This is a genomic window from Paraburkholderia sp. BR14312 (genome assembly GCF_040948675.1).
GTDB lineage: Bacteria > Pseudomonadota > Gammaproteobacteria > Burkholderiales > Burkholderiaceae > Paraburkholderia > Paraburkholderia nodosa_A.
The window spans coordinates 337,743-395,234 of the sequence record NZ_JBFPKI010000008.1; the positions used below are offsets into that span (position 1 = coordinate 337,743).

The 57,492-nt window shown below is 65.2% G+C and carries 49 protein-coding genes (2 of these 49 running past the window's edge); 25 read left to right on the top strand and 24 right to left on the bottom strand.

The window, feature by feature from the left end:
- The 8 genes from tssH to AB3X98_RS24140 form a co-directional block, all read right to left on the bottom strand.
- On the bottom strand, positions 1–1,829 hold the 5' portion of the coding sequence (gene tssH / locus AB3X98_RS24105; RefSeq protein ID WP_368605832.1) for a type VI secretion system ATPase TssH. It extends 826 nt beyond the left edge of the window; the window shows 1,829 of its 2,655 coding nt (coding positions 1–1,829); it begins with the start codon at positions 1,827–1,829; its stop codon lies beyond the left edge, outside the window.
- Positions 1,826–2,956, bottom strand: a complete 1,131-nt coding sequence (gene tssG, locus AB3X98_RS24110) for a type VI secretion system baseplate subunit TssG (RefSeq protein WP_368605831.1) — start codon at positions 2,954–2,956, stop codon at positions 1,826–1,828. Before tssG ends, tssH begins: the two co-directional genes overlap by 4 nt.
- Positions 2,920–4,707 carry a type VI secretion system baseplate subunit TssF gene (gene tssF, locus AB3X98_RS24115; RefSeq protein ID WP_368605830.1) on the bottom strand — a complete coding sequence of 596 codons (1,788 nt, stop codon included), beginning with the start codon at positions 4,705–4,707 and terminating at the stop codon, positions 2,920–2,922. Before tssF ends, tssG begins: the two co-directional genes overlap by 37 nt.
- On the bottom strand, positions 4,691–5,185 hold the full coding sequence (gene tssE, locus AB3X98_RS24120) for a type VI secretion system baseplate subunit TssE (protein WP_368605829.1): 495 nt from the start codon (positions 5,183–5,185) through the stop codon (positions 4,691–4,693). Before tssE ends, tssF begins: the two co-directional genes overlap by 17 nt.
- Before the next feature lie 12 nt (positions 5,186–5,197).
- The gene (locus AB3X98_RS24125; RefSeq protein WP_069267982.1) at positions 5,198–5,704 is read right to left on the bottom strand and encodes an Hcp family type VI secretion system effector; all 507 of its coding nucleotides are present in this window, start codon (positions 5,702–5,704) and stop codon (positions 5,198–5,200) included.
- Between the two features lie 131 nt (positions 5,705–5,835).
- Positions 5,836–7,311: a type VI secretion system contractile sheath large subunit gene (gene tssC, locus AB3X98_RS24130; RefSeq protein ID WP_069267983.1), complete on the bottom strand. Its 1,476-nt coding sequence runs from the start codon at positions 7,309–7,311 to the stop codon at positions 5,836–5,838.
- Positions 7,312–7,332: 21 nt separating this feature from the next.
- Positions 7,333–7,908, bottom strand: a complete 576-nt coding sequence (gene tssB, locus AB3X98_RS24135; RefSeq protein WP_069267984.1) for a type VI secretion system contractile sheath small subunit — start codon at positions 7,906–7,908, stop codon at positions 7,333–7,335.
- 235 nt (positions 7,909–8,143) lie between these two features.
- Positions 8,144–8,389: a hypothetical protein gene (locus AB3X98_RS24140; RefSeq protein ID WP_141710855.1), complete on the bottom strand. Its 246-nt coding sequence runs from the start codon at positions 8,387–8,389 to the stop codon at positions 8,144–8,146.
- Between the two features lie 67 nt (positions 8,390–8,456).
- Here AB3X98_RS24140 and AB3X98_RS24145 point away from each other — a divergent pair, with 67 nt between their 5' ends.
- The 6 genes from AB3X98_RS24145 (at position 8,457) to AB3X98_RS24170 (ending at position 17,240) form a co-directional block, all read left to right on the top strand.
- A complete protein-coding gene (locus tag AB3X98_RS24145) occupies positions 8,457–8,951 on the top strand; it encodes a hypothetical protein (RefSeq protein ID WP_083245548.1) in 495 nt (164 codons plus the stop codon).
- 88 nt (positions 8,952–9,039) lie between these two features.
- The gene (tssK, locus tag AB3X98_RS24150; RefSeq protein ID WP_368605828.1) at positions 9,040–10,407 is read left to right on the top strand and encodes a type VI secretion system baseplate subunit TssK; all 1,368 of its coding nucleotides are present in this window, start codon (positions 9,040–9,042) and stop codon (positions 10,405–10,407) included.
- Positions 10,400–11,473 (top strand): DotU family type IV/VI secretion system protein, encoded by a 1,074-nt coding sequence (locus tag AB3X98_RS24155; protein ID WP_368605827.1) that lies wholly within the window; start codon positions 10,400–10,402, stop codon positions 11,471–11,473. Before tssK ends, AB3X98_RS24155 begins: the two co-directional genes overlap by 8 nt.
- On the top strand, positions 11,470–15,411 hold the full coding sequence (locus tag AB3X98_RS24160) for a type VI secretion system protein (RefSeq protein ID WP_368610329.1): 3,942 nt from the start codon (positions 11,470–11,472) through the stop codon (positions 15,409–15,411). The genes AB3X98_RS24155 and AB3X98_RS24160 overlap by 4 nt, the downstream gene beginning before the upstream one ends.
- Positions 15,408–16,526 carry a type VI secretion system protein TssA gene (tssA, locus tag AB3X98_RS24165; RefSeq protein ID WP_368605825.1) on the top strand — a complete coding sequence of 373 codons (1,119 nt, stop codon included), beginning with the start codon at positions 15,408–15,410 and terminating at the stop codon, positions 16,524–16,526. The genes AB3X98_RS24160 and tssA overlap by 4 nt, the downstream gene beginning before the upstream one ends.
- Before the next feature lie 39 nt (positions 16,527–16,565).
- Positions 16,566–17,240 carry a C80 family cysteine peptidase gene (locus tag AB3X98_RS24170; RefSeq protein ID WP_368610330.1) on the top strand — a complete coding sequence of 225 codons (675 nt, stop codon included), beginning with the start codon at positions 16,566–16,568 and terminating at the stop codon, positions 17,238–17,240.
- On the opposite strand, the gene AB3X98_RS24175 is transcribed toward AB3X98_RS24170, so the two are convergent.
- Positions 17,237–18,535 (bottom strand): L-fuconate dehydratase, encoded by a 1,299-nt coding sequence (locus AB3X98_RS24175; RefSeq protein WP_069267989.1) that lies wholly within the window; start codon positions 18,533–18,535, stop codon positions 17,237–17,239. The genes AB3X98_RS24170 and AB3X98_RS24175 overlap by 4 nt on opposite strands.
- 84 nt (positions 18,536–18,619) lie before the next feature.
- Between AB3X98_RS24175 and AB3X98_RS24180 the strand changes: the two genes are divergently transcribed.
- The 4 genes from AB3X98_RS24180 to AB3X98_RS24195 all read left to right on the top strand — a co-directional run bounded on the left by AB3X98_RS24180 (position 18,620) and on the right by AB3X98_RS24195 (position 23,098).
- Positions 18,620–19,378 carry a GntR family transcriptional regulator gene (locus AB3X98_RS24180; protein WP_069267990.1) on the top strand — a complete coding sequence of 253 codons (759 nt, stop codon included), beginning with the start codon at positions 18,620–18,622 and terminating at the stop codon, positions 19,376–19,378.
- A gap of 126 nt (positions 19,379–19,504) precedes the next feature.
- Positions 19,505–21,016 (top strand): sugar ABC transporter ATP-binding protein, encoded by a 1,512-nt coding sequence (locus AB3X98_RS24185; protein ID WP_342946183.1) that lies wholly within the window; start codon positions 19,505–19,507, stop codon positions 21,014–21,016.
- Between the two features lie 19 nt (positions 21,017–21,035).
- A complete protein-coding gene (locus AB3X98_RS24190) occupies positions 21,036–22,061 on the top strand; it encodes an ABC transporter permease (protein WP_069267992.1) in 1,026 nt (341 codons plus the stop codon).
- Between the two features lie 95 nt (positions 22,062–22,156).
- On the top strand, positions 22,157–23,098 hold the full coding sequence (locus AB3X98_RS24195; protein WP_069267993.1) for an ABC transporter substrate-binding protein: 942 nt from the start codon (positions 22,157–22,159) through the stop codon (positions 23,096–23,098).
- 81 nt (positions 23,099–23,179) lie between these two features.
- On the opposite strand, the gene AB3X98_RS24200 is transcribed toward AB3X98_RS24195, so the two are convergent.
- From AB3X98_RS24200 to AB3X98_RS24225, 6 genes are all read right to left on the bottom strand, one after another.
- A complete protein-coding gene (locus AB3X98_RS24200) occupies positions 23,180–24,592 on the bottom strand; it encodes a cytosine permease (protein WP_368605823.1) in 1,413 nt (470 codons plus the stop codon).
- 116 nt (positions 24,593–24,708) lie between these two features.
- Positions 24,709–26,178 carry an aldehyde dehydrogenase gene (locus AB3X98_RS24205; protein WP_368605822.1) on the bottom strand — a complete coding sequence of 490 codons (1,470 nt, stop codon included), beginning with the start codon at positions 26,176–26,178 and terminating at the stop codon, positions 24,709–24,711.
- Between the two features lie 12 nt (positions 26,179–26,190).
- A complete protein-coding gene (locus AB3X98_RS24210) occupies positions 26,191–27,228 on the bottom strand; it encodes an LLM class flavin-dependent oxidoreductase (protein WP_368605821.1) in 1,038 nt (345 codons plus the stop codon).
- A gap of 11 nt (positions 27,229–27,239) precedes the next feature.
- A complete protein-coding gene (locus AB3X98_RS24215) occupies positions 27,240–28,199 on the bottom strand; it encodes a flavin reductase (protein WP_368605820.1) in 960 nt (319 codons plus the stop codon).
- 1 nt (position 28,200) lies between these two features.
- The gene (locus tag AB3X98_RS24220) at positions 28,201–29,019 is read right to left on the bottom strand and encodes an alpha/beta hydrolase (RefSeq protein ID WP_342946178.1); all 819 of its coding nucleotides are present in this window, start codon (positions 29,017–29,019) and stop codon (positions 28,201–28,203) included.
- A complete protein-coding gene (locus tag AB3X98_RS24225) occupies positions 28,988–29,590 on the bottom strand; it encodes an amino acid synthesis family protein (protein ID WP_368605819.1) in 603 nt (200 codons plus the stop codon). The genes AB3X98_RS24220 and AB3X98_RS24225 overlap by 32 nt, the downstream gene beginning before the upstream one ends.
- A 156-nt stretch (positions 29,591–29,746) precedes the next feature.
- Here AB3X98_RS24225 and AB3X98_RS24230 point away from each other — a divergent pair, with 156 nt between their 5' ends.
- From AB3X98_RS24230 to AB3X98_RS24280, 11 genes are all read left to right on the top strand, one after another.
- Positions 29,747–30,037, top strand: a complete 291-nt coding sequence (locus tag AB3X98_RS24230; protein ID WP_368605818.1) for a DUF1330 domain-containing protein — start codon at positions 29,747–29,749, stop codon at positions 30,035–30,037.
- A 135-nt stretch (positions 30,038–30,172) separates the two neighbouring features.
- Entirely contained in the window at positions 30,173–30,859 is a 687-nt protein-coding gene (locus tag AB3X98_RS24235) for a GntR family transcriptional regulator (protein ID WP_069268001.1), read from the top strand.
- Positions 30,860–31,106: 247 nt separating this feature from the next.
- Entirely contained in the window at positions 31,107–31,997 is an 891-nt protein-coding gene (locus tag AB3X98_RS24240; protein WP_342946177.1) for an alpha/beta fold hydrolase, read from the top strand.
- Positions 31,990–32,958, top strand: a complete 969-nt coding sequence (locus tag AB3X98_RS24245; RefSeq protein ID WP_368605817.1) for a flavin reductase — start codon at positions 31,990–31,992, stop codon at positions 32,956–32,958. Before AB3X98_RS24240 ends, AB3X98_RS24245 begins: the two co-directional genes overlap by 8 nt.
- Before the next feature lie 94 nt (positions 32,959–33,052).
- Positions 33,053–34,084: an ABC transporter substrate-binding protein gene (locus AB3X98_RS24250; protein ID WP_342946175.1), complete on the top strand. Its 1,032-nt coding sequence runs from the start codon at positions 33,053–33,055 to the stop codon at positions 34,082–34,084.
- A gap of 40 nt (positions 34,085–34,124) precedes the next feature.
- Positions 34,125–35,009: an ABC transporter permease gene (locus tag AB3X98_RS24255; protein ID WP_368605816.1), complete on the top strand. Its 885-nt coding sequence runs from the start codon at positions 34,125–34,127 to the stop codon at positions 35,007–35,009.
- A 1-nt stretch (position 35,010) separates the two neighbouring features.
- Entirely contained in the window at positions 35,011–35,805 is a 795-nt protein-coding gene (locus AB3X98_RS24260) for an ABC transporter permease (protein ID WP_368605815.1), read from the top strand.
- Positions 35,806–35,821: 16 nt separating this feature from the next.
- A complete protein-coding gene (locus AB3X98_RS24265) occupies positions 35,822–36,910 on the top strand; it encodes an ABC transporter ATP-binding protein (RefSeq protein WP_368605814.1) in 1,089 nt (362 codons plus the stop codon).
- Between the two features lie 11 nt (positions 36,911–36,921).
- The gene (locus AB3X98_RS24270; protein ID WP_368605813.1) at positions 36,922–37,629 is read left to right on the top strand and encodes a GntR family transcriptional regulator; all 708 of its coding nucleotides are present in this window, start codon (positions 36,922–36,924) and stop codon (positions 37,627–37,629) included.
- Positions 37,630–37,707: 78 nt separating this feature from the next.
- Positions 37,708–39,168, top strand: a complete 1,461-nt coding sequence (locus AB3X98_RS24275) for an NAD-dependent succinate-semialdehyde dehydrogenase (RefSeq protein WP_069268009.1) — start codon at positions 37,708–37,710, stop codon at positions 39,166–39,168.
- A gap of 39 nt (positions 39,169–39,207) precedes the next feature.
- Positions 39,208–40,581: an MFS transporter gene (locus AB3X98_RS24280; protein WP_368605812.1), complete on the top strand. Its 1,374-nt coding sequence runs from the start codon at positions 39,208–39,210 to the stop codon at positions 40,579–40,581.
- An 88-nt stretch (positions 40,582–40,669) separates the two neighbouring features.
- Here the strand turns inward: AB3X98_RS24280 and AB3X98_RS24285 are convergent, their stop codons facing one another.
- The 4 genes from AB3X98_RS24285 to AB3X98_RS24300 form a co-directional block, all read right to left on the bottom strand.
- Positions 40,670–42,115, bottom strand: coding sequence for an aldehyde dehydrogenase (NADP(+)) (locus tag AB3X98_RS24285; RefSeq protein ID WP_368605811.1), 1,446 nt, complete (start codon positions 42,113–42,115; stop codon positions 40,670–40,672).
- 17 nt (positions 42,116–42,132) lie between these two features.
- Positions 42,133–43,308: a fumarylacetoacetate hydrolase family protein gene (locus AB3X98_RS24290; protein WP_368605810.1), complete on the bottom strand. Its 1,176-nt coding sequence runs from the start codon at positions 43,306–43,308 to the stop codon at positions 42,133–42,135.
- Between the two features lie 141 nt (positions 43,309–43,449).
- Positions 43,450–44,679, bottom strand: a complete 1,230-nt coding sequence (locus AB3X98_RS24295) for a porin (RefSeq protein ID WP_368605809.1) — start codon at positions 44,677–44,679, stop codon at positions 43,450–43,452.
- A 56-nt stretch (positions 44,680–44,735) separates the two neighbouring features.
- The gene (locus tag AB3X98_RS24300) at positions 44,736–45,563 is read right to left on the bottom strand and encodes a MetQ/NlpA family ABC transporter substrate-binding protein (RefSeq protein WP_368605843.1); all 828 of its coding nucleotides are present in this window, start codon (positions 45,561–45,563) and stop codon (positions 44,736–44,738) included.
- 216 nt (positions 45,564–45,779) lie between these two features.
- On the opposite strand from AB3X98_RS24300, the gene AB3X98_RS24305 reads away from it, so the two are divergent.
- The gene (locus tag AB3X98_RS24305) at positions 45,780–46,742 is read left to right on the top strand and encodes a sulfonate ABC transporter substrate-binding protein (protein ID WP_368605808.1); all 963 of its coding nucleotides are present in this window, start codon (positions 45,780–45,782) and stop codon (positions 46,740–46,742) included.
- Positions 46,743–46,798: 56 nt separating this feature from the next.
- Here AB3X98_RS24305 and AB3X98_RS24310 read toward each other — a convergent pair whose 3' ends face one another.
- Genes AB3X98_RS24310 through AB3X98_RS24325 form a run of 4 tightly spaced genes read right to left on the bottom strand, consistent with a single transcriptional unit; the run spans position 46,799 to position 51,825 of the window.
- The gene (locus AB3X98_RS24310) at positions 46,799–47,995 is read right to left on the bottom strand and encodes an acyl-CoA dehydrogenase family protein (protein ID WP_368605807.1); all 1,197 of its coding nucleotides are present in this window, start codon (positions 47,993–47,995) and stop codon (positions 46,799–46,801) included.
- Positions 47,996–48,013: 18 nt separating this feature from the next.
- Positions 48,014–49,066 (bottom strand): aldo/keto reductase, encoded by a 1,053-nt coding sequence (locus AB3X98_RS24315; protein ID WP_368605806.1) that lies wholly within the window; start codon positions 49,064–49,066, stop codon positions 48,014–48,016.
- 42 nt (positions 49,067–49,108) lie between these two features.
- Complete coding sequence (locus AB3X98_RS24320; RefSeq protein WP_368605805.1) at positions 49,109–50,704, bottom strand: ABC transporter substrate-binding protein; 1,596 nt, start codon at positions 50,702–50,704, stop codon at positions 49,109–49,111.
- A 56-nt stretch (positions 50,705–50,760) separates the two neighbouring features.
- Positions 50,761–51,825, bottom strand: coding sequence for an ABC transporter substrate-binding protein (locus AB3X98_RS24325; protein WP_069268016.1), 1,065 nt, complete (start codon positions 51,823–51,825; stop codon positions 50,761–50,763).
- A gap of 324 nt (positions 51,826–52,149) precedes the next feature.
- On the opposite strand from AB3X98_RS24325, the gene AB3X98_RS24330 reads away from it, so the two are divergent.
- Positions 52,150–53,385 (top strand): acyl-CoA dehydrogenase family protein, encoded by a 1,236-nt coding sequence (locus tag AB3X98_RS24330; protein WP_368605804.1) that lies wholly within the window; start codon positions 52,150–52,152, stop codon positions 53,383–53,385.
- Positions 53,386–53,413: 28 nt separating this feature from the next.
- Positions 53,414–54,766 (top strand): LLM class flavin-dependent oxidoreductase, encoded by a 1,353-nt coding sequence (locus tag AB3X98_RS24335; RefSeq protein WP_368605803.1) that lies wholly within the window; start codon positions 53,414–53,416, stop codon positions 54,764–54,766.
- Positions 54,767–54,809: 43 nt separating this feature from the next.
- On the opposite strand, the gene AB3X98_RS24340 is transcribed toward AB3X98_RS24335, so the two are convergent.
- Positions 54,810–56,000, bottom strand: a complete 1,191-nt coding sequence (locus tag AB3X98_RS24340) for an LLM class flavin-dependent oxidoreductase (protein WP_368605842.1) — start codon at positions 55,998–56,000, stop codon at positions 54,810–54,812.
- 302 nt (positions 56,001–56,302) lie between these two features.
- On the opposite strand from AB3X98_RS24340, the gene AB3X98_RS24345 reads away from it, so the two are divergent.
- Positions 56,303–57,492: the 5' portion of an ABC transporter substrate-binding protein gene (locus tag AB3X98_RS24345; protein ID WP_069268020.1), read on the top strand. The gene runs 412 nt beyond the window's last position; the window shows 1,190 of its 1,602 coding nt (coding positions 1–1,190); it begins with the start codon at positions 56,303–56,305; its stop codon lies beyond the right edge, outside the window.

A 57,492-nucleotide genomic window follows, 5' to 3' on the forward strand; every position in this document is an offset into this window, starting at 1 on the left:
GTGCGCACGGCGTGCGCTTCGTCGGCGAGCATCTTGCCCACGGGAATGCCGGTCCAGCTTGCGATCACGGCGGCGATGGTTTTCGAGTCCACGCAAACCGGCACCATGGGGTCGTCGTCGCGAATCGCTTCGAGGCCGCTTTCGAGGCGCGCCAGTTCGGCGGCGAGGTCTTCGCGCGGGTCCGCGGCCTCGTTGTTCTCGTTCGCGTCCGCGTTTTCTGGCGGTTCGTGCGTGCCTTCGTTGAAAGCATCGCGAGGCGCCGCGTCGAGGGCGGCCAGACTCGCGCGTACCGCGAGAATCTCACGCACGGTAGCGGCTTCGTCACGCCAGCGTCCCTCAAGCGTCTCGACGAGCGTGGCGTTGTGCGCATGTTCGGCTTCGAGCGCGGCGAGACGCTGCGTGTGATTCGCGCCGAGTACCGTTTCCATGCGCAGGCGCAGCAGCTCGTCGTCGAGCGCGCGCTGCCGGTGCCTGGCCGCCTCGAGTTGCGGCGGCGTGTCGTGCTGCGCCAGCGCCACGCGCGCGCAAGCGGTATCGAGCACGGCGATCGCTTTGTCGGGCAACTGGCGCGCGGAGATGTACCGGTGCGAGAGTTTCACCGCATCGACGATGGCGGCGTCGAGGATCGTCACGTTGTGATGCGCTTCGAACTTTTGCGCCAGCGCACGCAGCATCGCGATGGCCGTCGGCTCGTCGGGCGCCTCGATCTGCACGAGCTGGAAGCGCCGCGCGAGCGCGGGGTCGCGCTCGAAGTACTTCTTGTATTCGAGCCACGTCGTGGCCGCGATCGTGCGCAGCTCGCCGCGCGCAAGGGCGGGCTTGAGCAGATTGGCGGCGTCGCTGCCGCCTTCCGCGCCGCCTGCGCCGATCATCGTATGGGCCTCGTCGATGAAGAGCACCACCGGTCGTGGCGAGTGCCGCGCTTCATCGATCACGGCGCGCAGACGCCGCTCGAACTCGCCTTTCAGGCCCGCACCCGCCTGCAGCAGCGCGAGGTCGAGCATGCGCAGCGAGACTTCCGCAAGCGGCGGCGGCACGTCGCCCGCCGCGATGCGCAGCGCGAGACCTTCGACAACGGCCGTCTTGCCCACGCCCGGCGCGCCCACGAGCAACGGGTTGTTCTGTCGCCGCCGCAACAGGATGTCGAGCGTTTGGCGAATCTCCGCATTGCGTCCGATGATCGGGTCGATGCGTCCGGCCCGCGCTTCGGCGGTGAGGTCGAGCGTGTATTGGTCGAGCAGGGCGGGCGCTGGCGCCTCGGGCTTGAGGGCACCGGTCAGCACGGGAAGGCTCGCGCTGTCGTCCATGGCCGCTTCGAGCGGTGCGATCGGCAATGTCGACGCAAGCGGCGACATCGCTTCGATAGGCGCGAGCCAGACACTCATATTGGCGCGCAGCGCGGCGCTCGCCACGCGCAGCAGCGTGGGCGCCCCATGCACGGCGCGTGCGCGCAGCGTGTCGTTTTCGAGCAGGGCGATAAGCAGCGTCGCCGCGCGCACGCGCGGTTGCTGGAGCACGACGGTGGATTGCACGAGCGCGTCCTGGAGCCATACGAGCAGGTCGGGCGAGAACGACGGCATGCCCGTGTTGCCGCGCTTGAAGCGCGCGATCGTCATGCGGATCTCGGCGCCGAGCGCGGCGCAGTCCACGCCGAAGTGCGGCAGCACGCACGCGAGATCGCCGCCCTCGGGTTCGGCGAGCGCGAGCAGCCAGTGTTCGATTTCGACCACGAAATGTGTTTCGCGCAGGCATTGCTGCGCGGCGCGTTCGAGGGCTTCGCGCGGCTCGCGCTCGAGGCGCGCAACGAGCGTCTTGAGGTCGAGCGTCACGGCCCGGTACGCCCCGGAACGTCTTCGGGCGCGAGGCGCGTGAGCCGCGCGGGCGCCGATTCCGCGGCGCCGGCCCAGGCGGTCCAGCCGAGCTTCGGCGGCGCGAGCCGCGAGAGGCGCGCGCGCGGCAATTCGCCCGCGGCGAGCTGCAGTTCGAGATGCACCTTGAGTTCGGCGCCGAACCATTCGGAGGCCAGCGAATTCAGTGCTTCGTGAGCGGGCGCGCCGGGCAGGAAGGCTTCGTACTGCGCACGCCTGAGCGGACCCAGCCGCACGCGTATGCCCTGGTGTTCGTCCCAGATCCTCGTGCCCGCGACGGCATCCTGACCGAGCCGCCGGTTGCGTCCACCGGAGCCGATCGCCGTGCGGCTCGCCGGAGGCAGCGTGCGCCAGCCGCCTTCGAACGGCGTCGAGCGCACGTGCACGCGGAAATGATGCAGCACCATGACGTCGAAACCCGCGATCGAGCGTCGACGGTTCGCGAAGAGGCCCGCGCGCGCCAGCACGGCGCGCAGGTCGAGCGGCTCGGGCGGTATTGCGGCTTCCTGCCCCGCGCGGTTGTACGAGGCGCGCGAGTTCAGCGAGGCGTTGCCCGTCAGCGCGCGCAGCACGACATCGGCCGAGCGCTGCGTCGTGGCGGGCAGCGGCTCGGCGCTGCGGTACTTGCGCTGTGCACGATAGAGCAGCGCCAGCAGCCGGTGCTGGAAGATGTCGAGAAACGCCGCCGCCGAGCGGTCCTTGCGGCGCAGACGGTCCTGCAGCCATTCCTGCCATGCACCGGGTAAGGGGCCGTTCGGGCCGCCGAGCGCGAACGCGTTGACCTGGAGCTGGGGCGGTCCCGCATGTCCGGATTGCGCGGATGCTTCTTCCCCCGCCTGAGGCGCAAAAGCGAGCGAGCGCGGTAAGCCGCGCCGCAATGGCCCGAGCGCGCTCGCCGGAAACGCGGGAGACAGATTGCCGCTCAACACGAGCGCTTCCTGGCCGGGGTCGAGCCCGGTCCCGAGCGGCTGCGCGTGCGGCTGCAACAACTCGAGCAGGCGCACGGCCTGCGTGAATTCGAACGCGTGCGGTTCGTCGAACAGCCGCTGCGTCAGAGAACGAGCGGGCTGCCCATCGTCGGCCGCCATGTGCGGATCTCCCGACCGTCGCGCACGAGCGAGGTCTGTACGAAACGGTTGACGCTCGCATAGAGCGAGAAGAATTGCGCGAGCACGCCGGAAAAGAGCACGGTGCTCGCGCCCACGAAGCTCGCTTCGTCGAGTTCGATTCGCACGCCGAGTCCGTTGCGCCAGCCGCGCCAACGGTCCGTACCGACATGCGCGACGATGGGTTCGCTCGACACGGCCACGAGCCCCGCGATCTGGCGCTGCGACGGGGCATGCGCGCCGAGATTGTGGAGCATCAGCATTTCGCGCAGCGACTGCAGCGCCTGCGGGCCTTCCACGATCGACGTGTGATTGAGGACGAGCTGCGACACGAGGCGCCAGCGCGACGTGCCGTCGAGCGCGGCCACGATCTGCGGCGTGGGTCGATGCGCAATGCGCACGCTCGCCACGGGGCCCGGCACTTCGAACGACAGCGCGGCGCCCGGGGCGAGCCGGTGGGCCAGATGACGATTGGTACACAGCAGATCCGCAGTGAGCGTGCGCGCTGCGGGCGCGGCGGGATTGAAGCGCGTATCGACGAATGTGAGCATGACATCGCTGCCGGGACGTGACGGATGCAGCCCGCTCACGCGCCGCGCGTACCAGTACACAGCCGAATCCGCGCCGTGCATCGAGCCGTACCAGGGCGGCACGTCCGTGACCGTGCGGCCCGCCACGGCGCGCACGTTGCGCACGGCGTAGATCTCGGTGCTCGATTCGCGGTGCCCGTCGGGGCTCACGCGCATTTCACGCGCCGTCCCGTCGGGCCGCAAGGGTTCGGAGGTGCGCGCGAACAGATTGAGCGCGCTCGCGCAGCCGAGCTGGATATCCTGCGTATGCAGCGTGAAGCGCCCGCGCGGGGCGGCCGTGAAGCCGATCACGAGATCGAGGCTGTCGAGTGCATCCGCAGGCGGCTTGAACGGCAGATCGAAGAACGCGAACTTCTCGGGAAAGGCGAAGTACTCGACGAGCAGTCGGCAGGCCGGATGCGCACCGTCTTCGAGCGGCAGCAGCGCGTCTTCCTCGTCGAAGCCAACCGGGGAGGGCAGGCCGCGTTGCGCCTGCAACGTACCCTCGGGGGTCTGCAGCCAGGTGGCGGCGCTGTGTGCGCCGAGCAGGTCGTAGAGCGCGGCGGAGGTGACGGGCGACCCCGTGAGGCGCACGCGCAAGCGCTCGATCGGCAGCGTGCCCAGCTTGTGCGGCCCGATGCCCCGCAGCGTGAGCCGCAGTGCCGATTGCAGCGACGCGTTGCCGGTGAGCGCCTGGGCTTCCTCGGCGTCGAGCAACTGGGCGGCGGCGAGGGTGATCGGCCAGAGCGTCACGTCGCTGCACGTGCGCCAGTGGATCGTCGCGCCGCTCGCGTCCACGTGCATGAGGGTCGTGTCGCGCGGCACGCGATAGCCCGCGGCGATGCTGCCTTGCGTGGGATCGGGCTCGAACTGCACGATCGTCATGGAAGGCACCGGCCGCGACGCGTAGGGATAAAACTGTTCGAGGAGGCCGTCCGTGAGCGTGGTGTATTCGTCGTCGAGCGTGCGCTGGAGGCGAGCGGTTAGCACAGCGAAGCTTTCGATCAGGCGTTCGACGTTCGGATCGGCGCTCTCGCCGGGGCCGAGTTCGAGCCGCCGGGCGATCTTCGGATAACGCTGCGCAAAGCCTTCGCTCGCGCGGCGCAGATAAGTCAGCTCGCGCTGGTAGTAGTCGAGCAGTTGCGCATCAAGCGAGTCGTTCATCGACGATCCCGATGGACTGCGTTTCGCCATCCTGCCCGGCGACATAGGTGACGACGTGCTCCACGCCGTCGCTGCCGCGCAGCGTTCCCCGAATGCGCAGGCACAGCCGCCATGGCGCGGCGGCGTCCGCTTCGATTTTCACGCGCGGCTCGCGAAGGCGCGGCTCGAACGCGCGAATCGCCTCGGCCACTTCGCGCTCGATCACCGCCCGGTCCTCCGCGCGTGCCGCGCTTTGGCCGCTCCAGTCGGGCAGGCCGTAAAGCAGGACGTCCGGCGCGCGCGGCAGGCGTGGCGTGCCGCGGCGCGTGTTGAGAAGGCGCAGCAACTCCGCGCGCACCGACGCGCGCAAGCCGGCCGCGTCCAGTGTGCGCGCGGCGAGCTCGTCGACGGACTCGTGCGCGTCGAAGGGCGCGTCGTCGGCCAGCCGCTCGAAGAGCGGCATGGGCGCGATGGCGATGAAGGCGCGGACGTTCGCCATAGGTGGTGCGCGCTAGGCTGCTGCCTTCACGACCTTGTTCGCGGCCAGGTCCCACGTCGTGGCCGCGGTGCCTTCCTTGGTGGCGTCGTCCTTCTGCGCGGTGAGTTCCCACTTGATCTTCGTGAAGTTCAGCGAGAGCGTTTCCACGGGCTTGCCACCCGCGCCGCCCGACACGCTCACGTTGCTCAGCACGACGTTGTTCAGCGTATAGGTGATGAACGGCATGATCTTGCCGTCGCTTTCGGCGGCGTTGCGGCCCACCACGATGGTCGCGCTCGCGATGGCCTTGCCGGAGCAACAATATTCGTTGAGCGTGGGCGTGGCGACGTCGACGAACTTCGTCACGGTGAATTCGCCGAGATGGGGCTTGCCCGAGGTGCGCTCCGAGTTGCTGACGTCGTTGGTGACCTGCATCGCCACGTTGTGGCTATACGACATCAACTCGATCTTGTCGGTATAGCCTTCCAGCGTGCACTCGCCTTTGATGTCGCTGCCGAGGTCGAGAATGATCGAATCCATGGTTTGCTGCTCCCGAAGCAGTAAAGAACCGCGCGGGCCGCGTGCGCGGCGCCAGGCGCGTTCAGGGACCAGGGGCGCTCATGCGCCGCCTGGCCGTCGTCTGTTCATCGAATCGCTTTTTTGCGGGTGGATCAGGCGGCCGCCGGCGGCGGCAGCGTCGCCACGAGCCGGATCGAGGCAGTGAGTTCCTCGAGCTGGAAGTGCGGCCTCAGGAATACCGTCGCGCGGTACGCGCCGGGTTTGCCCGGCACATCTGTCACGTCCACGCGCGCCTCGCGCAGCGGATACTGGGCCTTGATTTCCTGTGGCGCGTTGTCGTTCACGAGCACGTAGTCGGCAATCCACGTGTTGAGATAGGCGCGCACGTTATCGCGCGTCATGAAACTGCCGACCTTGTCGCGCATGATCGCCTTGATGTAGTGCGCAAAGCGCGACGCCGCGAGGATATACGGCAGCATGGCCGAAATGCGCGCGTTCGCCGTGGCCTCGGGCGTGTTGTAGAGCGCCGGCTTGCAGGCAGTCTGGCCGCCGAAGAACACCGCGAGCCCTTCGTTCTTCTTGTGCACGAGTGCAATGAAGCCGAGCGAATCGAGCTCCTTTTCGCGGCGGTCGGTGATCGCCACTTCCGTGGGGCACTTCATGGCTTTGTCGCCCGAAGCCGTCTGAAAGATATGGTCCGGCAGGCGCTCGACCGCGCCGCCGCCTTCCACGCCGCGAATCGCGGCGCACCAGCTGTACTGCGCGAACGCGTTGGTGATCCGTTGCGCGAGGGCATAGGCGGAGTTGCCCCACAGGTACTTCGAGTGGTCGGTGCCGTCGACATCTTCGAAGAAGTTCATGCCCTCCACCGGATTGCTGTCCGGATGATAAGGACGCCGCATCAGGATGTGCGGGAGCGTGAGCGCAACATAGCGCGAGTCTTCGCTCTTGCGGAATTCGCGCCAGCGGGCCATGTCGATCGTCTCGAAGACCTTCGAGAGATCGCGCGGCACGCCCAGCTCCGTGAAGCTCGACATGTCGAACAGCTGCGGGTGTGCCGCCGAAATGAACGGCGCGTGCGCGGCAGCGGCCACGGAAGCGAGCTTTTCGAGCAGGCTCACGTCAGGCGTCTGGCGCGTGAAGTAGTAGTCGCCCACCAGCACGCTGAAGGGAAAACCGCCGAACGTGCCGTATTCCTCTTCGTAGATCTTCTTGAAGAGCGCGCTCGTGTCGACGTCGATGGCCTTCTCGAGATCGTTCTGCAGGTCTTTCTTCGAAGCGTTCAACAGGCGCAGTTTCAGGCGCGTGCCCGTTTCGGAGCCCTTCACCAGAAAATGCAGTCCGCGCCACGACGACTCCAGCGCCTGCATGTCGGGGTGATGCAGCACCTCGTTGAGTTGCTCGCTGATCAGCTCGTCGATCTTGCGGATGTGATCGTTGATCATCGCCACCGTGTCGCGGCTGATGGTCATGTTCTTGTCGAGCACCTGCAGCGCGAACTCGGCGAGCAGCTCGCGCGCGTGCTGCTGCTGCTCCTCGTATTGCGCCATGCGTCCTTCGTGCACGATGCGGTCGAGCAGCGTGACCGTACCCGCCTGCGCGGTCGCGGCGGCCTGTATATCGGACATGATTGTCTCCTCGCGTTGGGCTTAGCTGGCCGGCGTGTCACTGGAAGGGCTGGCGGGTGCAGCGGCGTCGCCCGCGGGCGGCGGCAGCTGCGCAGTCGGCGTGTCCAGCGGGTGGGCCGAGCGGATTTCGCTCAATCCCTTCGGGTCATGGACCACTTCCTGGAGCAGCTTGTCCAGTTCGTCGTTGCCGTCGAGCTTCGTGAGGAGGTCGCGCAGGCGCAGCCGCGCGTCGTAGAGCTGTTTGAGCGGGCCGATCTGCTGGACGATGCTCACAGGATCGAAGTCGTCGATATGCTCGAACTTCAGGTCGACGTTGATCTTGCTGCTGTCGGCAGCGAGCGTGTTGTCGACCTGCAGCGTCACGCGCGGCCCGATCGACTTCATCACGTCGTTGAAATTGTCGCGGTCGATGTCGACGAAGCGGCGCTCCGTCATTTTCGGCAACGGCTCGACAGGCTTGCCGGACAAGTCGGCAAGGATGCCCACGACGAGCGGCAGTTCACGCTTTTCGATGGCATTGCCCGTTTCGACGTCGTACGTGATCTGGACACGCGGCGGTCGGTTCCGTTCGAACCAGTGCTGGGTACTGTCGGCCATGGTCACCTCGGTGGCGGTCGTTCTTCTATTGCATTGTGTAACGGGAGAGATGCACGTTTGTCGTCAATCTAGCCTTTTCATGATGCGTTTTCTTTAAGACGACAATGCCCCGCAAAACGTAATTAAACGATTGCCAGGTGTATTCCCGGTCCTTCAGAAAAAGCACAGCTAAAGCATGCCCCGGATTCGTCAGACGAGAGCATTCACGGCGTCAAGCGTTCGCGCTGCGTGCGGCTTAACCTTGTCCTTCGTCGCGCACGTCGTGAAGATAGACGGTCACGACTTTAGGACAGTAAACGCGGAATTTCAAAGTATATTTACGGCGCATAGACTCATTTCCTTTCAAGTTTATTTGCGCATTGTTTTTGAATTGATCGATTAGAAAATCGTTATTGCAATTTTGCGTGGGGCGCTTGTAGACTACGCGCGAAACAGCTTGCGCTGCAGAACATGCGCCTTGATTAGAAATACGAACTAGCATGAGCTATCCTGCGCGCGGGCAGGAGGCATCGCGGACAAGAGGCGACGCACACAATGGGGATTGCGCAGTGATCACCACGTTATTCGCCGGCGCGTCGCGCGCCGCGAAGCCGTGCGGCTGGCGTGCCGCCGCGCTGGCGTTCGCGCTCGCGCAGGTGCTCGCGGCGTGTTCGTCGCTGCCCAAGGTACAGGTAGATACCCTGGCCATTGCCGTCTCCACTCAGGCGAATCAGGACACGCCCATTGCCGTGGACGCCGTGCTCGTGCGCAATCAGCAACTGCTCGACGCGTTGCTCGGCCTGCCTTCGGCAAAGTGGTTCGCTCAGCGCGATCAATGGCGCCGCGATCATCCCGAAGACATCACGGTCGTGTCGTTCGAAGTCGTGCCGGGTCAACAGATCGCAGCGGCGCCGTTTCCGTTTGGCGGCAAGCGGGGCGCAGGCGTGGTGGTGTTCGCCGACTATCAGACACCGGGCGCGCACCGCGTGAGGCTCGATACGGGGCCCGCTCACGCGCTGCTGCTGCTCGGCGACCAGGATCTGAGCGTGCAGGCCGCACATTGAGCAGCCAAACGGTGTGACGCAACGGTGTCATGTAGTGGCGCGGCAACACTGAACGACGAAACGTTTAGCAATAGAAAGCAAACACATCATGCGTACTTCGTTTCCCGATCCGGTCTGCTGGTTCGACGGCATGCCCTTGCTGCCGCAACATTTCCAGACCCAGGCGCTGCACGCGGCGGGGCACGCCGCCTTGCTCGCCGGCGCCGCGCGCGCGCATTACTGGGGCGTGCTCTCTCTGGAGCACGACGCCGCGGGGCTCGCCCAGGGGCTCGTGCGCATCAGCGCGCTCGAGGCGATTCTGGCCGACGGCCTCACCATTCGCCACACGCCGCACGATCCCGTGCTGGAGATCGACGTAAGCCACGCGTTCAGCGCGCCGGACGAGGAAGTCACGATCTATCTCGCGGTACCACCGCTGTATCGCGGCGGGCAGCTCGACCCGCAGGCCGGGCGCTACACCCAGCGCGAGAGTCCGGATGTTCCCGATCTTGTCTCGGGTGGCGAGCCGGCTTCGATCACGACGTGGACGCCGCGGCTGCATCTCATGACGGATCTCGGCCGTCACGAATTCGACCGCCTGCCGCTCATGCGCGTGAGGCAGCAGGGCGGCGGCGTGGCGATTGCGGACTACGCGCCGCCTTGTCCGTTCGTGCGCGCCGACTCGGTGCTCGGGCAACGCGTCATGCAGCTGCTGCTGCGCGTGCGCGAAAAGTGCGTGTTCCTGGCCGGACGTCTGCAGGCCGCGCAACGCGCGGAAGAGCGCGACGATTCGGCCCAGATCGAGCGCCAGCTTTGCGCGCTCTGGAGCCGTCTGCCCGAAGTGGAGGCGACGCTCGTCACCGGCATCGCGCATCCCGCCGAACTGTATCGCGCTGTTGCGGGCATGACAGGCGCGCTCGCGGCGCTGCGTCCCGCGCGCGGCGTGCCCGCCTTCGCGACGTTCGATTACATGGCGCTGCTCGCGTCGTTCGATCCGCTGCTCGCATGGGCGGACGAAGCGCTCGCGACAATCCGCCAGGGGTATCGCGTACGCGCGTTCACCGAGGAAGGCGGCAGTTTCTGGATTGCGCCGCCGTTCGAAAGTGGCGGCAACGTGGCGCGCGAACTCGTGATCGGTTTGCGCATGCCGCCCGACGCGGGCGAGCACGACGCGAGCGTGTGGCTCGATCATGCCGTCGTCGCGTCGCGGCCCTACGTGCCCACGCTCGCGCGCCAACGCATGCGCGGCCTCGCGCGCCGGCGGCTCGCGCGCGAGGAGCGCGCGGCCTACGCGACGGGCGACGACACGACGCTCTTCGCGGTGGCCGTGGAGGATGCGTGGTTCGACCGCGCGCAGCCGTTGTGCATCGAAGTCCGTACGACCGTACCGGGTCGCGCGCCCTGGGCGGTGCAACTCTTCACGCCCACGGGCGACGCCGCCGACGACGCACGCCAGGGGGGAGCCGATCATGCTTGATGCCAGCGACCCGACCGACGAGCGCCTGCCGCTCATGCGCGCGTTCGTCGTGGCGTTCGCGTTTGCGGAGAACGCGCGCTTGCGCGCGGTTGCGCAGGCGGCGAATGCAGCCAGCGCCGCGAATGCCGCGAGCGCAGAGACGCCCGCCGATCCCCAGCGCGATGCCGACGCGCTCGCCACGCAACTGCAGTCCGCCACACGCAAGCTCGCGCGCGATGCGATGGCCTGGACCGGCGCGGCGGCCGAAGCGGACATCGCCGCCGCGCAGTACGCCTATGTCGCGCTGCTCGACGAATTGCTGCTGTTTTCGGCGTGGAATGGCGCGAGCGCATGGGAAACGCATCCGCTCGAAGCGCGCATTTTCGGCACGCGTGCGGCGGGCGAGCGCATTCCGGCCGCCATCGAAACCTTGCTCGCGCAGCGCGATCCGGCGCAGCGCGATCTCGCCAACGTCTATCTCGCCTGCCTCACGCTAGGCTTTCGTGGCCGCCTGCGCGGCGAGGCGGGCGCCTTGCGTCACGACCAGTTGCGCCACGCGCTGTTCGCGTTCGCCATGCAACGCGACCCCGAGCCCGACCGGCTTGGCGCGCCGCTCGAACGCGCCGCGCTGGCGCCGCGCGAAACCCGTCCGCTCACGCAGATGTTTCCAGACCGCGCACGGCTCGCGCTATTCGTGGGCGGCGAATTCGCGGTGCTGCTCGGTATCTCACAGTTGCTGTGGCTCTACGCGACGGCGCCCGTGCGGCCATCGCTCGAACAGTTCGAAACGGTCTCGTTGGCGCAAGGGCGTCCGGCGCAGGCGAGCCATACGAGTACCACGGGCATGGTGCTGCCGCGCGCACGGACGGTGCGCAGGCTGCGTCCGTCGGTTCCGCCAGGCGACGTTCAGGCTGCCATGCCGCAAAGTCAGGACATGCCCGCGGCGGCTACGGTCTCCATGACGCCGCCCGCCACGCTCGCACTCGCGACACGGCGCATCGTCACGGTGAGCGCGCAGAACGCCGACGAAGGCAGCGAAGACAGCGAAGACAGCCCGGACGCCACGCCGCGCGGAGCACGGCCATGACGACCACACTCGTAGTCGTCCTGATCGTCCTCATCGCGCTGTTGATCGTGGGGCTCGCGGCCGTGCTCGTCGTGCGCTGGCTGCGCGGGCGCGACGAACGCAGGCCGCTGCGCAACTTCTCCGCGATGATGCGCACGGCGCACAACGCGATGGGCGTGCACGATCCATACTCGGTGCCGCGCGTGCTGGCCACGGGCGCACCGGCGGCGCTCGACGCGCTGGCGCTCAGCTGGCGCCTCACGCCCGTTGGCGAGCCGGCGTGGTTCGGCAGGCTTTGGCACGACGCCGAAGGCATTCTGATCGCAGAGCCAGGCGAGTCGCTCGGTGCGCGTGCGGCCGCCGAACGCCGGCGCGGCTCGACCGGCGGGCGCTTGCTGCGCGGTCTGCTGCGCAACCGGCCGGGCCGGCCGCTCGACGCGCTCGTGTGGGTGATCGCGCTCGATACGCTCATCGACGAAAACGGGACCGCGCGCGCGGACACCGACGCGGCGCTCGAAGCCTCGCGCACAGTGCTCGCGCTGCAGCGTCAACTGGGCCAGATGCTGCCGCTCTACGTGGTGGTGACGGGCTGCGACGCGCTGCCGGGCTTCGATGCGCTCGCGGCCAGGCTGCGCCGCGAACGCATCGAAACGCCGCTGGGCTGGGCCTCGCCGTATGCGCCGCGGCGCGCCTTCGAAGCCGCGTGGGTGGACGAAGCCTTCGCCGACATGAGCCGCGCGCTCGCGGCGACGGTCACCGAAATGGGCACGCTCGACGGCGCGCTGGACGGCGACGTCTTCCTGTTGCCGCAGCGCATCGACACCCTGCGCGAGCCGTTGCGCGAGCACATCGAGCCCACCTTGCGCGGCGCAGCCGACGGCACCGCGCCGCTCCTGCGCGGCATCTGGTGCGTGGGTGCGATGCCGCAGGCGCAGGAGCGCGAGGAGCCCGCCATCACGAACGCGGCGCGCAGGGAGGCGCGCGCCGCAGCGGCGCCGGCATTCGCGTCGCGCCTGTGGCACGACTTGCTGATGCCGGGGCAGGGGCTCGCGCTCGCCATTCCGCGCGTGCTGGCGCTGCGCATGCGTCGCTACCGTGTCGCCACGTTCGCAGCGATCGCGTTGGGCGTGTGCTGGTGCGTGGGCCTGGGCGTCGCCACCTGGCACGTGCGCAGCGACGCACGCTTGCTCGCGAGCAGTTACGACGCGCTCGCGCTCGCCAGCGTCGCCTGGCACGAAACGGGCACGAGCAGCAGCGAAACGGCGGCGGCGAACGCGCTGGGCAGCGCGGCGAACGCCTTCGTCAAGGTGCCGCGCTGGCAGCTCGCCACGCCGTTCATGCCGCTGTCGTATTTCGGCCTGCACCGCCGGCTCGACGACGCGCAATACCACGTGCTGAGCGGGCTCGTGTTCTCGCCGCTGCGCGCGCGGCTCGTCAGCCGTCTCGCAGAACTGAATTGCGACGGCGCCAACGAGTCGGGCGACAACGCGAGCCTCGCGGCCGCCGCGCGGCGTCCCCAGGACCTGCCCGAGTACACGCAGGGCACACGGCTCGTCACGAACGCGGCGCAGACCGAGCGGCTGATCACGAACTACAACGAACTAGTGGAACGCGATTCGGGCAACACCGTGATGCTCGCTCAACTCATGCGCGGTGCGGTGGGCGTGAGCTTTTCCCCCGATCATGTGGCCGACCGTGCGGGGCTGGACGACGCCATACGTGCGACTGCAGTGGAAGGCGGCGAACTGTCGTTCGACGGCACCGAGGCGCGCGCCGCGCACGCACGGGCGAGCGTGTGCTTCGAGGAGACCTTCGATCGCTGGTTCGACGACATCTATCAGGACTCCTCGCTCACGACGAACGCCGCGCAAATCCAGGCCATGCTCGCCGATCTCAAGGCGCCCGGCGCCGTGCCGACCACCGCCTCGCTCTCCGAACTGGCCACGCGCATCGACACGCTCGCAACCCAGGTCGACACCGCGGACCACGGCTGGGCGGGCACACATGGCCAGGAACTCGTGCCGGGGCTCACGGCGACCTTCGACACCGCAAAGGGGCTGCGCCTGATCGGCGCGACGCCGGTGGCGAGCGTGCTGGAGCACGAACAGAGCGAACAAAGCGCGTTCGCGGCGCGCTGGCTCGCGAGCGGCAACCTGCCTGGCGTGCTGGCCTCCAATCCCACCACAGGGCTGCAACTGGCGCCGGACCTGCTGCCGCTGCGCGACGCGTTGCGCACGCTGCTCGGACAGTCGTTCGTCGCGGGCGAAGGCAGCGCGACGGCCGAAATTCGCGGCGTCGATGCCGGCTCGGCGCAGCGCGCGCTGGCGATCCTGCCCGCCTACAAGCAATACTCCGCAGGGCTTCTTGCGCAGGCGCCCGAAGCGTGGCGCGGCGCGCTGCTCGCCGCGGCGGGCAATGCGACCGTGCACAGCATGGTGGCCGCACTGTCGGCACCCGTTGCAACAGCGGCAACATCGGGCGGCGGCGCGCGCAACGTCGCCTACGCGCCGCAGACGCAGGGCGCGTCCTTCGACATGCTGCGCAAGAATGCGACCGATCTCGTGGAAGCGTTCGACTCGCTCGGCCGCGCCGATCTCGCGCAAGCCGTCGCCCTGCGCGTGAGCGATGCCGCGCTCGATGTGCTGCGCTCGACCGATGTCCAGTTGCAATCGCTCGAACCGTTCCGCCCGCTGCGCGGCGACTTCTCGGCGTGGAACGGCAACGCCGGCGGGTCGATGCGCGCATTCGGCGCCGCTACGCCCGAAGCGCTGCAAACCTACCTTGCCGCGCAGTCGAGTGCGGTGGCGGACACGGCCACGTTAGCGTCGAGCGCGCTCGACTGGCTGACCACGCAGAATCCGCCGCTCTCCGCTGCGGACGCTCGGCTCGTGGCGCGCTGGAAGGCGCTCTTCGCGGACCTCGCGCAATACCGCGCGCGCAGCCCGGCGAGCGCACTGGTGGCGGTGCCGTCGATCATCTCCAACCAGCTCGACAAGATGGACCTCGACACCTGCAGCGCTTCGCTCGCGCAGGTGGACGTGCCGGGCTCGGGCGATATCGTTGCGAGCGCGGGCATGCGGCTCGTCTCGTCGGCGCGCGAACGCTGCTACCGGCTGCAGATCGGCACCGGCGGGGAGGCCTACGAACAGTTGCGCAACTATTTTGCGCGCTACCTGGCCGGCCGCTTCCCGTTCTCAGCGGATGCAAACGCCCAGGCCGCCGACCTGCGCCAGACGGCGGCCTTCGTGGCGCTGCTCGACGCGAAGCTCGCGGACGCGCAACGCGGCATGAGCGCCGCGGCGGCGAGCGGCGGCCCGCAAGCGGGCGCGCAGCAGTTTCTGGCGAAGCTCGCGCGCGCGAAGCCCTGGCTCGACGCGCTGGTGGCGCGCGGCGCTGACGGGGCGCTCGTGGGGGTGGACGTGGCGGTGGATTGGCGTATCGATCGCGCCGACGAAGCCGGTGCGGACCAGGTCATCCAGTGGTCGCTCGCGAGCGGCAGCCAGACGCTCGCCTGGCCCGCCGCGGCGGGAACGCCGCTGCGCTGGGCGCCGGGCCAGCCCGCCGCGCTGAGCCTGCGCTGGGCGAAAGACGGCCCGTGGCGGCCCATGCAGGACGCGTCGCAGCCGACGCTCTCGGTCGACGGCGAAGCGGCCACATGGGCGGCAAACGACACGTGGTCGCTATTGCGCCTCGTGCGCCTGCATGCGGTGCCGGACGACGGCGTCGATACCGGCACGGGCGCGGGCAACGCGCCTATGGTGCTGAGCGTGCCGGTGCGCGACCGCAACGGCGGCACGCAAACGGCGCGCATGTTCATGCGTGTGGGCATGACGGGCGCGTCGAAAACGGCGCTCGCGTGGCCTGACCTGCCGTATGCGGCGCCGGGCTACAGCGCATACGGCAGCCCAGCGTTCACCTATGGACCGTATCCGTCGAGCACACAAGCGGGGCGCGGATGAACCCGGCATTCGACATCGAAGCACTCGTTCAACCGATACCGGGGGGCGCGCCGGCCGGCGTTTCGCTCCTGCACGACGCCGCCTTCGACGCGATCAAGGCGGCGCGACGCGAGGACGATCCGGCATTGCCTGCGGGCATCTGGCAAACCGCGCTCAAGGTCGCGGACTGGGCCGCCGTGGAAGCGGGCTGCGAGGACCTCCTCGCTCGCCGTAGCAAGGATTTGACGCTCGCTGCATGGCTGGGCGAGAGCTGGCTGCATCGATACGGATGTGTTGCCTTGCCGGATTGCTTCGTCTTGCTGAGTGAATTGTGTGTGCGCTATTGGGACGACATTCATCCGTTGCCGCGCGATGGCGATTTGGGCTTTCGGGCCGCGCCGCTCGCCTGGGTGGCCCAGCAGTTTCCGACCTTGCTCGGTGGGCGGATCGCGTTGTGCGCGGGGCCGGATGGATCTGCGCTGACGCTTGCGCGCTGGCAGGGTGCGCAGCGCGATGCGGTGGCGGTGAAGGACCGCAAAGACGTGCCGGCCGCGAAGCGCGAGGAGGCTGCACGCGTGGCGCAGGCGTTGGCTCAGGCTGCGCATGCGGCGGAGCCTGCCGCGTTGCGCGGTCAGTTGCAGGCGCTGCGCGCGGCGCGTGGGCCTATTGCGAGACTCGATGCGTGGTGCACGCAGCGGCTCGGCGCGGAGGCGCCGTCGTTCGGGGTGCTGCTGGAAACGCTGGAACGCATGGAGAGCGTCTTGCGCGACTGGCTCACGACGCATCCCGAGTGGGAGGACGTACCAATGGTTGACGTTGCAACGATTCAGGAGAATGCGGTGGTCGAGCCTGCAATGATTCAGGTTGCTGCGGCTGTAGGGGTGCCGGAGCCGGCTGTGCCGAGGAGACTGGATGCGCCGCAGTCGCGTGATGAGGCGTATCGGTTGCTCGCTATCGTGGCGGACTATCTCATGCGCTATGAGCCGCATAGTCCTGTGCCTTATATGCTCAAGCGGGCGCTTGATTGGGGCGGGAAACCGTTGCCCGAGTTGCTCGCCGAGTTGATGGCCGGTGAGCGTGGCAGGGCGCTGGGGGCGGCGCTTGGGTTGTTGCCTGAGAGTGGACAAACGCAGTAGGCGAGGCGTGTCCCCGATTCATGATTGGAGATGACCGAAATGTCCAAATATGCTGCCCAGATCATCATCAATGTCCTGTCTGGTAACAACGACGGCACCATTCTGAACGGAACCCAATCGATCGTGGCCAAGGGCGTTAGCCAAGGGGTGCCGACTTACGTCTTTACGGCAAACACGGATAGCCCGCAATCGGTGTCCCAGGCGGCGGCTAACCTGATGCAGCCGTGGCGCCTCTATATACGCGGTCACGGATCCGTTTCGAGGCAAACGCTGGGCGGGGTGGACGCTGCGCTGTTAGCCCAGTACCTTTCGCAATGCGGACTGGCCGGCAACTTGCCGGCCATCGTTTCGGTCACGGCTTGCAGGCTGGCATTGGGAAAGGATCAGGCGAAGGACCAGATTCCGTACGTTGCCTCCGGAAACAGCTACGTTGGCGACCTGCACCGGATTCTCGGTCAAACACACGGAATCTACGTGAGCGCGAGCGGACGCACGATGAACAATGCGGTGATCAATCAGGGGGCGCAGATCGGAAGGAAACTCACGAAGAATCCGGTCACAAACCAGCGGCACCACAATCAGCTCTTTTCCAAGGTCGTCTTCTATTGGGACGAGCAACGCGCGCAGCGCCTCGGATTTGCACGCACGGAAATGGATATCGACGAAGACGCGGACTATATGGATATCGATGAGGACATGATGGACATAGGCTAGGGCCGCCAGGCCTCGCCCTCAGGGAAGGTGTGCTTCTCGAGTGAGTCCAGCTTCATTTCGATGCTATACCCAGGCTTCTGAGGCGGCATGTAACGCCCATTCCGAATCACAACAGGATCAACAAAATGCTCATGCAAATGATCGACATACTCGAGCACGCGCTTCTCCAGCGAACCCGAAACACACAAATAATCGAACAGTGAAATATGCTGCACATACTCACACAGCCCAACGCCGCCCGCATGCGGACAAACGGGCACACCGAACTTCGCCGCCATCAGCAAAACGACGATGACTTCGTTAAGTCCACCTAACCGACAAGCATCCACCTGACAAAAATCGATCGCCTGCGCCTGCAACAGCTGCTTGAACATCACGCGATTGTGACAGTGTTCACCCGTGGCAACCCCAATCGACCCCAAACGCCGGCGAATCTCCGCATGGCCGAGAATATCGTCGGGGCTCGTCGGCTCCTCGATCCACCACGGATCGAATTCCGCGAGCCGCCGCATGTTCGCCACCGCTTCGTCCACGTCCCACACCTGGTTGGCGTCCATCATCAGCTTCAGGTTTTCGCCGATCTCCTCGCGCAGAATGCGCGCGCGCCGCACGTCTTCGTCGAGATTGCCGCCCACTTTCTGCTTGAAATGCGTCCAGCCAAGCGCGACGCCTTCCCGTGCGAGGCGCCGGATCTTGTCGTCGTCGTAGCCCAGCCAGCCGGCCGAAGTCGTATAGGCGGGGTAGCCCTGCGCGAGCATTTCCACTTCGCGCGCGCCCTTGGTCTTCGCGTGGCGATGCAGAATGGCCAACGCTTCGTAAGGCGTAATCGCATCGGTCACGTAGCGAAAATCCAGGCAGCGCACGAGTTCCTCCGGACTCATGTCCGCGAGCAGTTTCCATACGGGCTTGCCAACCGATTTGGCCCACAGGTCCCATACCGCATTGACGACTGCCGCCGTTGCCAGATGAATCGCGCCCTTGTCAGGGCCGATCCAACGTAGTTGGCTATCCGAAGTAAATGCGCGCCAGAATGCGCCCATGTTCGCCGTAATGTCTTCGAGCCGCTTGCCGACGATGAGCGGCGCTAGCGCGTTGACCGCCGTCACGCAGATTTCATTACCGCGTCCGATCGTGAACGTGAGCCCGTGCCCTGTGAATCTGTCTGGAGAATCGGTTTCGAGCGTGACGTAAGTGGCGGAGTAGTCCGGCGCGGCATTCATGGCGTCGGAACCGTCGAGCGAACGCGAAGTGGGAAAGCGGATGTCGCGAACGGATAGCTTGCTGATCGTAGTCATTCGAACTCCCGGTGAAGGGACGGCTTTCGGTAGGGGAAAACCAGACGTTTGCACGCGTTGACAACGCTGAATCTGCTACCTAGCATGCTAGCATGTCTTCTTAAAATCAAGCGTGCCGTGAACTCTTCATCCGAAATGGCGAGTGTTGGCGATCCTTATGTCGCACTGCAAAAGATTAGAGGCGGCGAGCGCGGCAGCCTGACCGATGCAGTCGAGCACGCACTGAGAGAAGCGATTGTGACGCTCGCGCTGGAACCCGGGATGATGATCGACAAGATGGCGGTCTGCGAACGCATGGGCGTGTCGCGCTTTCCGGTTTCCGCCGCGCTCGCGAAGCTCGCGCATGCGGGTCTCGTCGAAGTTTTGCCGCAGCGCGGCACGCGCGTCAAACCGATCGCGCTCGACGATATTCGCCAGCATCTGTTCATTCGCAGCGCGCTCGAAGTCGAAACGGTGCGCGGAGTCGCGCGCATGAAGGACCGTGCCACGATCGACGCACTGGCAGCCAATCTCGATGAGCAGCGCAAGATTGCCGGTAATGGCCAGCGTCTCGAGTTTCATGAGCTCGATCTGGCGTTTCATGAAATCCTGTTAGACGCGGTGAACCTGCCGCGCGTGAAAGAGATCGTCGCGGTGTCGCGCAACGCGCTGGACCGCGCGAGGCAACTGCTGGCGAGTCCCGAGCGTCTCGTGCACACGCTCGAGGAGCACGAACGGATTTTCGAAGCCATTCGCGCCGGCCGTGCCGACGCAGCGGCCAAAGCAATGCACGACCATCTCGATCAGGTCATCGAGGAATTGCGCCGGTCCGCGAAAGAACGGCCAGATCTCTTTGCACCTTGAGCACTTTGGTCGTACGTCGAGCAATGCCCATCCTTCAACCCCCTTTGTGCAGCGCTGCAAGCCACGCCGCGCACGCAATCAAGAGGCCCCGGTAATGTGTCTGGCTTTTCTTCGCGGATCAGCGCCATGACGCCGCTCATCTCCGTCAACAAGCTGAGCAAGAGTTTTCCCGGCGTGAGAGCGCTTCACGAAGTGCAATTCGATCTCATGGCGGGCGAAGTGCACGCGCTGATGGGCGAGAACGGCGCGGGCAAGTCGACCCTGATGAAGATTCTCGCGGGCGTGTATACGCGCGACTCGGGCGACATTCTCTACGATGGCCAGCCCATAGCGTTCGCGAGTCCGGGCGAGGCCCAGGCCGTGGGCGTCGGCATCATTCATCAGGAACTCCAGCTGATGAATCATTTGACCGTCGCGCAGAACATGTTCATCGGCCGCGAACCGCGCGGGCGCCTCGGGCTCTTTCTCGACGAAGACAAGCTCAATGCGCAGGCGCGCGAGATTCTCGCCCGCATGCACGTGCACCTCGATCCGCGCACCGTGGTCGGCTCGCTCACGGTGGCAAGCCAGCAGATGGTCGAAATCGCCAAGGCGCTGTCGTTCGATTCGCGCGTGCTCATCATGGACGAGCCGACTTCCGCGCTCAACGACGCGGAAATCGCCGAGCTCTTCCGCATCATTCGCCAGTTGAAAGAGCGGGGCGTGGGCATTGTCTACATCTCGCACAAGATGGACGAGCTCAAGCAGATCGCCGATCGCGTCACCGTGCTGCGCGATGGCGAGTACGTCGCCACCGTCGCCGCCGCCGATACGAGCGTGCAGGCCATCATCGGCATGATGGTCGGCAGAACGCTCGCCGATGTTGCACCGTACCAGGGGCCGGCGCACCAGGGCGAAGTCGCGCTCGACGTGAAGCACCTGAACGCGGGCCCGCTCGTGCGGGATGTGAGCTTCACGTTGCGCAAAGGCGAAATACTGGGCTTTGCGGGACTCATGGGCGCGGGCCGCACTGAGGTCGCGCGCGCCGTGTTCGGCGCGGACCCGGTCGAATCCGGCGACATCTTCGTGAAAGGCGCGAAGGTATCGATCAAAACGCCGAGCGATGCGGTCGCGCACAGCATCGGGTATCTCTCCGAGGACCGCAAGCGCTTTGGTCTCGCGACCGGCATGGACGTCGAATCGAACATCGTGATGTCCAATCTCGGCAAGTTCCTCTCGCTGAACGTGTTTCTGCGCCGCATGCAAATCCGTAAGACGGCGGCGCATTTCATCAGCCTGCTCGCCATCCGCACGCCTTCCGCTACGCAGCCGGTGCGTCTGCTGTCGGGCGGCAACCAGCAGAAGATCGTCATTGCGAAGTGGCTGGAGCGCGACTGCGACGTGCTTTTCTTCGACGAGCCCACGCGCGGCATCGATGTCGGCGCGAAAAGCGAGATCTACAAGCTGTTGCGGGCGCTCGCCGAACAAGGCAAGGCGATCGTGATGATCTCGTCGGAACTTCCGGAAATCCTGCGCATGAGCGACCGGATCGTAGTGATGTGCGAAGGCCGTATCACTGGCGAACTCTCCGCCAGCGAGGCGACCCAGGAGCGCATCATGCATCTCGCGACCCAGCGCGAAACCCTGCAAGCGGCATGAGCCTCAAGAGGTCGAATCCATGACTATGCAATCGGATACTGCGGCGCTGACCGACCAGAAACGGTCGTCCGGCATCAAGGCGCGCATTTTCTCGCCCACTGCGCTGCAGAAAATGCTCGCGTTCGCGAGCCTGATCCTGCTGCTGATCTTTTTCAGCTTCGCTTCGCCTGCCTTCATGCAGATGGACAACATCCTCGGCATTCTGCAGGCCACCGCCGTGAACGGCGTGCTCGCCATTGCCAGCACGTTCGTCATCATCACGGGCGGCATCGATTTGTCGGTTGGCACGCTGATGACCTTTACCGCGGTGATTTGCGGCGTTTTCCTGACCTACTGGCATTTGCCGATGTGGATCGGCGTACTGGCGGCAATCGGCACGGGGGCGGTGTGCGGCACCATTTCCGGCACGCTCACGGCGAAGATGAAGATCCCGCCGTTCATCGCCACGCTGGGCATGATGCTGCTGCTCAAGGGGCTCTCGCTCGTCGTCTCGTCCGACAAGCCGATCTATTTCACCGACACCGAAAACTTCTACATGATTTCGCAGGACTCGCTGATCGGCTATTTTCTGCCCAGCGTGCCCGTACCGAACGCCGTGTTGATTCTGTTTGTGCTAGCCATTGTGAGCTCGATCACGCTGAACCGAACGGCGCTCGGACGCTATACGTTCGCGCTCGGCAGCAACGAAGAGGCCGTGCGCCTTTCAGGCGTGAATGTCGATCGCTGGAAGATCGCCATTTATGGCCTTGGCGGCGCGATTTGCGGCATTGCGGGACTCTTGATCGCTTCGCGCCTGAACTCGGCGCAACCGGCACTTGGCCAGGGCTACGAGCTGGAAGCCATTGCGGCCGTGGTGATCGGCGGCACGTCGCTGAGCGGCGGCTCGGGCACGATACTCGGCACCATCATCGGCGCGTTCATCATGAGTGTGCTGACCAATGGCTTGCGCATCATGTCGGTCGCACAGGAATGGCAGATCGTGGTGACGGGTCTCATCATCATCCTCGCGGTTTACGCGGATATCCTGCGCCGCAAGAAGACTTAGAAGAGGAGACGGAAGAAGCACGGAGAGAACGGGGAGTAAAACAAGGCTCCCTCAACGGCTGGAGGTCTATGGCCCACCTTAGGAGGAGAAATGTCATGTTGAAAAGAAAACTGATCAGTGCCGTAATCGGAGTGGGCGCGCTCGTGGGCACGTCCAGCTTGGCCTATGCTGAGGAACCCTACATTCCGATCATTTCGAAGGGCTTTCAGCATCAGTTCTGGCAGGCCGTGAAATCCGGCGCGGAACAATCGGCGACGGCGAACAACGTCAGGATCACGTTCGAAGGCCCTGAAACCGAGGCCATGGTCGACAAGCAGATCGACATGCTTTCGGCCGCGCTCGCCAAGAAACCGCAGGCGCTCGGCATCGCCGCGCTCGACAGCAAGGCCGCCGTTCCGCTGCTCAAACGCGCACAGTCCAGCAAGATCCCTGTGATCGCGTTCGACTCGGGCGTCGACAGCGATATTCCGCTCACGACCTGCGCCACGGACAACCTCGCCGCCGCCGCGCTCGCCGCCGACAAGATGGCGGAGATGATCGGCAATTCCGGCGAAGTCGGCGTGATCGTGCATGACCAGACGAGCCGCACGGGTATCGACCGCCGCGACGGCTTCGTCAACGAGATAAAGACGAAGCACACGGGCATCAAGATCGTTTCCGTGCAGTACGGCGCGGGCGACCACCTGAAGTCGGCGGAAATCGCCAAGGCCATGATTCAGGCGAACCCGAACCTCAAGGGCATTTTCGGCGCCAATGAAGGCTCGGCGGAAGGCGCGGCGATCGGCGTGAAGGAGTCGGGCAAGAAGCTGGTGCTGATTGGCTTCGACTCGGGCAAGGAGCAGAAGGAGGCCATCATGTCCGGCCTGATGGCGGGCGCGATTACGCAGAACCCGGTCGGTATCGGCAAGTGCGTCGTCGATTCCGCGGCGAAGGCGTTGAAGGGCGAAACACTGCCCAAGAAAATCGACACGGGCTTTTACTGGTACGACAAGACCAATATGAACGACCCGAAGATCGCGGCGGTGCTTTACAACTGATTGATATCGGTGTGAGTCATGTGCAGGGAGAAAGGAAGAGCCGAGGCTCTTCCTTTTCGTTTTACGCGTCTGCGGCGCACTTCACTCGGAAACCGCCGCCCCAGCCGGCGAGCGCCGGGGAGTACGCGAACCGTCTTTCGAAGCGAACACGTAGTAGGTCAGCGCTGTCGCGACGAGGCCAACCATCCACGAGACATCGGCGCCGCCGACGATCGACGCCAGCGGGCCGTGGAAAAAGCTCTCCGCCATGAACGGCACCTGCACCGCAATGCCGAAGAGATAAATGGCGATGGCCTTGAAGTTGAAGGAGCCATACACGCCGCCGTGGCTGCTCACGATTTCCGCGACGCGATAGCGCCGGTGGTTGATCAGATAAAAGTCGACCAGATTGATCGCGACCCACGGCGCGAGGACGATGCGCATGGCAAAGATCGCCGTCAGGAAGATCGCGATGAAATTGCTCGAGGCCCACAACGCCGTGACGGTAGAGGCGACCAGCAGCGCGCTCGAAAAGACGATGCGCACCGCGCGGCCAGGCACCCAGTCGGGGCGGAAGGTCTGTGCGGCGGTACTGAACGACAGCACCCCGCCATACAGATTCATGCCGTTGTGGCCAATGATGTTGACCAGGAAGAGGAAGATCAGCACATAGCCGAACATGCCCGTTTGCGTGCGGATGGCTTGCATGGCGTCGATGGAATGACCGGTGCTGACCGCGAGCACGCCAAAGAGAAACGCGAAGATGGTGCCGAGCGAGGTGCCGAAATACGTGAACGCAAAGGTCTTCGCAAAGCCCGCCGAGGTCGGCAGGTAGCGCGAATAGTCGGACGTGTAGGGCGCGAAGCTGATTTGCCAGACGGCGCACAGCCCGAACATCGCGAACCAGTTCGACACGTCGAAATGACCCTGCTGCAGGATTTGCGCGTCAAGACCGGGGGCCATCATGATCATGCCGATCAGGAGCGCGCCGCCCATGAACCACGCGCCAATCTTGTTGAAGCGGTGAATGAAGTGACAGCCGATCACGCCGACGAGCGTCGCGAGAATCGCGCCGAGCACGGTGCCTACCGGCACGGGCACCGCGGGCGCGGCGGTGTGAAGCGTCTTGCCCGCGAGGATGATGTTCGAGACAAAGAAGCCGAGATAGATCAGCGTGGTGAAGCTGACCACGAGCAGCGAGCCATAGCGGCCGAATTGCGCGCGGCTTTGAATCATCTGCGGCACGCCGACGAGCGGGCCTTGCGCAGAGGTGAGGGCGTGAAAAATGGCGCCAAAGAATTGCCCGGCGACGATGGCGAGAATCGCGCTCATCACGTCGAGGTGAAAGACCAGGACCGAAGTCGCGCCGGATATCACCGCAAGTGGCGCGACATTCGTGCAGAACCACAACGTGAACAAATCGACTGGCTTGCCATGCCGATGCTCGGGAGCGACATACTCGATCGAGTTGCTTTCAATGGTCAGAACGCTGTTGTCGTTCGCCGGGTTTTTCATAGTGTCTCCATCTTTATTGCACAGGCCGAGCCACGCCACGAAGGTGGCGCGGCATGGCCTTGAACGGCTTTGGAACGGCTTTGGAACGGCCTTGAAGCGGTGCAGCGGGGAACGGATCAGCGCATCACGAACGGATCGCTGATCGGTTCGTCCGAGGTGCGCAGCCACACGGACTTCGTCGTCGTGTATTCGAGCGCGGCAGCCATGCCGCCCTCGCGGCCGTGCCCGGAAAGCCCGAAGCCGCCGAACGGCACGAGCGGCGACACCGCCCGATAGGTGTTGATCCAGACGATCCCCGAGCGCACGCGCCGCGAAACGCGATGTGCCCGCGTGAGGTTGGTGGTGAAGATGCCCGCCGCGAGTCCGTAGGCGGTGCTGTTCGCCTTCTCGATGGCTTCCTGTTCGGAAGCGAACGTATCCACCGAAAGCACGGGGCCGAACAACTCCGTCGTGATGCTGTCCGCGTTGCTCACGCCCGAGCAGTCCAGAATTGTCGGCGCGTAGTAGTAGCCGTCGCGCCCCAGCGCCTTGCCGCCCGCGAGCACCTTTGCCCCCTGGCTCACGGAACTCGCGACGATCTTCTCGATGTTGCGCAGTTGCCTTTCGGTGCAGAGCGGCCCGTATTCCGTCGTCATCTCATTGGGCGAACCCACGCGAATGCGCGAGACGCGTTCGACAAGCAACGCGAGGAATTCGTCCTTGACGGATGCCTCGATCAACAGACGCGAGCCCGCCACGCAGCTTTGGCCGCTTGCCGCAAAAATCGCCGCGACTTGCGCATTCACCGCGCTCTGGATATCGGTATCGGCGAACACGATGAATGGCGACTTGCCGCCCAGTTCGAGCGAGACCTTCGCAAGATTGTTCGAGGTGTTCCTGACGATATGCCGCGCGGTTTCGGGGCCGCCCGTGAAGGCCACCTTGTCCACCCTGGGATGGCTGCTGAGCACCGCGCCGCATTCCGGCCCGAAGCCGGTGATCACGTTGACGACGCCCGGCGGAAATCCTGCCTCGTGCACGAGCCGCGCGAATTCGAGCAACGGGCCGGGCGCTTCCTCGGAAGCCTTCAGAACGACCGTGCAACCGGCGGCGAGCGCCGGCCCGACCTTCACGGCGGAAAGAAACAACTGGCTGTTCCATGGAACGATGGCGGCGACCACGCCGACGGGCTGCCGTTCGAGCCAGACCTGCATGTCCGGCTTGTCGACGGGAATGTGGCTGCCTTCGATCTTGTCGGCGATTCCCGCGTAGTAGCGGTAGTATTCGGCCACATAAGCGATCTGGCTCGACGTTTCGCGAATGATCTTGCCGGTGTCGTTCGTTTCAATTTCAGCGAGTCGCGGCGCAGCCTTTTCGACGAGGCCGGCCAGCTTGTGCAGCAGCTTGCCGCGCGCCGAGGCCGTGAGGCCGGCCCACGCGGAATCGGTCAGCGCGCGGTTGGCCGCTTCGACGGCGCGGTTGACCTGCTCCGTGCGCGCTTCGGGCATTTGCGCCCACACGTTGCCCGTGGCCGGGTTCACGCTGTCGAACGTCGCGGCGCCCGGTTCGAACTCGCCGTCGATATACAGCTGAAAATGAAAGTCCATGGAATCCGCCCCTTACCTGAATGCAGGCATGACGTCGTTGATCATGCGCTCGAGTGACGCCTTCTTGCGCTCGAAGCTCATGCCCGTATCGATCCAGAACGAGTACTCGTCGAAGCCGAGTTTCTCGTAGGCCCGCAGACGCCCGATCACTTCCTCGGGCGTGCCGATGACGTTGTTCTTGCGCATCGCCTCGGGCGTATAGAACGGGTGAGCGGCCATCTCTTCCTTCGTGAGGGGCTTGATCATGCCGCGGCTCACAGGGCGCTCATTCTTGAACCACGCGCCGAAGTAGTTGTAGAACGTGTTCACTTCGTCGGCGGCGATCTGCGCGTCGTCCTCGCTGCTCGCCACGTACGTGTGGCGCAGCAACATGATTTGCGGGCGCGGCACGTCGCTGAACTTTTCGCACGCGGCGTTGAAGTGGCCGACGAGCTTCTCGACTTCTTCGTCGCCGAAATGCAGCGGTGTGACCTGCACGTTGCAACCGTTGGACACGGCAAATTCGTGGCTGTTCGGATCGCGCGCGGCTACCCAGATCGGCGGATGTGGGCGCTGCAGCGGCAACGGCGACGACGTCGTCGAGGGGAATTTCCAGAACTCGCCTTCGTGCGCGTAATCGCCCTCCCACAGCTTTTTCACGGCGGGAATGAGTTCGCGCATGCGTTGGCCCGCGCCCCACGCGTCGAGCCCCGGCATCAGGCGTTCGTACTCGAACGAGTATGCGCCTCGTGCAATGCCCAGATCCAGACGGCCGTTCGAGATGATGTCGGTCATCGCGGCTTCGCCGGCGAGCTTGATCGGGTGCCAGAAGGGCGCAATGACCGTGCCCGTGCCGAGCCTCACGTTCTTCGTCTTGTTGGCGAGGTCCGCGATGTTGAGGAACGGATTGGGCGCGATCGTGAAGTCCATGGCGTGGTGCTCGCCGGTCCAGATCGCATGCATGCCGCCGCGATCGGCGATCTGGCACAGCTCGATCATTTCGTCATACAACTGCTTCTGACTGGTCTGATCGGAGACGCGCTCCATGTGAACGAAAAGTGAGAATCGCATGATGGAACCTTTCAGGAATGAAGCGGGCGGACTGTGCCGTTGCTATGGTCGCCGAAGTACATCCCGTAGCTCTTCAGTTCGCTTTCCTTGCGGTAGCGCTGGAGCATGCTGGCGAGTGCGCTGTCCTGGAACGCTTGCGTTTGCACGTCTTCCAGACTAACGAATTGTGCCGAGGCGTCGCCCGCTGCGGCGAGTTCATCCGGCGCGCTGCACAGGAACGAGATGTACTGGTAATGGGTTTCGGTATTGTTGTAGACCGAATAGATGAAGCTTGCCGATGCGTCGGGCTGGTACTTCGTGAAGATCTCGGCGAGCGCCTTGTCGGCGCCTTCCTTGCCGATCTCTTTCGAAGGCAGGCCCCATTTGCCGTCTGCGTTTTTCACGAGCAGCACCTTGTCCTCGCGCGCGATGATCGCGCTCACGACGACTTTCGGACCCGCGATGACTTCCGCCGATACCCTGGCCGGCGTGAAATAACCGCCGCGATAGTAGCCGAGGCCAGCGAACCCCGCGGAATGAAACGCCTCGACCCGGCCGACGATCAGCGCGTGGTCGCCCGCGTCGATCGCGGCGTGCGTCGTGCAGTCGAACCAGGCACTGACGTCGCCAATGAGCGGGTTGCGGTTGGCGCTCAATTGCCAGTTCACGTTGGCGAAGCGGTCGTCGCTCGGCCGCGCGAACGTGTTGGACAAATCCTTTTGTCCTTCCGCGAGGATGTTGATGGCGAAGTGGCCCGCAGTGGAAAACGTCTGGTAATTGCTCGACGTCTTCGCAATGCTCACCAGCAGCAGCGCGGGGTCGAGCGAAACGGACGAAAACGAATTGGCGGTGAAGCCGAGCGGCTTGCCGTCGTCCGTCGCGGTCGTCACGATCGTCACGCCCGTCATGAACGCGCCGAACGCGTCGCGCAGTTCGCGCGTGTTGATCTTCGCGGCTTGCGGGTTAACTACCTGGCTCGTGTCTTGGCTCATTTCACACTTCCACTTCGTGGTTTTCCGCCTGCGGCTCCGTCTGCAACCAGGCACGCAGCGCGCGATTGACTTCGTCGGGCGCGGTGAGGTTCACCATGTGGCGTTCGTTTTCGATCACCACGGCCGTGCCGTTGTGCGCGGCTTGCGCCATCTGTCTCGCCATCTGCGGCGTCGAGTTCGGATCGTCGGCGCCGGTCAGGACGAGAGCAGGGCAGCGAATCGTCTGCCAGCCGTCGGCGTACACGTCGTCGCCGCCCGCGAACGCCGTGTAGGCCGTCGCGTAACCCGCAAGGTTCACCGACTTCAGCCACGACTCGACCTTTTGCGCCGCCACTTGCTGGGCTTCGTCCGCGTTGAACCAGCGTCGCAGCGGCGTATCCACGTCGATGGTGCCCGAGCGCAACTCGGCGGCGCGCTGCAGCACGGCTTCGCGCGCCGCTTCGGTACGCCGGTACACACCGTTCAGGACTGCCACACGCTTGACCAGATCGGGACGCGTGACCGCGACGCCAGCCGCGATCAACGAACCCATCGAGTGCCCCGCCAGATTGACGGGACCCACGTGCAGCGCCTCGACGAAACTGGTTGCCCACTCAACGAACTGCGGCAAGCCGGCGCCCGCTTCGAGCGCATCGCTTCGACCGTGGCCCGGCATGTCGACCGAGATCACGCGGAATTCGGCCGAGAGGTCTTCGATCTGCGGATACCATGCGCTCGCCTGCATGCCCACGCCGTGAATCAGCACGAGCGGTTCGCCCGCGCCTTGCTCCAGATAGTGCGCGACGCGCTTATTTGACAGCTGCAGGGTTCTTGACGTCATTTCCGAGCTCTGCGAGGTCTTTGTAGCGATCGCCAATGCGGTGATGCGGACGGCCACCCGTTGCAGCGCCGATGGCGACCACGAGTTCGTCGGCGGCCGGCGCATCGGCAATCGACAACTGCAGCGTGAGATAGTGCGAGCGGCGGCCTTCGTCGTTCTTGTCCATCATCGGGATGAGCAGCGGCGCATTGGCCGGGCCACGCGTGTTGTTGAACGCGAGATACGACTTCGCGCCCACCGCCGAGCGATAGATATTGCCGAAGTGCAGGGTGTGGATGAGCGCGGACGCATGCTCCAGTTCGCCCGCAAGACCCACGATGGCGCTCTTGCCGAACGCTTCGACCGCTTCGCCCGAACCGGCTTCGTCGATGATGAGCTTCGTGAGGTGCTCGCTCAGTTGCGGCGCGATTGCGCGAATCTCGGGCGAGAGGTCTTCCACGTACCCGCGGCCCGCCCACGGGTTCTTGATCACCGCGACCGCGCCGATCATTTTCAGCGGCTTCGCAGCGGCCTTGTCGCCGTCTACGAAGACGTTCTCGACATGGAGGATGGATTTGCGAATCAGGCTCATGGCAACTTCCTTCGTACGTTGATTGTGTGAAGCATTTTGGTATACCATGTTACGGCATGCCATGAGTGTTAACCCGAAAGCTCACGGTGAACCCCGTCTGCCAAGGGATTGCCGCTTTTTCTAGATGAATCCGACGATGAAAAACGAGGAGGAGAGATGACTGCATACTGGATTGCACATGTCACCGTGCTGGACGCCGCGAAGTACAAGGACTACACGGACATCGCGCCGCTGGCGTTCAAGAAGTTCGGCGCCGTATTCCTCGCGCGCGGTGGTGCGGCGCAGGTGCTGGAAGGCGAGTCGTTCGCGCGGCACATCGTGATCCGGTTCCCCGACATGCAAACGGCGCTCCACTGCTACCACTCGCCGGAGTATCAAGCGGCCAAGGCGAAGCGCGATGGCCATTGCGTGGCGCAGATCTCGATCGTCGAGGGGCTGGAGGACTGACCGGGCCGTTGCGGCGGGGCGCAAAAGGGGCGAAAGCGCAGGCAGAAGGAAAGCTGGACGTCAGTTGCGTCATAATATGGCATTCCATGTCCGCGTCCTTGTGCGCGGGCTTTCGTCCTTCTCCTGTTGCCGCCTATGCAAGACCTCAAAATCGATCGCAATGCCAAGACCCTGCGTGAGCTCACGCTCGACAAACTGCGCGGCGCGATAGTCCAGGGGTATTTCCGGCCGGGCACGCGGCTCGTCGAACGCACGCTGTGCGACGAGCTTGGCGTGAGCCGCACGGTGGTGCGCGAGGTGCTTAGGCATCTCGAGACCGAGGGGCTCGTCGAGACCGTCGCGCGGCAGGGGCCGATCGTGGCGCGGCTCGATCCCACGCAAGTGGGCGAGATCTACGAGTTACGCGGATTGCTCGAAGCCAATGCTGCCCGGGCCTGCGCCGAGAATGCCACGCCCGAAGTCGTGCAGCGGCTGCGCGCGATCCGCGCGATCATCGAGGATGCGTTCGAAAAGCGCGACCTGCCGCGCGTGGTGGAGCACACCGAGCGCTTCTATGAAACGCTGTTCGAAGCCGCCAACAAGCAGGTGTCGCTCACGGTCGTCAAAACGCTCAACGCGCGTATCAACCGCTTGCGCGCGTTGACGATCGCGATGCCGGGGCGCGGCGGCGACTCAAATCGAGAGATGAACCTGCTGCTCGACGCCATCGAGCGGCGCGACGGCGAAGCGGCCTCCGCGGCGTCGTTCGCGCATATCAAGCGCGTCTCCGAACTGGCGCTCTCGGCGCTTGCCCAACAAAACGAAGGTCTCAGCGACGCCTGACGCTCTAGCTGACCCGCCAGCCTAAAAAGGCCGCCGGCACACGCGGGCGGCCTTTTCTTTTGTCTGCTCAATTCAGGTCGATCGGGCGCAGCCCAAAGCATGCCAGCGCGCCCGCGAGCGATCTCATGGTATTCCATAATACGCAATAGTTTGTTGTGGGCCATAAGATGGCATACCATAATCTCATCGAACGCGAACTCCGGCGATTTTCCGTATCGCCCGAGTTGCCGGATGGAGCCTGAATTCCATGAAGCCTGCTTTCGCCTCCGAACATGGCGTCTCGCGCGCGCAGCGCGGTCGAACCGCGGGCACGTGCTACAGCGTGTACGCGCCGCAATCGAGCGCCGCGTGCGAAACCGTGGTGCTGATCCATGGCGTCGGCATGAATCAGAGCGTGTGGGCGCCGCAGATCGATGCGTTGTCCGAATCGTTTCGCGTCGTCGCCTACGACATGCTGGGTCACGGCGAGAGCGCGCTGCCGAGCGCACAGCCCACGCTCGACGAATACGCCGCGCAGCTCGAGTCGCTGCTCGATGCCATCCAGGTCGAGCGCGCGCACGTGGTGGGGCATTCGATGGGCGCGCTCGTCGCGCTCGAATTCGCGCTGCTCAATGCGCCGCGCACGTTGAGCGTCGTTGCGCTGAACGCGGTGTACGACCGCACGCCGGCGCAGCGCGAAGCGGTGATGACGCGCGCGGCGAGTCTCGGCGAAGCGCCGGCCGCAAGCGGCGTGGACGCGACGCTCTCGCGCTGGTTCGGCCACCCGATCCCGGGGCATCTGACCCAGGCGGCGCAAGCGGTGCGTGCGCTGCTGCTCGCCGTCGATCCCGTGGGCTACGCGCGCACGTACCGTCTTTTCGCATCTTCCGACGCCGCGCACGTGGGCCGTCTCGCGAATCTGGAGGTACCCGCGCTCTTTCTCACCGGCGAGTGCGATCCGAATTCGAGCGCGCAGATGTCGCACGCAATGGCGTCCGTCGCGCCGCGCGCCCGCGCGGAAGTCATTGCGAACGCGCGCCACATGATGAACGTGACCGACCCGGAACGCGTCAACGCAAGCCTGCTCGCGTTCCTGGCCGTTGCGTCGGCGACGCAGGCAGCCAATACCGCAGCAAACACAGGAGAACGCCATGGCTGAGCCGATGACTGCCCAATCCGCGCAACCGGCTTTCGATATCGCCGAATTTCGCCGCGCGCTGGGCGCGTTCGTGACGGGCGTGACCGTCGTCACGACGATCCAGCCCGACGGATCGCCGCGCGGCTTCACGGCCAACTCGTTCACCTCGGTGTCGCTCGACCCGCCGCTCATTCTGGTGTGCATCGCCAAGACGGCGTCGAGCTATGCGGTGTTCTCGCAAACGGGCCGCTTCGCGGTGAGCGTGCTCGCCGAAGACCAGCAGCAGGTTTCGGGCGTGTTCGCCTCGAAGGCCGCCGACAAGTTCGCGCAAGTGCCCTGGAGCGCGCGCAAAACGGGTGCGCCCGTGATGGACGGCGCGGCGGCGAGCTTCGACTGCACGACGCATGAAGTCGTCGACGCAGGCGACCACATCATCCTGATCGGCCGCGTGGTGGACGTCGTGCAAACGAGTTCGACGCCGCTTGGCTACTGCCGCGGCGCGTACGTGAACTTCAGTCTCTCGCAGGATGCGCTGGCTGCAGCCGGCGTGCGCGCGAAAGTGGGCGCGATTCTCGAGCATCGCGACGGCCTCGTGCTCATCGACACGCCCGAAGGCGTGGCGTTGCCGACGGGCGTCAAGCTCGAACCGGCCAGCGACGCGGCGAGCCTGCGCGGCGTCCTCGCGAAGCTCGGCCTGCGCGCCCATCTCGACTTTCTGTTCGCCGTGTTCGAAGACGGCAGCGGCAAAGGGCCGAGCGAGCATATCTACTACCGCGGCCGCGTGATTCACAACGGCTCGCCCTGGCTCGACAGCAGCATCCGCATCGTGCCGCTCTCGCAGATTCCTTGGGACGAATTGAGCGACGACGCCGTGCGCTCGATGCTCGAACGGTATGTGCGCGAACGCAAGCAGGACGCATTCGGCATCTACGTGGGCGACAGCGAAGCCGGCACCGTGCAGCCGCTCGCCCTCGCGCATTGACGGCACGGCACCGAACACAACCATGAAGAAGCCGACGGGTCTTCCCGCAGCCGGCCTGACGAAGCGACAACCAACCGTATCCCCGGAGATAGCCATGAGCAGCAGAAGCACCTCGTTTATCGCGCCGATGTTCATTGCGTGCGCAGCGACACTCGCCGCAGCACCGGCACTGGCCGCGGACCCCATCGTCTTCACGAGCTGGGGCGGCACCACGCAATCGTCGCAACAGAAGGATTGGGCGCAGCCGTTCACGCAGGCGAGCGGCATCACCGTGCTGATGGACGGCCCGACCGACTACGGCAAGCTCAAGGCGATGGTCGACAGCGGCAACGTGAGCTGGGACGTCGTGGACGTGGAGGGCGACTTCGCCTATGCCGCGCAGAAGGCCGGACTGATCGAGCCGATCGACTATTCGGTGGTGAAAAAAGACGAGCTGGACCCGCGCTTCGCGTCGCAGGCCGCGGTGGGCAGCTTCTATTACTCGTTCGTGCTCGGCTACAACAAGGCGAAATACACGGGCGCGCAGCCGCAAGCCTGGGCCGACCTGTTCGACACCAAGCGCTTCCCGGGCAAGCGCACGTTCTATAAGTGGTCGGCGCCGGGCGTGCTCGAAATCGCGCTGCTCGCCGACGGCGTGCCGCCCAACAAGCTCTATCCGCTCGACCTCGACCGCGCGTTCAAGAAGCTCGACACGATCAAGAGCGACATCGTGTGGTGGAGCGGCGGCGCGCAGTCGCAGCAGCTGCTCGCATCGGGCGAGGCGCCGATCGGCATGTTCTGGAACGGCCGCCTGCACGCGCTCGCGCAAACCGGCGTGCCCGTCGGCATTTCGTGGGACCAGAACCTCACCGCCGCCGACATGCTCGTGATCCCGAAGGGCGCGAAGCACCGCGACGCGGCGATGAAGTATCTCGCCGCAGCGACGAGCCCGCAGGCCCAGGCCAAATTCGCGGCCGATACCGGCTACGCGCCGATCAACGTGAAGTCGGCCGCGCTGATGTCGCCGGCCATGGCGAAGACGCTGCCCGATCAGTACAAGGCATCGCAGATCAATCTCGACATGAAGTACTGGGCCGAGAACCGCGATGCGATTGCGAAGCGCTGGTACGCGTGGCAATCGAAGTAAGCGAGTCCCGTCGTCGCGAACCGGTTCAAAAGGAAACACCATGCCTAACGTATTGAGTACCGTCGCGCACCCGGCCGCGGCGGCCACGCGCAAACGGCGCGACTGGCGCAGCATGCGGCTGCTGGCGCCCGCCATGCTGCTGCTCGTGATCTTCTTCCTGCTGCCGGTGCTCTCGCTGCTGCTGCGCAGCGTGCTGGAGCCGACGCCGGGTCTGCACAACTACCAGCAGTTGCTCGGCTCGACCACGTATTTGCGCGTGTTCGGCAATACGTTCCTCGTGGCAACGGTCGTGACGCTCGTCACGCTGCTCGTCGGCTTTCCGATGGCGTGGCTGCTCGCCATCGCGCCGCGCAAGGTCAGCGCCGTGTTCTTCGCGATCCTGCTGCTGTCGATGTGGACCAACCTGCTCGCACGGACCTTCGCGTGGATGGTGCTGTTGCAGGAAACGGGGCCGATCAACCGCATGCTGATGGCGATCGGCGTGATCCATGAGCCGCTCTCGCTCGTCAACAACTTGACGGGAGTCACGATCGGCATGACCTACATCATGCTGCCGTTTCTCGTGATGCCGCTGCACGCCACGCTGCGCAGCATCGACCCTTCGACGCTGCGCGCCGCCGCCGTGTGCGGTGCGAGCCGCTGGCAGGCCTTCTGGCGCATTCTCGTGCCGCTCGCCATGCCGGGCGTCGCCTCGGGCGCGCTCATGGTGTTCGTGATGGCGCTGGGCTACTTCGTCACGCCCGCGCTGCTGGGCGGACCCTCGTACATGATGCTCGCGGAACTCATTGCGCAGCTCGTGCAGGAACTCTTGAACTGGGGCCTCGCCGGCGCCGCCGCATTCGTGCTGCTCGCCGTGACGCTCTCGCTCTATGCGCTGCAACTGCGCTTTACGCGCAACGCGCGCGCAAGTCTCGGAGGGCGCTGACATGTTGCTCGATTTCGATCGCCTGGGCGCGTTGCGCTGGATGTTGCTGGCCGTGGGCGGAGCCGTCGCGCTCTTTCTCCTGCTGCCCATTGTCTTTATCGTCGCGCTGTCGTTCGGCGACTCGCAGTGGCTCATCTTTCCAGCGCCGGGCTGGACGCTCGAATGGTACCGGCAGCTCTTCACCGATGCGGGCTGGATCGACTCGCTGCTCACGAGCGCGAAGCTCGCCGTGATCGTCACGGTGCTTTCCGTCGCCATCGGTTTTCTCGCTTCGCTTGCGCTCGTACGCGGCAAGTTTCGCGGGCGCGGCGCGGTGCAGGCCTTCTTCATCACGCCGATGGTGCTGCCGGTCGTGGTCCTCGCCGTCGCGCTCTATGCGTTCTTCCTGCGCATCGGCATGAACGGCACGATGACGGGTTTCGTGATCGGCCACCTCATCATCGCCTTGCCGTTCTCGATCATCTCGATCAGCAATTCGCTCGCGAGCTTCGACACGTCGCTGGAGGACGCTGCGCTCATTTGCGGCGCCTCACCGCTGATGGTGAAGCTGAAGGTCACGCTGCCGGCCATCCGGCTCGGGCTCTACGCCGCGGCGATCTTTTCGTTCCTCGCATCGTGGGACGAGGTGGTCGTGTCGATCTTCATGTCGAGCCCGACGCTGCAGACGCTGCCCGTGCGGATCTGGTCCACGCTGCGCCAGGACCTGACGCCCGTCGTTGCAGCGGCGTCTTCGCTGCTCGTCGCGTTGACAACGTTATTGATGCTGGCGGGCGCTCTCGTGCGCCGCGGCCGCTAATCGAGGTGAACAAGCCATGACTGCTTTCCTGCAAATCCAGCGCCTGCGCAAGACCTACGACGACGTCGTCGCCATCGACCAGGTGTCGCTCGATGTGCGCAAGGGCGAATTCATGACCTTCCTCGGACCGTCGGGGTCGGGCAAGAGCACGACGCTCTATATCGTCGCGGGCTTTCAGGAGCCCACGGAAGGGCGCGTGCTGCTCGACGGCAAACCGCTGCTGGCGGTGGCGCCCAACAAGCGCAACATCGGCATGGTGTTTCAGCGCTATACGCTCTTTCCGCATCTCACGGTGGGCGAGAACGTGGCGTTTCCGCTGCGCGTGCGCCGCCGCCCCGAAGCCGAGGTCAAGGCGAAAGTGGAAAAGATGCTCAAGCTCGTGCATCTTTCCGAGTGCCGCGACCGCATGCCCGCACAGCTCTCGGGCGGGCAACAGCAACGCGTGGCGATTGCGCGCGCACTGGCCTACGATCCGCCCGTGCTGCTGATGGACGAACCGCTCTCGGCGCTCGACAAGAAGCTGCGCGAGGAAATCCAGCTCGAATTGCGCCGCATTCACCAGGAGACGGGCGTGACGATTCTCTACGTCACGCACGACCAGGAAGAAGCGCTGCGCCTCTCCGACCGCATCGCGGTGTTCAACAAAGGCCGCATCGAGCAGGTCGGCACGGGCGAGGAGCTTTACGCGAACCCGGCTTCGCGCTTTGTTGCGAGCTTCATCGGCAATTCGAATTTCCTGCCCGTGAAGGTGACGAAGACCAGCGAAGGCCGCATGAACGGCGTGTTCCCGAATGGCCATGAAATCGCATCGGACGCGTTCAATCCGTCACTCGCCGCCGGCGACGACGGCACGCTGATGATCCGCCCGGAGCAGATGCGCCTCAGCTCGCTGCAAGTCGCAAACGGCACGACAGGCTTGCCCGTAACGGTGCGCGACGTCACCTATCTCGGCGACGCCATGCACTACGCGGTAGCCACGCCCTGGCAGCAGGAGATCTCGATTCGCATGCCGGCGGCGCATCGCCACGACGGCGGGATCATGATCGGCACGCAGGCGCTCGTCGACTGGGACGCGCGCGACGTGCGCCTGTTCGCGCAAGCGTGATGGCGGCTGTCATGAGTGACGCACTGCCATCGCTGCGGGTCGAACGCCCCACGGCCACCTTGCGGGAACTCGCGCTCGAAAAAATGCGCACGGCCATTCTGGAGGCGCACTTTCATCCAGGCGAGCGGCTGGTCGAGCGCTCGCTGTGCGAAATTCTCGGCGTGAGCCGCACCGTTGTGCGGGAAGTTTTGCGGCATCTGGAAACGGAGGGTCTCGTCGACTCGATTCCGAACCAGGGGCCGATCGTCGCCGTGCTCGACTTCGAGACGGCGGCGGAGATCTACGAAATACGCGCCCTCCTTGAAGGCGAAGCCGCCATGGCGTGCGCGCAGCATGCTGACGAGGGCATCGTCGCGGATCTCGCCGGCTTCATCGACCGGATTCAGGCGGCCTTCGAAGCGCAGGACCATCAGGCCGTGCGAGCACTCACCACGGCCTTCTACGAGCGCATGTTCATTGCCGGGCAAAAGCGCGTGGCCTGGGAGATCGTGCAGTCGTTGACGGCGCGCATCAACCGCTTGCGAGCCCTGACAATCGCTTCCGATGACCGCGGCCGCCAGGCCGTCGATGAAATGCACCGCATCCTGAGCGCCATTCAAGCCGGCAACGCGGCCGGCGCACGCGAGGCCGCGATCGCGCACGTGGACAGAGTGGCCGAGATTGCGCGCCAGCTGCTGGCGGAGGGGCACGAGCACGCGTCGTGGCGCCAGGCAGGATAACGCAGCCTGGCTGTACTGACTATTGGCGTGCTCTGCCTGAGTGGGCCATCAACTTTTTATGCATCGAAGGAAAGTCACGTGGAATTGAAGACCCTGTTGAAAGACGCGGCGCTGTTGCGCCATCAAGCCTATATCGATGGGCAATGGTGCAAGGCCGACTCGGGCGCGAGCTTCGACGTGTTCGACCCGGCGACGGGCGCGTCGCTCGGCAGCGTGCCTTTGATGGGAGAAGCCGAAACGACGCGAGCCATCGAGGCGGCCAATGCCGCGTGGCCGGCGTGGCGCGTGCGCACGGCCAAGGAGCGTGCGGCAGTCATGCGCCGCTGGTACGACCTGATGATCGAGCACGCCGACGATCTCGCGCTGATCCTGACCGCGGAACAGGGCAAGCCGCTCGCGGAAGCGAAAGGCGAGATCGCCTACGGCGCGTCGTTCATCGAGTGGTTCGCCGAGGAAGGCAAACGCGTGGCGGGCGACACGCTAGCGACGCCCGCTTCGGACAAGCGGCTCGTTGTCATCAAGGAGCCGATCGGCGTTTGCGCCGCCATCACGCCGTGGAATTTCCCCACGGCCATGATTACCCGCAAGGTGGGCCCGGCGCTCGCGGCAGGCTGCCCGATCGTCGTGAAACCTGCAGAAGCCACGCCGTTCTCCGCGCTCGCATTGGCGGTGCTGGCGGAGCGGGCCGGCGTGCCCAGAGGCGTGCTCAACGTCGTCACTGGCGATCCCAAGGCGATTGGCGGCGCGATGACCAGCAGTCCCGTGGTTCGCAAGCTGTCGTTTACCGGTTCGACGGGCGTCGGGAGATTGCTGATGGCGCAAAGCGCGCCCACAGTGAAGAAGGTGACGCTCGAACTCGGCGGCAACGCGCCGTTCATCGTGTTCGACGACGCGGATCTCGATGCCGCGGTGGAAGGCGCCATCGCCTCGAAGTACCGCAACAACGGGCAAACGTGCGTCTGTACGAATCGCTTCTACGTGCATGAGCGCGTGTACGACGCGTTCGCCGCGAAGCTCGCGACAGCCGTTAAGGGGCTGAAGGTCGGGCACGGTACGGAGGGCGGCGTCACGCTCGGACCGCTCATCAACGAGGCAGCGGTCAGAAAGGTCGAAGCGCATATCGCCGATGCAGTGGACAAAGGCGCGACGCTCGCCACGGGCGGCAAGCGCCACACGCTCGGCTACGGCTTCTTCGAGCCCACGGTGCTGACCGGCGTCACCGCGCAAATGGATGTAGCGAGAGAAGAGACGTTCGGCCCGCTCGCGCCGCTGTTCCGTTTCTCGAGCGACGAAGAAGTGGTGAAGCTCGCCAACGACACGGAGTTCGGCCTCGCCGCCTACTTCTACAGCCGCGATATCGGCCGTATCTGGCGCGTGGCCGAGCAACTCGAATACGGCATGGTGGGCATCAATACCGGATTGATCTCGAACGAGGTCGCGCCGTTCGGCGGCGTCAAGCAATCGGGTCTGGGCCGGGAGGGGTCGCACTACGGCATCGATGACTATCTCGTCATCAAGTACCTGTGCATGGCGGTTTGATCGCCGGATTCACACAAAAAAGAATGGGGACACGCCGCCATGAATACGTCGTCATCAAGCAGCGCCGAGGTCGCGCTGGAACGCGCGCAAAGCGAAGCGGACTACCGCTTCGATCCCGCTTCCGTTGCGATACCCACTCGCGTGACGGTGCGAGTCGTCGCGATCTGCCTTGCGATGATCCTTGCCGAAGGCTATGACGTCGCGATTTACGGGGCGGTGCTGCCCATGCTCACGCATGGCACCGACTGGTCCTTGTCGGCGCTGCAACTCGGCGCGATCGCAAGCTGCTCGCTGGCGGGCATGATGATCGGCGCCATGGGTGCGGGCACGCTCAGCGACATGATCGGCCGGCGCCGCATGCTGCTCGGCAGTGCGGCGCTTTTCTCCGCGATGATGGCGGCCGCCGCGCTCGCGCCCACGCCAGCCTGGTTCGTCGTCGCGCGGATCGTGGGCGGACTCGGGCTTGGCGGCGTCGTGCCGACCGCGGCGGCGCTCACGGTCGAATACTCGCCGCCTGGGCGCCGTTCTTTCAACTATGCCTTGATTTACACGGGATATTCGCTGGGCGGCATTCTGGTCGCGCTGCTCGCGATGAACTGGTTGCCGACGCACGGCTGGCGGTTGCTGTTCGGTGTGGGCGCCGCGCCGCTCATCCTCGTGGCGCTCACGGCGCGCCATTTGCCGGAGTCGCTGGAGTTCCTGCTGGCGAGAAACCGCATCGCAGAGGCACGCGGCGTTGCACAAGCGCTCGGCATTCGACATTCGGCGCTAGAGAACGAAACCGGGGCGCGGGCCGTGCACGCTATGAATGCTGAAAAAGCCGCGCCGATTCGCGCGCTCTTCGACGCATCCAATGTGCGCGCCACCCTGGCGTTCTGGATCGCGATGTTCATGGGCTTGCTCCTGCTCTACGGCCTGAGCACCTGGCTGCCGCAACTCATGCGCAAGGCCGGTTTCCCGCTCGGATCGAGCCTCGCATTGCTGGTGGTACTCAATTCGACCGCGGCTTTGGGCTCGCTGCTTGGTGGCGCGGTGGCCGACCGCCTGGGTTCGAAGTGCGTGGTCAGCGTGCTTTATCTGCTCGCCGCAGCCAGCCTGTGCGCGTTACCGTTCGCCCATGGCACGCTGCAAACCTATGTGCTCGTGGGCATTGCCGGGGTAGGCACGATCGGCAACACGATGCTGCTTGGCGCGTATATCACACGCTACTATCCGCCCCGCAACCGGGCGACGGGCATTGGCTGGGCGCTGGGAATAGGGCGTTTCGGCGCAATCGCCGGGCCGCTGATCGGCGGCGCGCTGGCACAGGCGGGCGCGCCGCTGCCGTGGAATTTCTACGCATTTGCGGGCGCGGGCCTCGCAGCGGCGTTTGCCGTGCTTGCCGTTCCCAGGCAGGTTGCAGATAGCGTGTAACTCGATGCTGAAATTGAAAAGCGGAGACCGGATTCCATATCCAGTCTCCGCTTTTCTACCGCTTCAATCGTGCGTGTTACGCCTTGCCTTATGCCGACGCCGTTCCGCTCGTCGCGGCAATCGCCCATTGCGGCGCATCCTGCAACGCAACGGGGCGCAGGAAGCGCTCGATGGCCGCATAACCGACCGAGGTGGTTTGCGGCTGCGTCGAAGCGGGCCACGGGCCGCCATGCTGCTGCGCATCGCACACGGCAACGCCCGTCGGCACGCCGCCGAACAGCACGCGACCTGCGATACGTTGCGCAGCGACTGCGAGCGCACGATTTTCCGGCGTATCGGCTTGCGCGCCCCACAGCGTGACCGTGAGCGAACCTTCGACCGCGGCGAGCACGTCGAGCGTCTGCGCTTCGTCACGCACCTTCACGATCAGCGCGGCCGGACCGAACATCTCTTCGTGCAGCGCTACGTTGGCGATGAACGTCTGCGCGTCGGTTTCGAACAGACGCGGCGCGGGCGCTGCGGATTGCTCGTCGTCTGCCGGTGCAGCGAGACGCACGCGCACGCCCGCCTGGCTCGCGATATGCGCAGCGGCGCTTTCGAAGCCGCGGCGCATGGCGGACGTGAGCATGGCATGCGGCTTTTGCGCGGACAACGCTTGCGCCAGCGCCTGTGCGAAGCGCTCGCCGTCGGCGTCGTCGCGCACGACGATCAACCCGGGGCTCGTGCAGAACTGGCCGCAGCCCATCGTGATCGAAGCGGCGAGGGTGGCGGCGGGCGTATCGACGCCTTCCGCAAGGGCTTGCGGCAGCACGACGAGCGGATTGATCGAGCCGAGTTCCCCATAAAACGGAATCGGCCGGCGACGCGCATTGGCCGCGCGCCACAGGGCCACGCCGCCCTGATACGAACCCGTGAACGCCACCGCCGCGACATCGGCGTGACCGACGAGATGCACGGCCGCTTCGCGCGACGCCTGATCGACGAACGCAATCACGCCTTCGGGCAGGCCTTGTTCGCGCAGCACACGCGCGGCGAGCGCATGCACGCGGCGCGACAGTTCGGGATGGCCCGAGTGCGGCTTGACGATCACCGTGCAACCCGCGGCGAGCGCCGAGGCCGTATCGCCGCCGAGCACCGAGAACGCAAACGGGAAATTGCTCGCCGAGAACATGGCCACCGGCCCGAGCGGCAGTTGCACGCGCGTGAGGTGCGGGCGGCCTGCTGGCGGCGCGCCGGGAACGGCCGCGTCGTCGACGTGGCGATTGGCGATGCCTGCTTCCACGCGCTCGGCAAAGCCGCGCAGTTGAAACGCGGTGCGCGCGAGTTCGCCATTCAAACGCGCGGCGCCAAGCGACGTTTCTTCGTCCGCAATGGCGACGAGCTGCGCGGCGTCGCGTTCGAGCGCGTCGGCGAGGCCGCGCAGCAGGGCGCTGCGCACGACACGCGAAGCCGCGCCGTAAAGGGCCTGTGCTTCACGCGCGAGCGCGGCGGCTTCGTCGATACGCGCGAAAGACGCGTTGTTTTCTGTCTGCATTACGAATTCACTCCAGATTAAAAAAGACCGCGCTCGGCGAGATTGGTATAAAGGGCGCGCACGCCGAACGTCCACGGTTCGATTTCGGTGCAAAGGCGCACGGTGTTGACGATGGCGCCAAGCGGCGGCGCGCTGATCGTGACCCGGTCGCCAAGGTGATGCGTGAAGCCGCCGCCGGGCGCGTCGCGGTCCTTGATCGGCGAGAACATCGTGCCGAGGAACAGCATGAAACCGTCCGGATACTGATGGTGGCGGCCCCATGCCTGCGAAACGAGGTCGAGCGGATCGCGGCTGATTTCCTGCATGTGGCTCACGCCTTCGAGCAGGAAGTTGTCGTCGGCGCCTTCCACGCGAAGCGAGACGCTGGTGGTACGAACCGTGTCGAGCGTGAAACCTTCATCGAACAGACGAATGAACGGTCCGATCGCGCACGAGCCGTTGTTGTCCTTGCATTTGCCGAGCAGCAGGGCCGAGCGGCCTTCGATGTCGCGCAGATTGACGTCGTTGCCGAGCGTCGCCCCGACCACCTCGCCGCGGCTGTTGACCGCGAGCACGACCTCGGGCTCGGGGTTATTCCACGCCGAGGCGGGATGCAGGCCGATATCGGCGCCGAAGCCCACGGAGGACATCGGCTGGGACTTCGAGAACACCTCGGCGTCCGGCCCAATACCGACTTCCATGTATTGCGACCACGCACCACGGCGCTGAAGTTCTTCCTTCAGCTTGATCGCGGCCTCGGACCCGGGCTTGATTTTCGAAAGATCGGCGCCGATCAGCTTCGTGATTTCGGTGCGCACGTCCTGGGCTTTGGCGGGATCGCCACCGGCCTGTTCTTCGATCACGCGTTCCAGAAGACTCACGGCGAACGTCACGCCACACGCCTTGATGGCCTGCAGATCACAGGGCGCGAGCAGCCAGGGGCGATCTGCGGGGCGATCGCCCGCGAAGCTGTGTTCGAGCAGGGCCTCGGCCGTGCCCAGCGGCTCGCCTGGCGTATGCCGCACGACATCGAGCAGATCGTCGTATTCGAACAGGTCGGCCGTGGTGGGGGCCACCTGCGAAATATCGAAGACCATGCCGCCGCGCACCACGACGACGCACGGCCCGTCACCCTCCGGCGTGGGCCGCCAGACACGGCCGACGAGCAGCGCGCTATCGAGATCGTGCGGGAGATAAGCGGATGTTGAGGACATGGCGGGCGTTCCGGATTGAGCGTGGCGACACGCATCGTAGGGCGGATGCGCGTGCGCGTCCAAAGGAACGCCTCTTTGTCCAACTGGCTGGACGATAGGGCGCCCCGGTCGAATCGACCGGGCGGCGGCCCGTAATGCGGGTTAGAACAGGTGCTTGATGCCGGCCGACACCGCAACCTGGTTCGAGGTTGTCGAGGGCGAGAGATAGCCGATGTCCGCGACTGCCTGGCGGCCCCACGAATCGACCCCGCTCGCATGCTGGTAGGCGGCCGTCACATACAGCTCGGTGGCTTTCGAGAGCGAGTAGCCGGTGCCCAGATTCCACTGCTCGTAGCGCGCGCCGCCCGTACCGTTCAGGTTGCCGCCGTTCGTGTAATCGAACGAGGTGCCGACGCGCAGGAAGGGCGTGACCTGGTAGCGCACGCTCGCGCCCACCGTATTGAACGAGGCCGTGCCATGGTAGTTCTGCGTGTTCAGCGCGGCAGTGGCGCCGAGATCGCGGTATTGCGTGTTCGACCAGGCGAGGCCCAGGATGGCGGAGCCGATCGTCCAGGTCGAGGCCACGGCGACCGTCTGTTGCGTGCGGGCGGACGCGAATCCCGAGATGGACGGGTTCGATGCCGGCGTCGTGGCGGACCCGGCGGAGCCGAGATTGTTGCCGGTGGCACTCGCATTCGCATTGGTGCCATAGAGCGAAGTGTTCGGATTGCGCGCGTTGATGATCGATGCCGCGACGGCAACGCTCGGCCCGGTATAGCTGAAGCCCGCGGACCAATACTGATTCTGCGTGAAGTTGCCGGCTACTCCGCCTAGGCTGTACAGCGCGCCGAACCGGAATCCTCCAAAGGAGTCCGAACTGTACTTGATCGCGTTGTTGATGCGATGCGTGAAATTCAGATTGTCATAGTCGGCCGGATGGATCGCGAGGTTGCCGAAGTACCAGGCATAGAGCAGCGGCGACACATAATCCACCGCGACGTCCGACTGACGCCCGAGCGATGCGGTACCGTAGTTGGGCGCGGTGACCCCGATCCAGGCCTGACGGCCGAACAGGGTGCCGCCCTGGCCGAGCGTGCCATTGCTGACGCTGAAGCCGCTTTCGAGCACGAACAGCGTCTTCACGCTGCCGCCCAGATCTTCGATGCCTTTCAGGCCCCAGCGGCTCGAACTCGGGCCCGAGGTGCCGCTGTCGAACTGGGCGACCTGCCCGCCGCCTGTGGGCTTGCCACCGGCAGGCGTTGCCGCCGTCTGAACGTTGTTCGTGTACGTCACGTTGCCCGTGACGATCCCGTAGAGCGTCACGCTGCTTTGGGCATAGGCGGCGACGGGCGACAGTGCGATGGTAGTGAGCGCGAGAAGTGTTTTTTTCATGTTTGTGGGCTTGTCAAGCCGTGGTCGAGGCTAAGGCATCGGAAACATCGAAAGAGTTAATGCGGGAAGTAGTCGGGCAGGCGATAGCCCCGGTAGGTCGGGTTGCGCAGGATTGCCGCGCGGAATTCATCTGAACGATAGGCCGCGACGATATCGGCCGTTTCCTGCGAATTACGGTTCGCCGATTTGACGACCACTTGATTCACGTAAGGTGAGCGCATTTGCTCGAGTGCCAGTGCTTCGGTCAGACGGTGCCCGCTGGAAATGGCGAAGTTGCCCTGGATGGCTGCGAAATCGACGTCTTCGAGCGCACGCGGCGCCTGTGCGGTTTCGAGCGGGACGATGCGAATGCCGGCGGGATTGGCGACCACGTCACGCTCCGAAACATCCACGGGATTGGGATTCTCGCGAATGCGGATCCAGCCAATCTCTTGAAGAATCTTGAGCGCGCGTTCGAGGTTGACGGGGTCGTTTGGCACAGCGATCGTTGCGCCGGCCTTCACCTCGGAGAGCGAATGGTGGCGGGTCGAGTAGAGGCCCATGGGGGGCGTCGGCACTTGCACGACGCTGACAAGGTCGGTGCCGTTCCGGTCGTTGTATGCCTTCAGATAGACGCTGTGCTGCATCACGTCGGCGGCGATTTCGCCGTGCCACACAGCCTGGTTCGCTTCAAGCCCAGTGCTGAAGTTCACGTACTGGATGGTGTAACCCTTGCGCTTGAGTTGTGGCTCGACGCCTTCCCGGAATTCGTCGGCATACGGTCCGGGAACAAAGCCGACTCGCAACACGTGCGCGGCAGTTTCGGCGGCGTGGGCAGCCGGCGATGGCAGCGCAAACAGCGTGATAGTGGAGAGTAACGTTTGGATAACTAATCGATGTCGCATGATGTGTGACTTGATGGTTTGGAAAGGCCGATTATGGTTGGGCCCTTTGCGGACGGCCAATATTTAATCGAGATTTACATATCGGCCACGCGCAGGGATTACGAGGCGCCGCGGTTATCTTTAGCGGGAATTAGAAGCGCAGGATTCGATGGTTTTCACGCTGCCGCGCGGCTTATAACATTGGCTTCTTTCTATCTATTGCCGAGGCAGCCACGCATGAACGCACGCCGCAACTTCATTCGAATCTCAGCCGGAGCCGCTGCGCTCGCCGCGTTGCCAGTGCTCGGCGCGCTTCCCGCGCGCGCGGCCAGCGCATCGCGTACGTTGCGCGTAGGCAATCAGAAAGGTTATCTGAGTCTGCTGAAAGGACGCGGAACGCTGGAGAAACGGCTTGCTCCCCTCGGCGTCGCGGTCACATGGACAGAGTTCGATGCAGGCCCGGTGCAACTCGAAGCCCTGAACGTAGGCTCGATCGACTTCGGCGACGTGGGCGAGGCGCCGCCCATCTTCGCGCAGGCGGCCGGTGCGCCGCTCGCTTATGTCGCGGCCACGGTGCCGCGGCCGCAGGCGGAAGCGGTGCTCGTGCCGCACGCCTCGGCCATTCGCAGCGTGACTGATCTCAAGGGCAAGACCATCGCGCTCAATCGCGGCAGCAACGTCCATTATTTCCTCGTCAAGCTGCTGCAGGCGCACAACATTCAGTATGGCGACGTGAAAGTCGTGTTCCTGGCGCCCGCGGACGCGCGCGCGGCGTTCGAGCGCGGCGCCATCGATGCGTGGGTAATCTGGGATCCGTTTCTCGCCGCCGCGCAGAAGACCCTCGATGCGCGCATTCTCGCCGATGCGAGCGGCGTGGTCGGCAACCGCGCCTACTATTTTTCGTCGCTCAGCTACGCAAAACAGAACCCGGATGTCATCAAGATCCTCATCGACGAATTGAGCCAGATCGATCAGTGGGGGCAGGCCAACCGGGCCGCGCTCGCCACGCAGCTTGCGCAAGTATGGGGCTTGCCGAACGACGTGGTCAGCGAGGCGATCGGGCGCGCGCAGTTCGGCACGGGGCCGATCACGAAAGCCATCCTCGCCGAGCAGCAGCAGATCGCCAATACCTTCTTCGACCTCAAGCTGATTCCGAAGCGCGTGAACGTGCTCGAAGCGGCAGCGCCAGGCATCGTTTAGCGTGACGATTTTTCATCAGCCCCGGCCGCTCCCGCGCGCCGGGGCTTTCTCACAGCTCACAAGCCCAGCGCGCGGCGCGCCGCCATGGTACGCAACAAGCTGTTGGACGGCGCGTGAATGCGCGCGCACTGCACGTTGCGGTGATGGCGCTCGAGCGGATTGTGCCGCGCGATCCCATGATTGCCCGCGAGTTCGAGCGCCATATCCACGGCCTGAATCGCATTGTCCACCACGTTATGTTTGACGACGGCGGACAACTCTGCGGGCGCCGTACCTGCGTCGATCGCGTCGGCATGGGTGCGCAGCAGCCAGTCGTTGCTCGCCAGCAGCATCTCGATGCGTCCCATGCTTTCCTGCACGATGGGAACGGTGGCGAGCGCCGCCCCGCCTAGCGCGGCAGGCTTGCGCCCGGTGAGGAAAGCAAGCAGCCAGTCGCGCGCGGCACGCGCCGCGCCGTCGTAGACCGTTCCGACCAGACTGAAGTACCACGCCGTGGCGTGCGGATCGCGCTGCACGCCGAGATGGGCCGGTCTCAAGCCGACGACATCGTCGACGGCAATCGCCACGTCCGTGAACACCACGTCGTGGCTTGCGCTCGCCCGCATGCCGAGCGGGTCCCAGGTCTCTACGATGCGCACGCCCGCCGCCTCGCGGGGGACGAGAAAATGGCCTAGACGCGGCTCGGGTTCGTCGGTGCGTGCAAGCACGTTGATCCACGTGAGCAGGGGTGCGCCCGTGACATAGAGTTTGTGTCCCGTGATGCGCCACGAGGCGCCTTCGCGGCGCGCGAGCGTGTCTGGCAGGCCGCCGTGCGAGGGCGAACCGAGCGCGGGCTCGACCTGGGCCGCGTTGACGAGCGCGCGGCCTTCCACGCTCGCCCGCGTGAGGCGCTGCGCGAGCGCTGCGGGCCAGTTTCCCGTTTGCTCGCGCGCGTCGTGCACGATCATGGCGTGCTGGCTGTAGTGCATCGAGAGAATGAGCGCGACCGATGGATCGCCATAGGCGATTTCGGCGACGATCGCACGCGCCACCGCGAGCCCCGCGCCGAAGCCACCGTCGCTGCGGGCAATATTCGCGCGCAGCAGGCCCGCTTCGCGCAATGCGCGGAACTGCTCGAGCGGCGCAGTGGCATTGCGGTCATGCTCGTCGGCCAGGGCGGCAAACGCGCGGCCGAGCAGCGCCGCGCGCTCGATCAGCGCGGCGGCCTGGTCCTCGTCGCGCGCGAGCGCGGCGTCCGGAGTGAATGCGTTCACGGTGCTCTCCCTGGGCAATTAGCGTTCGCCGCCCGGCGCACGCAGGTCTTGCGTGGTGCCATGGCGCACGAGGCGTCCGAAGAACGGGTGACCGGGGTCGTTGAACCCCGGTGTCGAGGGATGGCCGCTTGCCACGAGCGAATCGACAAATGCTTCGTCATCCTCATCGAGACGATACTGTAGCGCGGGCAGATAGTCGCGCCATTGCGCTTCGGTGCGCGGTCCAGCGATCGCCGAAGTGATATAGCGGCTATTGAGCACCCAGGCCAGCGCGAATTGCGCGGCGGTGAGGCTGCGCTCCTTTGCATGCGCCTCTACGCGGCGCGCAAGCTCGATCGTTTCGGCGCGCCATTCGGTCTCGCTCAGGCGGCGGTCTTGCCGTCCCGCGCGCGTGTCGGCTCCGGGCTGGGCACCGGGCTCGTACTTGCCGGTCAGCACGCCACGCGCGAGCGGGCTGTATGAGATCACGCCAAGTCCATAGTGCCAGGCGGCGCTCAACTGCTCCGCCTCGACCTGGCGATTGGCCAGGTTGTAGAGCGGCTGGCTCGCAACGGGCCGCGGCACGCCCAGCAGATCGGCCACGCGGCTGAACTCGGCAATGCGCCAGGCGCGATGATTCGACAGCCCGTAGTGTCTCAGTTTGCCTGCCACGATCAGATCGCCCAGCGCACGCACGGTTTCCTCGACTGGTGTGTGGTGGTCCTCGCGATGCAGATACACGAGGTCCAGATAATCGGTATCGAGCCGCCCGAGACTCGCTTCGACCGCGCGGATCACGTGCTTGCGCGACGCGCCGGCCGCGTTGATCTCGCGCGGGTTGCCAACGGGGTTGCCGAACTTCGTGGCGAGCACCCAGCGGTCGCGTTGTCGCGCGATATGCCGGCCCACCACGCGCTCCGACTCGCCCTGGTGGTAGACGTCGGCGGTATCGATCGAATTCACGCCTTGCTCCTGCGCGGCTTCGATGATGCGTTCGGCCGTGGCGTCGTCGGTTGGTCCGCCGAACATCATCGTGCCGAGCGTCAGCGTGGATATTTTCAGGCCGCTATGGCCCAGTTGCCGGTAGTCCATGGATTTTCCTTGAGTCATTCAAACAGTGCGACGTGAGCGCGCTCACCGCGACAGCCAGACATCGGCGAAACTCGCGGCCGTGCCGTCGGGTGAAATGGCGTGGTCGTGCACACGCTTCGAGGCGAGCGTCACCCACTGCGGCGACACGAGATTCAGGTCCGGCAGATCGTGCTCCAGAATGCGCTGGATCTGCACGAACTGCTGCTTGCGCTTCGTTTCATCGCTTTCCCGCGCAGCCTGCGCAAGCAGGCCGTCGACTTGCGGGTTGCTGTAGTGCGAGCCGTTGGTGAAGGGCACGCCGCGGCGAAAGTTGTCGGTCGTGTACAAACGCGCCACGCCCACCACCGGATCGAACAGATTGCTCATGCCATTCACGGTGAAATCGAATTGCCGGTCGGTATAGACGCGCTTCAAATACGCCGCGAGATCCTGATTGCGGATCGCCACAGCGATCCCCACGCGGGCGAGCGCCGACTTGATGTATTCGCCCGTGCGGGCGGGCAGGTCGCCGATGGGCAGCGGGTCGAGCGTGAGCGCAAAGCGTGTGCCGTCCGCCTTGCGCGGATAACCGGCCTCGTCGAGCAGACGGTTGGCGCGCGCGATGTCGAACGGGTAGGGCGCGGGTGCCGCGTCATAGTAGGGGTTCGACGGCATCAGCGGGCTCGCGGTGGGCGTCGCGTAGCCGTAGTAGATGACCCTGCGGATCACTTCGCGATCGATCGCCGAGGCAATCGCCTGACGCACCTTCAAGGACTTGAGCACCGGATTGTCGAGATTGAACTCGATGCGCGCCACGCCCGCCTGAAACTCGTAGCCGCGTGTCTCGATGCCGAGCTTCGGATTCGCCTTGAGGCGGTCGAGGTCGGCGAGCGGCACGGGCGTATCGCCGCCGAGATCGACCGAGCCGTCCTCGAACGCCACCGCGCGCGCGGCGGGGTCGGCGATGATCTTCACGATGATGCGGTCCAGATACGGCTTGCCGGCGGTCCAGTAGTCGTCATTGCGCGCATATTCGATGTAGCTGCCGCGCACCCACTTGACGAAGCGAAACGGTCCGGTGCCGATCGGCGCGTTGTTGGCCGGATTCGCGAGCACGTCCTTGCCTTCGTAGAGGTGCTTCGGCAGGATCGGCGTTTCCGAAGCCGAGAACGCGCGTATCAGCCATGGCGTGGGCTCGCTGAGCGTCAGCACGACCGTATAGGGGTCCGGCGTGGCGATCGCGGTGACGTTCGCGAAGGTGGTGCGCGCTCGCGGATGCACGCGGCGCAGCGTTTCGATCGACCATGCAACGTCGGCCGAGGTAAACGGCGCGCCGTCGTGCCATTTCACGCCGTGCCGCAGATGAAACACATAGCGGCGGCCGCCGTCCTCGATCTCCCATGAGGTGGCGAGCAGCGGCTTGGGCTTCAGATCGAAGTCGTAGTCGAGCAAGCCTTCAATCACTTTCGGGCTGACCTTGAGGACATTCACTGCCGTCGTTGCGACATCCACGAGCGCGGTAGGCTCCGGCGTCACCACGAAATTGAGCGTGCCGCCGCGCGTTTGCGCGTGCGCGGCAACGTGAGCGGCCACGCTCGCCATGACGAGGAGCATGAGAACGACACGGCGTGGCGCCGTGCGCAGGAGGTGAGCGATCATCGGTTCGGCAACAGACGATAGGAGGAAATGGACGCTGGCAGGCAGCGCCGCTTTGGTTAGCCTGCGAGCACGCCGGCGCGCTCCGCGCGGCGGGCCAGCGCCGCCTCGAGCGGCGCCGGATCGACCCATTGCGCGAAGTCGAAATCGTCCGCGATAAAGCCCTGCTCAAAGAGAAAGCGCTTGAAGTGCGCGAGCGCGTCGAGCGCTGCGGCATCGAGTCCGATCGCGAGTTGCCGGTGCAGGCCCGCGCCATACGCGCGTGTCACCCAGTGCTCGGCGCTGCGCACTTCGCGGGCGACATAGCGCGTGACTTCGCCGGGATGCGCGCCAGCCCACGCGGCCGCGTCGAGCGTGCGAACCAGCACGCGTTCGACGAGATCGGGGCGTTCGCGCAGCAGTTGCGCATCGACCGTGAGCGGGCGCGGCGTACCGTTGTTGGCGTGCGCCCGCCGATCGGGATGCGCGCTGATGTCGACCAGCACGCGCGCGCCGAGCACGTTGGCGATATCGAGGCCCGTCGCACCCTTGACGAACACTACGTCGGCCTCGCCGCGCAGCAGCGCCGCCGCCTCGCGGGAGAACTCGTGAGCGCGCTGCGCATCGAGCCATTCGCCGAGCGGTGCCGAGTCGTCCGGTTTTGCGTGGGCGAGGCCACGGGGTGCATGCGGCAGATCCACGAGTTCGACCTCGGCTGACGAGACGCCGATGGCTTCGAGCAGCGTATGAAAGCCACGCAAAGCCGTGGCACGATGGAAATCGACGACGCCAGCGGCGGCATTGATCGGTAATCCGAAGCGACGCCCCGCGAGCGAAGCGCGCGTGGGCGTGAGGTGCGAATCGAGCGTGATGAGCGCCTGAAACTCATCGACCCAGCTCAAACCGATGAGCCGCGTATCGCTGCCTTGCGCCCGCGCCCATAGCGCCGGTATGTTGCCGCCCTGGCGAAACGACCACGGCTGCGTATGCGTGAAGTGCGAGCGGCGAATGGCCGGGTCGTCGGCGTCCTGCAATGCCTTCACTTCGATGCCGTCGGCAGCGAATTCTTCCTGCAGCAATCCTTGCTGGGCGGCAATGCCGAATGGCGTCGGCGCAGGGCAACGGGTGTACCAGAGCAGCGTCATCAAGATTCCTCGGTGGCGAACAAGGCGCATTGCGCACGATCTGTGCGCGGGCGGCATGGAACAATCGATTATCGGCAGGCGCTTGCGGCGAGGTCAAAGAACGAATCGTGAAATAGGTTCGTGCGCGGAAGTGATTTACTTTGGCCGCAACCCCGTGCTGCCCGATTGCGCGAACCGCCGGCCAACGCAGAGATGCGAATAACAAAATGCGAATTCCGTGGTTAGTCGCGGGCAATGCGCTCCCTATACTTTTCCTTTTGGCAAGACGCCCCGTGGCCGCCCGGGAATCAAACAATTCGCGGGCCTGACAAAAAGGAAAACTCAATGTCCGCTCTTCCTACTCAACTTCCGGTGCGCGCTCGCGCGGCCAGTCTGTCGTTGCAGGACGCGCTCGCCGACTTGCCTGCGCTCGCGAATGAAATCGGCAAAGAGGCGGCTGCGCGCGAAGGGCGTCGCGAATTGCCTTTCGAGGGCTTCGACGCATTCCGGCGCTCGGGGCTGGGACGCCTCCGGCTGCCCGTCGAATGGGGCGGCCTGGGTGGCTCGCTCGTGGACGAATTCGACGTGATCGCCACGCTGGCCGCGGCCGACAGCAATCTCGCCCACGCGCTGCGGATTCACTACGACCAGACCGAAGCGCTGCTGCTGTCGGCTCGCACGCCGTTCAACGATCTGCAGATCCAGCGCGTGGTCGACGGCGCGATTTTCGGCGGCGCCTCGACCGAACTGGGGACGGCGCGTCCGGGCGAATACACCACGGCGCTCCGGCGCGACGGCGAGCATTACCGGCTCGACGGCCGCAAATACTATTCGACCGGCACGGCCTTTTCCGACTACGCGCGCCTGAGCGTGCTGAACGACGAGGGGCAACCGGTGGTGGCGATCGTGCCGGTGCGGCGCGAAGGACTCACGGTGCTCGACGACTGGGACGGCATGGGGCAGCGCATGACGGCGAGCGGCAGTCTCGTGTTCGAGAACCTGCTGGTGCGTGCGGACGAAATCACCGAACGCGGCTTGGCCACGCTCGCCGGCCGTCATGGCGGCGCGCTGCGGCAACTCCACCTGGTGGCGGTGGCCGCCGGCATCGTTCGCAACGTGGTCGCGGATGCGAAGCGCTACGTGGTGGAGCATGGGCGCCCCGTACTGCACAGCACGGCGCCCTCCGCACGCGAGGATGCCTTCATTCAGCAGGTCGTCGGCACGCTCTCCGCGCACAGCCATGCGATCGACGCGCTGGTGCGCGAGAACGCCCGCACGCTCGATCGATCGGCGCAGGCGATCCGCGCGGGTGCGCCGGACGCGGATCAGCTCGTGCTGGAAGGCGCGCTCGCGACGGCGCGCACGCAACTCGTGGTGAGCAAGCTGGCGCTCGAAGCCGCCGAGCGCCTGTTCGAAGCCGGGGGAGCTTCGGCCACTTCGCGCGCGCACAATTTCGACCGGCACTGGCGCAACCTGCGCACGATCTTCAGTCACAACCCGCTGCTGCACAAAGCGCGCGTCGTGGGCGACTATGCCCTGAACGGCGTGACGACCCATCTCACCGAAGGCCGCGTTTTTTGAAACCCACGATCGAGGGAGTGTCCAAAGAATGAGCCGAATTTCGTCGCGCCGCCTGCATCTGAACGTCAATATCCTGCATTCGGGCTTCGTGCCATCGGCGTGGCGTCTCGCCGATGCCGATCCCCGCGCATTCGTGGACGTAGCGCACTATGTGCGGGTCGCGCAACTCGCTGAACGCGCGAAATTCGATGCGGTCTTTCTTGCCGACAACGCGGCGATCATCGACCAGATCGACTTCCGTCCGATCACGGCGCTCGAGCCCACGGTACTGCTCGCCAGCATTGCGGCGGCGACCACGCTCATCGGCGTGATTGGCACGGCTTCCACGAGCTACAACGAGCCGTACAACATCGCGCGTCGCTTCGCCACGCTCGATCATGTCAGCCGTGGCCGTGCGGGCTGGAACGTCGTGACGACGGCCGATTTGCCGTCGGCGCGCAATTTCGGCCACGCTACGGTGCCCGATCACGCACAGCGCTATGCGCGGGCCGCGGAGTTCACGGAACTCGTCAAGGCCCTCTGGGACAGCTGGGACGACGACGCCTTTATCGGCGACAAGGCGAGCGGCCGTTTCATCGACGTGACGAAGGTGCGGCCCGTTGCGCACGAAGGGCGCTTTTTCAGGGTGCAGGGGCCGCTTAATCTTCCGCGTACGCCGCAAGGTCATCCTGTGCTCGTGCAGGCCGGTGGGTCGGGGGATGGCCGCGATCTCGCGGCGCGTCATGCCGAGGCCGTATTCTCCGCTTCGCAGTCGTTCGAGGAATCGGTGGCGTACCGGCGCGACCTCAATGCGCGCGCCGCAGCATACGGGCGCCCGCAGGGTGTGAAGGTGCTCGCGGGCCTCACGACGATCATCGGCGCGACCGAGGCCGAGGCGCTGCGGCGGCGCGACGAACTCGTCGAGCAGATTCCGTGGCGCTACAGTCTCACGCGCCTGGCCGGCACGCTGGGCCTGTCGCCCGATCAGCTCGACCTCGATGCGCGCCTGCCGGAGGACCTCGCGCTACCCAACGGCGGCAACGGCAATCACACGTTCTTTCAGGCCACGATCGCCGAGGCGCGGCGTGGCGGCCATACGGTGCGCGAGTTGATCCGCGCGCTCGCGGGCGGCGGCGGTCATCGCGTGATCGTCGGCACACCTGAGCAGATCGCCAACGATATCGAGCACTGGTTCAAGGGCGAGGCCGCCGACGGCTTCAACCTCATGCCGGACGCGCTGCCGGACGGGCTGGAGGCGTTCGTTGAAGGCGTAGTGCCGATCCTGCAACGGCGTGGGCTCTTTCGAACCGAATACGAAGGCAATACCTTGCGCTCGCATCTGGGGCTCGAGCGGCCTGCCGTGGGCGTGGCGGCGATTGGCGAGGAGCTTCAGCGCGTCTGACGTGGGGCTCGCCGGCGCGCTTCGGGCGCCGCGAGTATGCCGCTCAGCGGCGCAGGCCGGCCTCGCGCAGCAAAGGCAGCACGCGTTCGCCAAAAAAGTCGAGGTCGGGCTGAAAATCGTAAAAGCTCAGTTGCACGCCGTCGACGCCTGCTGCGTGAAGCTCGATGATCTTGTCGGCCACCTCTTCAGGCGAGCCCACGATCGCGATGTTGCCGCCCACCGCGCGTGAGGCGGCCTTCGCACGATCTTCGAAACCGCCGCGCCAGGCATGTGCGTCGCTGTCGAAACGGTGAAAACTTCCCTCGTCGGCATGTGCGACGATGGCATCGTGATAGGCGCGTGCCTCGGCGGACGTCTCGCGGCAGATCACCATCGGGTTGATGAGCGTGCGCACCTCGCGCCCATACGCGCGCGCCGCGGCCTTCACGCGCGCGGTGTGCGCGGGCAGCGCTTCCAGCGCGCGATCGATCTGCGGTCCCGCCGGGCTCGTGATGAACACCACGTCGGAGTAGCGCGCGGAGAAGTCGATCCCCGCGTCGGAGCCCGTCGCGTTGATGAGCAGCGGGCGCCCATAGCGCGGCTTGGGCGTGACGTACGCGCCTTGCAGGCGCCAGCTCGAAATTTCAGGCTCGAAACTGAAGTTGTCCGGTTGCGCCCACAACTGCTGCACGGCGTCGAGAAATTCGGCCGCCATCTCATAGCGCCGGTCGTGCTCGATGCGGTTCCAGCCAAACATTTCGTGTTCGACGGCGCGGTGCCCCGTCACCACGTTGACGCCCCAGCGTCCGCGCGAGATGTGGTCGAGTGTAGCCGTGAACTTCGCGAAATGCAGCGGGTGCCACGGCCCGTAGAGCACATGGGTCGTGGCGGCCAGGATGATGCGTTCGGTGCGCGCGGTCAGCGCCGCCAGCGTCATGAACGAGTCGAGCGCATGGCCGTCGAACACGCCGCCATAGCCGCCTTTCGGCAGCCATTGCGACAGGGCGAAAACGAGATCGAATCCGAGCGCTTCGCACTTCTGCACGAGCGCGGCGTTGTAGTCGAACGACCAGTCCGTACCGCGCGGCAGCGTCGATGCGCTCCAGCCGCCAGCCTGGACCGGCAGGAACAGCCCCAGCATGAGCGGCTGCGCGAATGCACGCGCCACGGGACTATCGGAGAAGGCGGCGGGGGAGGCTACAGGCACGAAGGGCGTCGACGCCACGGAGGAAGTGCGCGGCTCGGCCACGGGAATTTCGCTCAAGACAGACACCTTGGAGGTCGTTGCGGCGCGGGGCGCCGTGCTAGTCGATTGGTCGATCCATTGATTAAACACGTGCCGCTCGCGAATAACAAAGAAGCTTTTCTGCTTTCCAATTGCGTTGTCGCGCTGCTGCTTCGGCGCGGCGGGTCATATGGATAGCAGCATCGCTTGGTTAGCGCGCGAAGAGGCCGTTGCTACGATTGCAGCACTGTCGCCACGGCGCGAATTTCCCGGCTCGCGCAGATCGCAACGTTTAGCCTCTCGTAGCTTCACTGATATCGGAACGCATCAGCATGTCACGTTTGACCCGTCGTGAGTTTCTCATTGCAAGCGGCGCGGCCGCCGCCGCCGCGGGGTTGCCCGTGCTTGCGCGCGCCCAGGACGCCATCGCGCGCAAGCGCGGTGGCACGTTGAACGTGCTGATCAATCCCGAGCCGCCCGTGCTGGTATCGATCTTCCAGACCACGGGACCGGCGCTCGCCGCAAGCTCGAAGGTGCTGGAAGGACTCCTTGCTTATGACTTCGACCTGAAGCCACAACCGCAACTGGCCACCGCCTGGAGCGTGAGCCCCGACGGTCTGCGCTACACCTTCAGGCTGCGTCAGAACGTGCGCTGGCACGATGGCCAGCCGTTCACTTCCGCGGACGTGGCGTTTTCGGTCGATTTGCTCAAAGCGATACATCCGCGCGGACGCAGTACCTTTGCTAACGTGACGCAAGTGCAGACGCCCGACGCGAGCACGGCCATCATCGAATTGTCGAAGCCCGCGCCGTTTCTGCTCAAGGCGCTCTCGGCGGGCGAGTCGCCGATCGTGCCGAAGCATCTGTACGCCACGGGTGACCCGCTCACGAACCCGCACAACAACGCGCCGATTGGCACCGGGCCGTTCCGCTTCAAGTCGTGGACGCGCGGCGCGAGCATTGTCTACGAGCGCAATCCCGACTACTGGGACGCTGGCAAGCCGTATGTCGATGCGCTCGTCTACAAGGTCATTCCCGATCCGGCCGCGCGCTCGGCGGCGTTCGAAACCGGCGCGCTCGATCTGGGCGGCGAGAACCCCGTGCCGCTGACCGACTTGCCGCGCCTCACGCAATTACCGCAGCTCGTGACGGAAACGCGTGGCTACCGCTTCCTCGAGCCTTTGGCCGAGATCGATTTCAATCTCGATCATCCGGTGTTGAAGGACCCACGCGTGCGCCAGGCCATCGCGCACGCCATCAATGCGCAGGTCGTGCAGAAGACCGTGGCCTACGGTTATGCGGACGTCTCGCCCACGCCCATCACGCCCGCCTCGCCGTATCACGATGCGCAGATCACGCCCTATGCGTTCGATCCGCATGCGGCCGAGGCGCTGCTCGACGCCGCGGGCAAGCCGCGCGGCGCGGATGGCGTGCGCTTCAAGCTGACGCACGATTACCTGCCGTATGGCGACATGTACCAGCGCCAGGCCGGCTACGTGAAATCGGCGCTCGCGCGCGTGGG

Coding starts and splice junctions, on each gene's coding strand:
- AB3X98_RS24245 (WP_368605817.1), top strand. CDS start 31,990: ATGGCTGAGCCGATGACTGCCCAATCCGCGCAACCGGCTTTCGATATC.
- AB3X98_RS24295 (WP_368605809.1), bottom strand. CDS start 44,679: ATGAAAAAAACACTTCTCGCGCTCACTACCATCGCACTGTCGCCCGTC.
- AB3X98_RS24160 (WP_368610329.1), top strand. CDS start 11,470: ATGACGACCACACTCGTAGTCGTCCTGATCGTCCTCATCGCGCTGTTG.
- AB3X98_RS24285 (WP_368605811.1), bottom strand. CDS start 42,115: ATGCAGACAGAAAACAACGCGTCTTTCGCGCGTATCGACGAAGCCGCC.
- AB3X98_RS24300 (WP_368605843.1), bottom strand. CDS start 45,563: ATGCGACATCGATTAGTTATCCAAACGTTACTCTCCACTATCACGCTG.
- tssK (WP_368605828.1), top strand. CDS start 9,040: ATGCGTACTTCGTTTCCCGATCCGGTCTGCTGGTTCGACGGCATGCCC.
- AB3X98_RS24215 (WP_368605820.1), bottom strand. CDS start 28,199: ATGAGCCAAGACACGAGCCAGGTAGTTAACCCGCAAGCCGCGAAGATC.
- AB3X98_RS24255 (WP_368605816.1), top strand. CDS start 34,125: ATGCCTAACGTATTGAGTACCGTCGCGCACCCGGCCGCGGCGGCCACG.
- AB3X98_RS24305 (WP_368605808.1), top strand. CDS start 45,780: ATGAACGCACGCCGCAACTTCATTCGAATCTCAGCCGGAGCCGCTGCG.
- AB3X98_RS24185 (WP_342946183.1), top strand. CDS start 19,505: ATGACGCCGCTCATCTCCGTCAACAAGCTGAGCAAGAGTTTTCCCGGC.
- AB3X98_RS24210 (WP_368605821.1), bottom strand. CDS start 27,228: ATGCGATTCTCACTTTTCGTTCACATGGAGCGCGTCTCCGATCAGACC.
- AB3X98_RS24240 (WP_342946177.1), top strand. CDS start 31,107: ATGAAGCCTGCTTTCGCCTCCGAACATGGCGTCTCGCGCGCGCAGCGC.
- AB3X98_RS24250 (WP_342946175.1), top strand. CDS start 33,053: ATGAGCAGCAGAAGCACCTCGTTTATCGCGCCGATGTTCATTGCGTGC.
- AB3X98_RS24220 (WP_342946178.1), bottom strand. CDS start 29,019: ATGACGTCAAGAACCCTGCAGCTGTCAAATAAGCGCGTCGCGCACTAT.
- AB3X98_RS24200 (WP_368605823.1), bottom strand. CDS start 24,592: ATGAAAAACCCGGCGAACGACAACAGCGTTCTGACCATTGAAAGCAAC.
- AB3X98_RS24280 (WP_368605812.1), top strand. CDS start 39,208: ATGAATACGTCGTCATCAAGCAGCGCCGAGGTCGCGCTGGAACGCGCG.
- tssE (WP_368605829.1), bottom strand. CDS start 5,185: ATGGCGAACGTCCGCGCCTTCATCGCCATCGCGCCCATGCCGCTCTTC.
- AB3X98_RS24230 (WP_368605818.1), top strand. CDS start 29,747: ATGACTGCATACTGGATTGCACATGTCACCGTGCTGGACGCCGCGAAG.
- AB3X98_RS24190 (WP_069267992.1), top strand. CDS start 21,036: ATGACTATGCAATCGGATACTGCGGCGCTGACCGACCAGAAACGGTCG.
- AB3X98_RS24315 (WP_368605806.1), bottom strand. CDS start 49,066: ATGGACTACCGGCAACTGGGCCATAGCGGCCTGAAAATATCCACGCTG.
- AB3X98_RS24290 (WP_368605810.1), bottom strand. CDS start 43,308: ATGTCCTCAACATCCGCTTATCTCCCGCACGATCTCGATAGCGCGCTG.
- AB3X98_RS24140 (WP_141710855.1), bottom strand. CDS start 8,389: ATGCTAGTTCGTATTTCTAATCAAGGCGCATGTTCTGCAGCGCAAGCT.
- tssA (WP_368605825.1), top strand. CDS start 15,408: ATGAACCCGGCATTCGACATCGAAGCACTCGTTCAACCGATACCGGGG.
- AB3X98_RS24235 (WP_069268001.1), top strand. CDS start 30,173: ATGCAAGACCTCAAAATCGATCGCAATGCCAAGACCCTGCGTGAGCTC.
- AB3X98_RS24335 (WP_368605803.1), top strand. CDS start 53,414: ATGAGCCGAATTTCGTCGCGCCGCCTGCATCTGAACGTCAATATCCTG.
- AB3X98_RS24155 (WP_368605827.1), top strand. CDS start 10,400: ATGCTTGATGCCAGCGACCCGACCGACGAGCGCCTGCCGCTCATGCGC.
- tssC (WP_069267983.1), bottom strand. CDS start 7,311: ATGTCCGATATACAGGCCGCCGCGACCGCGCAGGCGGGTACGGTCACG.
- AB3X98_RS24195 (WP_069267993.1), top strand. CDS start 22,157: ATGTTGAAAAGAAAACTGATCAGTGCCGTAATCGGAGTGGGCGCGCTC.
- AB3X98_RS24225 (WP_368605819.1), bottom strand. CDS start 29,590: ATGAGCCTGATTCGCAAATCCATCCTCCATGTCGAGAACGTCTTCGTA.
- AB3X98_RS24320 (WP_368605805.1), bottom strand. CDS start 50,704: ATGATCGCTCACCTCCTGCGCACGGCGCCACGCCGTGTCGTTCTCATG.
- AB3X98_RS24265 (WP_368605814.1), top strand. CDS start 35,822: ATGACTGCTTTCCTGCAAATCCAGCGCCTGCGCAAGACCTACGACGAC.
- AB3X98_RS24180 (WP_069267990.1), top strand. CDS start 18,620: ATGCTAGCATGTCTTCTTAAAATCAAGCGTGCCGTGAACTCTTCATCC.
- AB3X98_RS24170 (WP_368610330.1), top strand. CDS start 16,566: ATGTCCAAATATGCTGCCCAGATCATCATCAATGTCCTGTCTGGTAAC.
- AB3X98_RS24270 (WP_368605813.1), top strand. CDS start 36,922: ATGAGTGACGCACTGCCATCGCTGCGGGTCGAACGCCCCACGGCCACC.
- tssB (WP_069267984.1), bottom strand. CDS start 7,908: ATGGCCGACAGTACCCAGCACTGGTTCGAACGGAACCGACCGCCGCGT.
- AB3X98_RS24330 (WP_368605804.1), top strand. CDS start 52,150: ATGTCCGCTCTTCCTACTCAACTTCCGGTGCGCGCTCGCGCGGCCAGT.
- tssF (WP_368605830.1), bottom strand. CDS start 4,707: ATGAACGACTCGCTTGATGCGCAACTGCTCGACTACTACCAGCGCGAG.
- AB3X98_RS24260 (WP_368605815.1), top strand. CDS start 35,011: ATGTTGCTCGATTTCGATCGCCTGGGCGCGTTGCGCTGGATGTTGCTG.
- AB3X98_RS24125 (WP_069267982.1), bottom strand. CDS start 5,704: ATGGATTCGATCATTCTCGACCTCGGCAGCGACATCAAAGGCGAGTGC.
- AB3X98_RS24325 (WP_069268016.1), bottom strand. CDS start 51,825: ATGACGCTGCTCTGGTACACCCGTTGCCCTGCGCCGACGCCATTCGGC.
- AB3X98_RS24175 (WP_069267989.1), bottom strand. CDS start 18,535: ATGACTACGATCAGCAAGCTATCCGTTCGCGACATCCGCTTTCCCACT.
- tssG (WP_368605831.1), bottom strand. CDS start 2,956: ATGGCGGCCGACGATGGGCAGCCCGCTCGTTCTCTGACGCAGCGGCTG.
- AB3X98_RS24205 (WP_368605822.1), bottom strand. CDS start 26,178: ATGGACTTTCATTTTCAGCTGTATATCGACGGCGAGTTCGAACCGGGC.